A 53,549-nucleotide genomic window follows, 5' to 3' on the forward strand; every position below is an offset into this window, starting at 1 on the left:
GCCACCGAATTTCTTCGCACATACAGTTGCAATTGCAGCTGTTAAAGTTGTTTTACCATGGTCAACGTGACCGATTGTGCCCACGTTAACGTGTGGCTTATTACGTTCAAACTTAGCCTTAGCCATGAGATCTTCCTTTTTAAACTACTCATGCAGGATCACTGCATGAGCACTTGGTTTTTAACTATGAATTAGTTTGGGCTTATAGTAATCGAAAGATTACTCGTCGTCACCTTTTTTACCGCCAGACTGGAATTTAGAAATGATGCCTTCAGCCACGTTACGTGGAGTTTCAGCATATTTAGCAAATTCCATAGAGTATGTTGCACGGCCTTGAGACATAGAACGCATTTGAGTCGCGTAACCAAACATCTCTGCAAGTGGAACTTCAGCTTTAATTGCTTTAGTACCGCCAGGCAAGTCATCCATACCTTGAACCATACCACGACGACGGTTTAAGTCACCCATGATATCGCCCATGTAGTCTTCTGGAGTTTCTACTTCAACTTTCATGATCGGTTCAAGCAAGATAGGATCTGCTTTCATGAAACCGTCACGGAATGCGTAAGAACCTGCCATCTTGAACGATAATTCGTCCGAATCGACATCGTGGTAAGAACCGTCAAACAATGTAGCTTTGATGCCTACAACTGGGTAACCAGCAAGGACACCATTCTTCATACGCTCTTGGATACCTTTATCCACAGCACCGAAGAATTCTTTAGGAACTACACCACCAACAACTTCTTCAGCGAACTCGTAGTCTTTACCAGCATCAGCATCCATTGGCTCTAAACGTACGTATACGTGACCAAATTTACCTTTACCACCAGTTTGACGAACGAATTTACCTTCTTGTTCAACTGACTTTTTGATCGTTTCACGGTAAGAAACCATTGGTTTACCAATGTTTGCTTCAACACCGAATTCACGCTTCATACGGTCAACAATAATGTCAAGGTGAAGTTCACCCATACCAGCGATGATTGTTTGACCTGACTCTTCATCAGTACGAACGCGGAATGATGGATCTTCCTTAGCCAAACGACCTAAAGCAATTGACATTTTTTCTTGGTCAGCTTTAGTTTTTGGTTCAACAGCCAATGCAATTACTGGCTCTGGGAATTCCATACGCTCAAGTGTGATGACATTTTTCTCATCACAAAGTGTATCACCTGTAGTTACGTCTTTAAGACCTACACACGCAGCGATATCACCCGCACGAATTTCTTCAACGTCTTGACGATCGTTCGCGTGCATTTGCACGATACGGCCGATACGTTCACGTTTAGATTTAACTGGGTTATAAACAGAATCACCTTGTTTAAGAACACCAGAGTAAACACGTACGAAAGTTAAGTTACCTACGAATTTGTCGTTCATGATTTTGAACGCAAGTGCAGAGAACGGAGCTTCGTCAGATGCTTCACGAATCGCTTTAGTTTCAGCTTTATCGTCAAGAACACCTTCAATCGCTTTAACTTCTGTAGGCGACGGTAAGAATTCAATTACTGCGTCCAACATACGTTGAACACCTTTGTTTTTGAATGCTGTACCACAAAGCATTGGTTGAATTTGACAAGCCAAAGTTTGAACACGTAGACCATTAACGATATCTTCTTTAGAAAGATCGCCTTCTTCTAGGTATTTGTCCATTAGCTCTTCAGAAGCTTCAGCAGCAGCTTCAACCATGTTTACACGCCATTCTTCAGCAGTAGCTTGAAGTTCAGCCGGGATTTCACCGTATTCAAACTTCATACCTTGTGAAGCTTCGTCCCAAATGATCGCTTTCATTTCGATCAAGTCGATTACGCCTTGGAAGTTTTCTTCAGCGCCAACAGGGATTACTACAGGTACTGGAGATGCACCTAAACGTGTCTTCATTTGTTCAACAACACGGAAGAAGTTGGCACCAGTACGGTCCATCTTGTTCACGAATGCTAAACGAGGCACTTGGTATTTGTTCGCTTGACGCCATACAGTTTCAGACTGAGGTTGTACACCACCTACAGCACAGTAAACCATACACGCACCATCAAGAACACGCATAGAACGTTCAACTTCAATTGTGAAGTCAACGTGTCCCGGTGTATCAATTACGTTGATACGGTGTTCAGGGAACTGTTTAGACATACCTGACCAGAATGTAGTCGTAGCAGCAGAAGTAATGGTAATACCACGTTCTTGCTCTTGCTCCATCCAGTCCATTGTTGCTGCACCATCGTGTACTTCACCAATTTTGTGAGATACACCTGTGTAGAACAAAATACGTTCTGTAGTCGTGGTTTTACCAGCATCAATGTGCGCAGAAATACCAATGTTACGATAACGAGAAATTGGGGTTTGACGAGCCATGATTTCTTGCATTCCTAAATTTTGTTGTTTAAAACAGGCGCTTTAAGCTGACGAACAGCTTAAAGCGATTCGATGACAGTTTGGCGTAAGCCAAGCTATCACCCTCCTGAATAGGGGCTGTTTTAGTCGCTTAGAAGCGGTAGTGAGAGAATGCTTTGTTGGCTTCAGCCATACGATGCACGTCATCACGTTTTTTAACCGCTGCGCCTTTACCTTCAGCTGCATCAAGCAACTCACCAGCAAGACGTAAAGCCATAGTTTTTTCAGAACGCTTAGCAGCAGCATCTACTAACCAACGCATAGCTAGAGCAGTACGACGGGATGGGCGTACTTCCATAGGTACTTGATAAGTAGCACCACCAACACGGCGTGCTTTTACTTCAACCATAGGACGAACTTTTTCAAGAGTAGTCTCGAAAAATTCAACTGGGTCTACTTTGTTTTTTTCTTGAACGCGGTCTAAAGCACCGTAAACGATACTTTCAGCAATAGATTTTTTACCATCTTGCATTACGTGGTTCATGAATTTAGCGATTGTTTGGCTGCTGAACTTAGGATCCGGAAGGATTTCACGAGCAGCAACTACGCGACGTCTTGGCATTTTAAACTACCTATATATATGACACTTCAGGTTAATCCAGCCGTAGCACAAAGTGTCATGTGCTTTCGCTGGCCTTACTACACGTCGCTTGAATTTCACAAAATTAATGCAGAAATCAGACAAGCGAGACGATAAAGGATTGCAGTTCTAGCGAACTAAGATGTTAATCTCGAAAGATTATTTCTTAGGACGTTTAGTACCGTATTTAGAACGAGACTGGTTACGATCTTTCACACCAGCACAGTCTAAAGAACCACGAACGGTATGGTAACGTACACCTGGTAAGTCTTTAACACGACCACCACGGATAAGAACAACACTGTGCTCTTGTAGGTTGTGGCCTTCACCACCGATGTAGCTAGAAACTTCAAAGCCAGAAGTTAAACGCACACGGCAAACTTTACGCATTGCTGAGTTAGGTTTTTTAGGTGTAGTTGTGTAAACACGTGTACAAACACCACGACGTTGTGGACAAGCCTTCAACGCAGGAACTTTAGATTTTTCAACTAAAGTCGTACGACCCTTACGGATCAACTGATTTGTTGTTGCCATTTGGCAATTCTCCCGTTAATAAAAAACCCAAAAAAAGACGACTTTTTGAGGGCATGCAATTGTAAGCTAAGACGTAAAAATGGTCAACATTTCAAACTACATGTAATGCTGACCAAATCAGGACTTTTACAAATTTCTATCTATTTTAAAGGGTTTATTTTTTACTTGGCGCATTTCGTCTTTTTGTAACCTTTTTTTCGGTCGGCTCTACCGCAGGTTTAGCAGCGACTTTTGAAGCTGTGTCAGGTTTATTTTCCGTGAAAGACTCACTATTGTTCTGTGTAGCCTCCTCAGCCTCATCCATTGGATATAAATCTGCAAGATCCTCTTCCATTTGTAGGGCTGGTTGCTGCGGTGCGACAGCATCATGAGGCTCAACCATTTGATCTGCGAGCTGTTCCAGCCCTTGTTGAACACGCTCTTCGGTTGCGACAGGCTCTGTGACTTTGTCGGACTTTTTCTGAACTTTTACCTTAGCAATACTTTGATGACCATTTAACTCCATTTCAGCCCCAAGCTTCAAATCTAAGCTATCGGTCTCTGATGTATTGCGCTGTGACAACAGTTTTGGCGAGGCTTTCACCAAAAGCTCAAGTGAGCGTTCATATGCAGTTAAAGCACTCAGGCTGGTATCTTTTTGTTGGATGATATACTGGCGGGCTTGTGAAAAAACCAGTTGTGCTTTTTGGTGTACATCATCAACGAGACGCCAACTATAAGCTGCACTCACCCCTGCACTGGCAATTGGTGTGAGTTTTGCCAGCTTATTCAGTAGCGATAGGTTGGCAATCGACTGTCCCCATTTCAGCTGACCATCGGCATTGGTCAACCATTTCTTTAAGGCTTCAATGTCATTGCTTGAACCTAAAAGCTGTTGTAACTGAGAGACATCATGGGTTTGCAAGGTACTTGAAATGGCTTTTATCGCCATCAACAAAGTTTGTTTTTCCGCAATCAGCCCAAGATCAATCTGTTTAAAAATAAACTGGACGATGTCTTGATCGGACTCTTTAGTTAAGTCAAAACCATAAGAACGTCCCACTTGGTAGATCATACGTAACGACATCACCAAGGAAGCGGGCACATCTACGGTTGAGCCCACAAAGCCTGTTGCACCAGTCAGTGCGCCTTGCAAGATGGCAATAATTTTATTTTGTTCAGACAATGCCTGACTAATCCGTTTTGAACGGTCGACATCTTGGGTCAACATCTCTAAATCACGCACGCCCGCTTCATCTAAAACGGCATCGACCGAGCTCATACTCGAGCTAAATTGATTAAGCTGGCTAAAAAAATAATCTGCGGCTTTATCGGAAAGTTGTGGCGACACAAAATGCGCGACTCGATTTGCGTTGACATAATGACGTCCCAATAAATGCCGTGATACTGTCGGCAGATGGTCTCTTAAGACTTGCTGCGGATTTTCATAACGCTTATTTTTCGATTTTGTTTTTGTGCTTGCACTATCACCAGTTGTAGCATTGGTCAGTGCTGAGGCCGTATCTGGGCTCACTTGGTTTAATATGTTTAAACCTGTATGGCTGAGCTTTTTAGCCACTCCGAAGGCATTTGAAAAGAAACCACTGCGCTGTTTATTGTTTGAATCCGCCATTCCGTACCCCGTGCTTTATAATCTTTCATTTCTAGCTAAATACTAGGTGTAGTACGCATTTATCTCAATAAGAATATGTGTCTTTTAGTAAAGTTGAAATGCCCTGCTCCCGATTTTAAGACAAGTCAAATTGGCATAGGATTTGCCATAAGAATTAAAAATTCTTTCTGCTATTATGATCTGCATTGAAAACATAAGAGTTGCAATTGGCTTAGAAATAAATTGTTGATTCATCTTTAAGCGTAACTCTGCAAAACCACCATATAAGGGATCTTTAAATGAAACGTGTAGTAATCACTGGCATGGGTATCAACTCATGTATCGGTAATACTTTGGAAGAAGTTACTCATGCATTACAAAACGGGATTTCTGGGACACGTTTTAACCCAACCTATGCTGAACTCAATTTTAAAAGCCATATCAGCGCTGCTGCTGAACAAGACTTTGATGGCATCGACCGTAAGCTAAAACGCTTTATGGGTGTTTGTGCCATGTATGCATACAATGCTGCGGTTGCTGCGGTTGAAAATGCAGGCTTAACAGCAGAGCAAATTGGTGGCAATCCACGCTATGGTATCGCGGGCGGTTCAGGTGGTGGTTCAACTGCATCTGTAGTTGAAATGAAAGAATTGTTAGACACCAAAGGCGCACGTAAAGTTGGTCCGTTCTTCGTACCACGTAATATGTCGAACACAATTACGGCAAACGTTGGCGTTGCTTTTAAAATGCAAGGTGTTGCACACACCATTACCAGCGCATGCGCAACGTCTGCTGATGCAATTGGTTATGCCTACAACCTAATTCAACTCGGCAAACAAGACTTAATGCTTGCGGGTGGTGGTGAAGAAGATCACTGGTCTCAAAGCTTGTTATTTGATGCGATGGGTGCACTGTGCTCAAAATACAATGACACACCAGAAACAGCGTCTCGCCCTTATTCAGCAGACCGTGACGGTTTCGTGATTGCTGGCGGTGGCGGTTTTGTAGTACTTGAGTCTTTAGAACATGCGCAAGCACGTGGTGCCAACATTTTAGCTGAAGTGGTGGGCTATGCTGCAAACAGTGATGGTGCAGACATGGTTGCCCCATCGGGTGAAGGCGCAACACGTTGTGTACTGATGGCACTTGAAGAAGCAAAACAACACGGCGTAAACAAAATTGACTATGTGAATACGCATGGTACGTCGACGCCTGCTGGTGACATCACTGAATTAAAAGCAATGGAACGTGCATTTGGCGAAGGTCAAGTTCCTCCACTGAGCTCGACCAAATCAATGACGGGTCATAGCTTGGGTGCTGCTGGCGTACAAGAAGCGATCTACTCGGTCCTAATGATGCAAAATGACTTTATTGCACCAAACATCAACGTGACTGAACTGGATGAAGGCGCAAAACCATTTGATATCGTGCTTGAAAAACGTGACGCAAAATTGAATACTGTGATGAGTAACAGTTTCGGTTTTGGCGGCGTAAATGCATGTCTCATTTTCAAAAAGTGGGAAGGCTAAGCCGCCCATTTTAGGGTGACTTGATGGATGCTCCTTCTGATGCTTTCTTGTGGGTAAAAGCATTACATATTATTGCCGTGGTGTGTTGGTTCGCTGCATTGTTCTACTTACCACGGCTCTATGTTTACCATGCCATGAGTGATGATGCCGTCAGTCATCAACGTTTCGAGGTTATGGAACGCAAGTTGTACCGTGGCATTATGTGGCCGTCGATGATTGCAACACTGATCACGGCACACTTCTTGGTGGATTGGGGTGATGCAACGCGCCACTACCATGAAGCCCTGTGGTTCTACCTCAAAGTCGGCTTGGTTGGACTGTTAGTGATTTACCATTTTGTTTGCGGTTATTACCGTAAGAAATTGATTGGTCATGCGCACTACAAGTCACACAAATTTTGGCGCTTCTTTAATGAAATGCCGACCCTCATTTTATTTGCTGTGGTGATTTTAGTCGTGGTTAAACCGACATTTTAAAATCCCACACTTAAAAAGCCCCGATTGATTCGGGGCTTTTTAATATCTATAAAAAATCAACAGCACAGCCAAAGATCAGCGCTATGACCGTATCCAAGCTTGACGAATTTTTAAATTGAGCGGGGTCGAATAATATTTCTCAATCGCCCAACTCAAAATAAACACCGCGATAAAATAAACAGGCAACAACATCAACTTTTCAGCCGCTAAAGTGTCTTTGGGGAAATACACCACTTTCATTAAGCCGAGAACAATTAAGTGAAACAAATACATTTCATAGCTACGCTGCCCAATCCAAACCAAACTCCGTGCCGTGGATGAGGTAGGTTTAACTTTCGGGTCTTGGGTAAAACACAATATGAGTAAAGCCGTAAGTAAAGCAAATACGCTGATGCCCCAAGTACTCACCTCTTTGATGGGTGCATAAAAATATAAAGCGGTCATCAAAAACGATATCACAGCAACAATTACTTTTGGATTATAAATGGCAGCTTTAAAATGTTGCGCATACATTGCAGTGAGGCAGCCAATGGCAATCCCATCAAAGCTGGAGAAATAATGATACAGATAAGCGCCGCTTTCCTCGCCAAAATGGAGGGCACGAAAATACGGTGCATACGCGATGACAGCGAGCAGAAAAACAATAAAGCCTTTGCCTCGACCCAGTGCTAAACACAGGACAGGAAATGCTAAATAGAAGACTTCTTCAACCGATAAAGACCACAATACGCCCAAAGCATAGTTCACCCAGCCGTATTTAATAATCAATAAATTCATCCAGAAGCTCAACGCTGAAAGAACAGTCACAGCATAGGAGACCTCTACGCCATTGGGCGACTGATTGAGAAAGGGTTGCAACCCTAAACTTCCGAGCACACTGACCATCGCAACCAATAACACCAGACACGGTATGATTCGGGCAATACGACGGATATAAAAATCTTCCAGCTTAATCTGCGCCAAAGATCCACTACGCTGTAAAGTATGCTGGGTAATCAAAAAACCTGAAATGACAAAAAACATGGTTACACCATAGTTGCCGTTTCGGGCAATCAAGGTACTTAAGCTCCCCCCCAATGGGGATACCGAGAAAGGTATCGTGTAATTTATACGGAATATTGAAATGGTGAATCAGCACCAACAGGATGGACACGCCACGCAGAATGTCGATTTTATAATTACGCATAAATCATTATTAAAATTTTAAAGTGCCTCATTAAAAGTGAAATCGCCTGATTTAGACAGCTTTTATATATAAAAACATACAATTATCTAACACTGAATTAGAACCCATTGATTCAGCTCAAGCAAAAAGAAAGCCCTGCTTTTGCAGGGCTTTCTTTCAAATATCAAAAGTACAGAATGAGTTTTAGCTATTTACTGCGGAGTCTTACTGTTTTAAGTTTTAATTGCTTAAGTTCGTTTTGTTCCTTGCGAAGTTGTACTTCTCATTCGCCAAAAGAACCAAAAACATTTGTCATCCGCAAAACCTGTTGACTTTCTGTATTTAAAAAAATTTCGTTGCAAAAACAGTCCACTTTAAATGCTAGACAGGTTACGGATGACATCGTCACGTATCGAATAAAACCCCAAACTTAAAAAGAAAATACCAGTCAGTTAAGAAACTGACTGGTATTACTACTTATGCAGGGCTTTCTTTCAAACATCACTTGTACAGAATAAATGTTACTTAGTTGTCCAATTGCTGCCCTAACAGACGTTTTTTCATACGTGGTTTATACAGCAGTTGATACGTCACGGCTAAAATAATCACCCATAATGGACTGATCATCAATGCGCGAAGGGTATCCGCCTCTAAACTCAAAATAATCAACGTAAAGAACAAGAAGATTAAGACCACATAAGACATCCAAACACCGCCTGGCATTTTAAAGGTCGATTTTGCATGTAGCTCAGGACGCAATTTACGGTAGCGGATATAGCACACCATAATAATGCTCCAGATACTGATGAACAGAATCACACACAATGAGCTGGCTAATGTAAAGGCTTCAACCGTGTTTGGTACAAAGTACTGCAGCGCAGCACCTGCCATGATAAAAGCACATGAGAAGAATAAGCCTTTTGCTGGCACCGCACGTTTTGATAGACGCGCTAGGCTCTGTGGTGCTTGCCCTTCTCTTGCCAAACCAAACAGCATCCGTGATGTAGAGAACACACCACTATTCATTGAAGACATCACTGAAGACAGCACAACCAAGTTCATAATGATGGCTGAAGTTGGGATACCTGCATGTAAAAATAGTGAAACGAACGGGCTTTGATCCGCAGGAATTTGATTCCACGGCGTCACTGACATCACTACAAATAATGACAAGACATAGAACAAAATGATACGGGTTGGAATCGCATTCACTGCTTTCGGTAAGTTCTTTTCAGGATCTTTGGTTTCAGCAGCCATGGTTCCAATTAGCTCTACACCGACAAAGGCAAAGAGTGCAATTTGAAAACCGGCCAAGAAGCCATCGGCACCTTTAGGAAACATGCCGCCATACGACCAGACATTGGTAAAGCTGGAAGCCGTGCCATCCGGTGAGTGAAAATGGCTGAATACCATAAAGCCGCCTATCACGATCAGCCCTAAAATGGCTAAAATTTTGATTAAAGCAAACCAAAATTCAATTTCACCAAAGAGTTTCACAGTCAGCAAATTTAACCCAAGGACAAACAGCACACAGCCGACACTGATTAAAGCCTGCCCCATGGGAGTAAAGGCCATGTCTGGCGGGAGCCAAAAACCAAGATAGTTAATAATGGCTGCCAAGTCCGCAATACCGACCAAGACCCAACCGAGCCAATAGGACCAACCGATATAGTAACCCGCACCTGGCCCAATCAGATCATGAGCCATATCGATAAACGACTTATAGTGCAAATTTGACAATAAAATTTCGCCCAATGCACGCATCAGGAAGAAGAACATGGTCCCGATAATCATATAAATGATCAGAATCGAAGGACCAGCAAGAGAGATTGTTTTGCCCGAACCCATAAACAGGCCCGTACCAATCGCGCCACCAATGGCAATCAATTGTAGGTGGCGGTTGGATAATTTCCGTTGTAATTCATGCGATGATGCATTTGCACCGTCAGCTTGTGGGGTAGTCGTCATAATTTAACATCCTGTTAAAGTCCTTTTTTGCGTATAAACCATGTTCATACAGTGCTCGTTATCCTAACGGGCGGCATTTATACGCTCATCAGCACTTCAGTTGAAACCCAAGCGCTGATATACACGGGGAGAGTTTAAAAAAATTAGTTTTGTGCAGCTGTCACTGCAATTTCGATCAACCAGTTTGGATTAACCAAATCAGCCTGAATCGTGGCACGTGAAGGCGCTACACAACCATTCATCCAATCAATCCAAATCGCATTGACTGTAGAAAAATCAGAGAGATTTTTGATGTAAAGCTGAGCAGATAACAAACGTGATTTATCTGTATTTGCCAAAGCTAAAAGCTCATCAATTGTTGCTAAAATTTCACGGGTCTGACCTGCGACATCATTGTCGGTATTTTTTGGCACTTGCCCTGACAAATACACCACTTGATTAAACACAGTGACTGCACTCATGACTTCGTTGGTGTTGAATTTTTGAATGTCTGAATGTGACATAGGTCTTTCCTTGTATGAAACTGTATAAAAATAAAATTTAATCTTGGATAAAATTGACACGTGCAGTGACAGCACACATCAGCTCATAGCCAATCGTGCCTGAACCTGCTGCGACTTCATCAATGCTAAGCACAGTGCCCTGTTTCGATGTACCCCACAGCACCACTTCGCTGCCAACTTGGGCATTTGGAAGGTGAGATAAATCGACTGCTAACATGTCCATGCTGACACGTCCGACCAAGCTACTGCGTTGTCCATCGACTAAAATAGGCGTACCTGTTGCGGTAATCCGTTGATAACCATCGGCATAACCACAAGCTACAATACCCACACGCATGTCGGTTTCAGCAATGAACTTTGAGCCATAACCAACGCTATCGCCTGCTTTTAACTGCTGAATGGCAATCAACTCGCTGCGCAAACTCATGGCAGGTTGCAAATCCCAGTCTTGAATCGAATGGCTTGGATAATCTGGAGAACTACCATAGAGCATGATGCCGCTACGGATCACATCCGACTGCAACTGTTCATGGCGTAAGATGGCTGCGCTGTTGCTAACAGAACGGGCACCCGGCAGATCATGGGTAATGGCATCAAATAACTGACATTGATGCGCAATGCCATCACGCCCGAAACGCTCACCATCGGCATCTGAAAAATGCATCATATGGGTTAAACATTGAACTTGAGGCAAGCTGGAAAGCTGCTGCCACACTTGACGGTACTGTTCAGGGCGGAAACCCAAACGGTTCATGCCGCTGTTCATTTTTAAATAAACATCAAACTGCGCATTTAAAGGAAAACGCGCTAACCATTCGAGTTGATATTCACTATGAATACTGAAGCTTAGACCCAGCTCATGGCAGTCAAATAGATCTTGCTCTGAGAAAATACCTTCGAGTAACAGAACTGGACCTGTCCAGCCCAAAGCACGGATGCGTTTTGCTTCTGCCAAATCGAGCAGCGCAAAACCATCGGCAGATTTGAACGCTTGATAGACGCGTTCAATCCCATGACCATAGGCATTGGCTTTGACCACCGCATAGACTTGGCTATTCGGCATTTTAGTGCGAGCAACATTTAAATTATGCTGCAGTGATTGGCTATGAATCACTGCAGTAATTGGACGTGGCATTTTCTTCTTCCTTGAATCAATATGACCTAAAAACGAATTAGGCTGCTGAAGGGTAACGTTGAATCGATAAGCCTTCAGTACTGATGTCTGGTTGATGATTCATCACTAAGTCACTAATAAGCTTGCCTGAACCACATGCCATGGTCCAACCCAAGGTGCCGTGTCCTGTATTCAAGAATAGGTTTTTAAAACGAGTCGCACCAATAATCGGCGTAGAATCTGGTGTCATTGGACGTAAACCGGTCCAGAAACTTGCTTCAGCTAAGTTTCCACCTGGGAATAAGTCTTGAGTGACCATCTCCAAGGTTGCACGGCGGTCTTGGTTTAACCCGTGGTTGAAACCACTCAGTTCAGCCATACCACCCACGCGGATACGTTGGTCAAAACGCGTGATGGCAATTTTATAAGTTTCATCAAGAACCGTAGACTGCGGTGCAAATGCAGGATCTATAATTGGAATGGTCAGTGAGTAGCCTTTGACAGGATACACAGGCAAATTCAAATTCAATGGTTTCAAGAAATCACGTGAATAACTACCAAAAGCAAGCACATAACGGTCTGCTGTAAGCACTTGACCATCAACCACCACGCCTTTGATTTCATCGCCTTCAACCACAAGTTTTTCAACATTTTGGTTAAATTTAAATTCTACGCCCATGTCTTTCGCAAGGTTTGCCAAAGCGTTGGTAAATAAGTAACAGTCACCTGTTTCATCATTCGGTAGGTGTAAACCACCGACCAGTTTGTCTTTGGCATAGGCTAAAGCTGGCTCGACTTTGGCTAAGTCATCTTTTAATAATAGTTCGTAGTCGACGCCACATTCTTTTAACACTTGAATGTCACGTTGTACTGCATCCAGCTGTGCTTCATTACGGAAAACCTGCAAAGTTCCTTTCGCACGGTTTTCATAGTGAATGCCTGTTTCTTTACGCAGTTCACGTAAGCAGTCACGGCTATATTCAGCAACACGCGTCATACGCTCTTTGTTAATAGCATAGCTTTGTGGATTGCAGTTTTTCAACATTTGCGCCATCCAGTTCAACTGCCACATGCTACCATCGATGTTAATCGCTAACGGTGCATGGTGTTGGAACATCCACTTTACGGCTTTAAACGGAATACCAGGTGCAGCCCACGGTGTAGAATAACCTGGAGAGATTTGCCCTGCGTTACCAAAGCTAGTTTCTTCAGCAGGACCAGCTTGACGGTCTAAAACCGTAACGCTTGCGCCTTGTTGTGCAAGGTAATACGCACTTGCAACTCCGATGACACCACTACCTAAGACAATTACACGCATGACTGATCCCTTACACACACTAGTTTATTTCACTAGTATATTTTTAGGTTAATAGTTTTTTTCACTGTTTTTAATATTATAATCTAGGTAAATCGCCATTTTTGTCGCGCTAAAATTCTAAACATAGGAAATTTATAATGCGTAAATTAGATCGGATTGATCAGCAGATTTTAGACATTTTGCAGCGCGATGGACGAATTGCGATTAGTGAATTGGCTTCTCGCGTTAACCTCTCAACTACACCCTGTTCAGAGCGTGTCAAACGCTTAGAGCGTGATGGTATTATCATGGGTTACTACGCACGCCTCAATCCACAACTGGTCGATCGAAACTTATTGGTGTTTTTAGAGATTAAGCTGTCAGCCAAGTCTGGCGATGTGTTTGATCAAGTGGCACGTGACTTGGTCGAAATTCCTGAAGTTTTAGAATGCCATCTGATTTCAGGTGAATTCGATTATTTGGTCAAAGCCCGTTTAAAAGAAATGAGTGCTTACCGACGCCTATTGGGTGATTTACTGAAAAAACTGCCCTCTTCAGCATCATCGCACAGTTATATTGTGATGGAAGAAGTCAAAGAAAGTTTTTATTTGGACATTCGCTAACAGCTTATTAAAAATACGCATTTTAAAAATGCATTCATTTTAAATATTTAAAACCTATCGATTCCCTATTGGAAGTTCTGCACCATGTTTAACAAACTCATGTCTAGTCTTGGCTTACAAGGCATTCAAGTCGATACTCGTCTACACACCACCGCACCACAAGCGGGTCAAGCCATTCAGGGTGAGGTTATTTTTAAAGGTGCCGCGTCTAATAAAATTATCAACGGTATTTATTTAAAGCTCATGACCACAGCCGAGGTTGAGTCAGATGATGCTGAGTACAATAGCGCGTTAAGTATTGCCGAATGGCACATTAGCGGGGCTTTTGAGTTACAAGCCCATCAGTCACATACATTTCCTTTTTCGATTCAACTACCCTTTGAAACGCCAGTTACAGATGTGCCTTGCCGCGTCAATAAAACCCGAGTGTGGTTACATACACATTTAGATGTGGACTGGGGGCTCGATGCCACGGATAAAGACTATTTACAAATTTTACCGACACCAGCTATGCAGGCGTTTATTCAAGCCATGCAGCAATGCGGTTTTCAGTTGATGACCGTCGATGTTGAAAAAGGTCAACTACGAGGCAATGGCTTCCACTCAAGCATTGGTTGTTATCAAGAACTTGAATTTAAACCTACGCAATTGTTCAACAGCATCAATGAAGTTGAAGTGTCCTTTGTGGCAGAGCAACATCAAACCCATGTGCTTTTAGAAGTGGATCGTAAATTTCGTGGTGATGGCTTCAACAGCCTTACCATTCTCCATCAGCAAGCCAATCCTGCACAGTTAGTGAATGAAATTAGACGTATGTTGGGACTTTAATTTTTAATCCCTGCGCACGACTGTTTAAATGTAGAAAATCGTGCGCAGTCGAAAAAGGCGTTATTTAAATCCTGTCCGAATGAAATTCTGTCTGAGTTAAATAAAGTCCAAGACATCGGCAAAGGTTTTAATTCGTGCTTTAGGTGCGGCTTCCGTCAACTCTTGATCAGAACCATAACCATATTCCACCGCAATGGTTTCAATGCCGTTGCGACGTGCACCCAAAATGTCATGCTCACGATCGCCGACCATCAGACATTCTTCTGCTTTTAACTGCTCTTTTTCTAAAATATAAGCAATCAACTCTCCCTTATTGGTGCGCTCACCGTTCAGCTCACTGCCATAAGGATGCACGAAGTATTGCAGTAAATTGAAATGCTCTAAGATTTGACGGGCATAGACTTCTGGTTTTGCTGTCGCCAAATATAAGTGATAGCCCTGCTCGGTCAGTTTTTTTAAGGTCGGTTCAACATCGGCAAATAAATGGTTTTCATATAAACCTTTCACCGCAAAACGCTCACGATAGCCCAATAAAGCTTGCTCTGCCAAAACATCGTCCACTGTAACATTTAAGAGTTTTGCCAAAGACGCTTTTAGGGGTGGCCCAATAATCCAGTCAATGTTTAGATCTTCAGCAATGGGATGTCCGACTTTGTTTAAGCCATAACGCGCACTGGCGGTAATGCCAACTTTCGGATCTGTTAATGTTCCATCTAAATCTAGCAAAATATGTTTAATCACAGCTGATCCTTCTTGGGCTTTAAATAAAATACTATCGAGAGTTCTGCCAAAGTTGCCTATACTATCGCAAATTTTCGCAACAAGGATATTTCTGTGCGCCCAACCGTACTGTGCTTTTCTGGTTTAGACCCTTCAGGTGGTGCTGGTTTACAGGCCGATATCGAAGCGATTGGTCAAAGTGGTGCGCATGCAGCCATTGCGTGTACAGCACTCACTGTTCAAAACTCGCAACAAGTGTTTGGCTTTGAAGCGACATCAAAAGAATTGCTGTTAGCTCAGGCACACGCTGTTGTCGGTGATTTACCGATTAAAGCCGTAAAGTCTGGCATGTTAGGCACTACAGATAATATTGCAGCACTGGCTGAGTTTCTACGTGAACATCCTGAGTACAAGTATGTGCTCGACCCTGTTTTAGTGGCAAACAGTGGCGGTTCACTGGGTGATCAAGCCACCTTGGTCAAAGCCTTTGTTGAGCTGATCCCATTGGCGGACATTATTACCCCAAATACAGTTGAATTACGGGCGTTAACGGGTCTCGATGACTTAGACGCCGCAACACAAAAACTGTTTGAAATGGGTGCCAAAGCGGTACTGGTCAAAGGTGGTCATGAAGACACACCTGACTATATTCGTAATGCCCTGTTTGTGAATGGCAAGCTCATTTCTGAAACTCGCTGCCCGCGTTTAGCAGGCGAATATCACGGTTCAGGTTGTTCGCTGGCGAGTTTTATTGCAGGTCGTTTGGCGCAAGGTGACAGTGTTAAAGTTGCAGTACATCATGCCGAAACATGGCTCTTTGGCGTATTAAAACAGGCAGAAACACCTGTTGAAGGCGGTCAAAAAATTCCAAAGCGTTTTTAAGTTAGAAAAAAACTACAAAGATAAAAGCCAGTCCATGAAGAAATAGACTGGCTTTTTTTAAATTCTAGATTTTATTTTCGGCACAAAATGAATCAGTCACCTTTGGAATGGGGTATTTAACTATCTTGATGACGTTGTTTTAAATGTGCCACATGCTCACGGTTGGTTTTCCATGACTTTTCTAACACTTCTTTTTCAATCCGAAGCTGAATCCGTTTCAGTTTCATCGCTGGAATCACTTCTGTGTTAAAGGTCTTAATATAATCGACCCATGCTTTACCTTTAAATACCGTACTGGGCATCGCAGTTTTAAACTCGCATTCAGGCATGAACACCACAGCAGAATGGATATAATCTACATCGACAATATCTTGCAACACACTTTGCAGCACTTTGACGTGTTTATAATTTTGATGCAGCGGATTTTGAAATTTAAAGCTCTTTTTATAAATTTTCTGCGTCCACATCTTTTGACGCTCACCACCAAAAATCCAGCCCTTATAGTTTTTGGTTTCAATCACAAAAACACCAAAAGGGCTCAATACAATATGGTCTATTTGAGTTGTCCCGCCCTGCTCATCAGGCAAAGTCACATCGTTAATTAAAATATAACGCTCATCCAAATATAATTTTACATGTGCTTGAACCGCGAACTCTCCAAACTTCCCTTTCAGATAGGGCTTAAACGCTTTTAAAAGGCCAATCCCGAACAAGATCAGAAGCATCCACCACAGTTCTGAAAACACATTCCCCACAATTTGACTCATCATATTATTCATCGTTATTTGAGTTAGAGACACGATTCTTTAAAAGAATATAGATTAAAAGACAAAGTCCTTATTTTTAAATTATTAAACTAAAATACGAGCGTAAAAACTCCGAAACACACGCTCAATTCGCAATTTTCTCAAGTTTCAATAAAATATCTTTATTATCCAGACCGCCTGCAAAGCCGACCAATTTTCCATTCGCACCCACAACCCGATGGCACGGTGCAATAATTGAAATTGGATTTTTGCCATTAGCCGCACCCACTGCACGAACGGCTTTGACATTACCAATCTGTAGCGCAATATCTTTATAGCTTCGGGTTTCACCAAACGGAATTTGTAATAAAGCCTGCCAAACTTGCTTCTGAAAATCTGTCCCCGCAAAATCCAAAGGCAAATCAAAACATTGACGCTTTGCCGCAAAATACTCGCTCAACTGTCGTTCAGTTTCCAGCAAAATCGGATGCTGATTGTATTCAACCAACTCAGCTAAGCGTACCCGTTTGGGGTTTTCATTTTCCCACAATACGGCAACCAAGGCTTGATCATGTGCCACCAGTCTCAGTACCCCGACAGGAGATGGCATATATTTAAAAAATAAGCGCATGGTTCACCAAAAAATTGTCTATGTATGCAACATTATGACGATGAAAGTTTCATCAGTACAAGCCCAGAAATAATTAAAACCGCAGCGAGCATCCTCATGGCATTGGCTGGTTCACCCAAAATCAAAATACCAACCAAAAATGAACCAATCGCGCCAATCCCTGTCCAAACCGTATAGGCAGTACCCAAAGGTAAGGTCTTCATGGCATAAGACAGCAGCGCAAAACTGGCCACCATAAATACGAGGGTTAAAATACTCGGCGTCAGTTTAGTAAAACCATCCGATACTTTCATCGCATAGGCCCAAACCACTTCGAGCAAACCTGCAACAATTAAAATCACCCATGCCATACGCCACATACCTTTTACATAGAACAGAAACAACAAAGCTTCAAACGAAGGCTCGCTTGAAGCTCTACATATTTGAATGAATTTAGCTGGATGAGAGTTTCATCAAAATCAGGCCCGATACAATCAGCACCGCAGCAAACATCCGCATAGCCGTTGCTGGCTCACCTAAAATAAAAATCCCCACCAAGAAAGATCCAATCGCACCAATTCCTGTCCAAATGGTATACGCGGTCCCTAGCGGCAAGGTTCGCATTGCATAGGCCAGTAAACCAAAACTTAAAATCATGAACACAATGGTGATGATGCTGGGTGTGAGCTTGCTAAACCCTTCGGACAACTTCATTGAATATGCCCAAACGATTTCAAACAGACCCGCAAAGATAAGAAAAACCCAAGCCATGCTACTGACTCCTCTTTACTAGAGTCAGGCCGTCCTGACGAATTTTCTCAATATGAGGGAGGTCGTTCCTCCTAAATATGCCTCAAATTATAGCAAAGAGTGCACCAAAATGAATTATTTTTACACTTAGAAATCATGGAAGCGCAAAAAAGAGTGATCTGAATCAGCAGATCACTCTTTCAGCACAACCTTAGTGCAATCTCAGATATTTACTTTAAACCTAAACGTCCGACTTAAAACTTAAAGCGAATACCCATTCCATACTGCCAACCTTTCTCTTCGTCACTTTCCGCTTGCCAAGCCGTCGCTTCATTGCCTTTGCTATATTCATAGGCAATGTCCACATAAGGCATGACTTTTTTGCTGATTTCATAACGTGTCTCAAGGCCGACGGCGGTGCTACTTATACCCGATTTTTTGGCATATTTAGAGTCATCACTGAAAATAATATTCAGATCTAAATAAGGTTTAAAAATCAGCTTTTGGGTCAGTAACAAGTCCCGCTCGGTTTCTAAACTAAACGCAGCATAGTTGTCTGCACCAGCATATACGTAAGCATCAGTTTCAAAGAAATACGGCGCTAAACCATGTAAGCCAAGCACCCCATCCACTTTTTCTTCCGTATCCCATCCCTGCTGTTCACGCTCCACTTTTTCAGCTCGGTAACGTGCACCCGCCTGTACATCCCAAAAGTCTGAAATCATACGGCTATATAGCACTTTGGTATCATACTCAGCCTTATGCGATTCCTGCTTATCTGCATGTACTTTGATAAACAACTTATTTTCATCTGTCCCGATACGGGTTTCAAACTCAGACTTTAAACCTCCATCGCCATCTTCATTCAGTAACCATTTGTTATCGACAGTAGTGACCGCATAAATTTGCGCACCGTGCTCTTTGCTGTGATCATGCGTATGTGCTGTTGAATCATGATTCATCTGTTGCACATGGTGTGCGCTAGACTGTGGAACAGCTTGAGTTGGAGTAGTCATCGCCTGATGCTGTGTATGTTGTGACATCACGGACTCAGTTGTCATGGACATATTTGCATTTGCTTCAGCAGGCATATGATGCCCTTCATGCGCCATAACCGTAGCACTCATCAACACGAAAGAACTGCTCAATATGCTTTTTGAAAAAAGATTAATGGTGCGCATGATGATCTCCTTTCTGAACCTTCGACTGCTTGCTTGGTTGAGTCTGAGCTTGCTTCTCCGATGAAGGCAGACCAACCGCATTTTTCTGTTTCTGCATCTGAGCATGTTCATCGGCACTATACTGATGATGCTCATGTGCCATTTCTTTGGACTGATCTTGGCTTGTAGATTTGGCTTTTTGTTTTTCATGCTGTGCATGAGATTCGGCAGCCATGGCTAACGAACTCAATAAGACACTAAGAGCTAAAGTAAAACCTGAAAAAAGATTAGTGATGCGCATGTTCATCTCCTTTTGGTTCAACTTGAGCTGCTGTTTTTTGCTCTTGAATTGGGCTGGTGGACACTTGACTATCACTCACATTAGCCACAATCAGTTTATTCATCATGCCTGAGCTCATGTGGTAAAGCAGATGACAGTGAATGGCCCATTCGCCCAACTCATCGGCAGTCAGTAAAGCGGTCACTGTTTTGCCTGGTGGCACAATCAAAGTGTGCTTATTCGGCATATCAACGGCGGCTTGCCCATTTTCCAGTTGCATAAACATACCGTGCAAATGCATTGGATGAGCCATCATGCTGTCATTGATAAATTTGATCCGAATACGCTCACCGTACTTCACTTTCAACGGTTCAGCGTCGCTAAATTTTTTCCCGTTGATGGTCCACAAATAGCGCTCCATAGTTCCACCCAAACGAATCACTAACTCGCTCGTCGCCTCACGGGTATCTTTTTGAGGCTCTAAAGATTTCAGATCGCTATATTGCAATGCCTTATCACCTTTAGGCGTAGAGGCATTCGCCCACCCATACACTGGTGTAACAGCTTCCTGTACCGAACTTGCTGTCGTATTCTGTTGCGCATGACCCATCTGTGTATGATCCATCTCAGACATGGTTTCATGATTCATCTTCGAATGATCCATACCAGCCATCGCCGCATGATTCATTTTTGAATGATCCATACCAGCCATCGTTTCATGATTCATCTTTGAGTGATCCATTGCAGGCATTGTTTCATGGTTCATCTGTGTATGATCCATACCTGAATGTTCTGAGCCGTGCCCCATATCTTCCATGGTCAACAATGAGCGTGGACGCGGCGCAGGCATATGTATGCTCTGTGCCATTGGGGTCAACTCATTGTGTAAAGTTCCAATGGCGTAGCCTGAACGGTCAATCGACTCTGCTTCAATTTGATAATGCCCTGCTTTCGGCTCCACAATCACATCATAAGTTTCAGCAGTTCCAATCCGGAACTCATCCACTGGAACGGGTTTGACGGGTTGACCATCTGCACTGACCACGGTCATTTTTAAGTGAGGAATACGGATATCAAAAAAAGACATGGCTGAGGCATTGATAAAACGCAACCGAACCTTCTCGTTCGGCTTAAACATACCTGTCCAGTTCTGCTCAGGCGTTTTACCATTAATAAGGAAGGTATAGCCCGTGACATCCGACAGATCCGTTTTTAGCATGCGCATTTGGTTCCACATGGAACGGTCTTGCCACGCGGCTTTTAAGCCATCGCGCTGTACTTGTTTCCACACCTCAGCAACGGTTTCACGCTGATTTTGATAATATTCGGCAGAAATCTTTAAATTCTTCTGAATTTGTTCACTACTCTGCTCATGGAAGTCCGATAACATCACCACATAATCACGTTCAGTTTTTTCATGCTGAGCTAAAGGCTTTTTATCTTTGGGATAAATAACCAATGCGCCATACAGCCCATCTTGTTCCTGTCCTTTAGAATGCGCATGGTACCAATAGGTGCCACTTTGGCGCACTTTGAACTTATAGACAAATTCGCTCTTCGGCTGAATACCATTAAAACCGTTAAAACCTGGTACACCATCCATCAGCCCCGGCAGAAGTAAACCATGCCAGTGGATCGATGAATCCTGCTTTTTTAAGTTGTTTTTAACCCGAATGACCGCATCGTCGCCCTCCTCAAATTCAAGCAAGGGAGCTGGAAACTGTCCGTTGACACTAATCCGCTTGAGCGACTTACCAGTTAAATTGACGGGACTTTCATCAATCACCAATTGGTATTCTTTGACTGCGGCAAAGCTCCAAGAAGATGACATCAGACATATCCCAAGGATGAGGTTTTGTTTAAATTGAATAGACATGACTAAATCCTAATAATTTTAAAAATAAAGTTTTAAAAATCAGGATTAGGCTTTAGGAGGACGTAGAATTTCTTGCCAATAGCCCACTAAATGTTGAGCTTGATAACGAAAATGGGGGGATGATTGTACTAAAGCGGCTTCAAGCTGAACGAATGCAAGTGGTTCAACGTCTAAAAGTGTCAGCGTCGTTTGGCAGTGATACTGTGCACACTCCTGACACTGAACTTGCTTATTTTGCAGCATATCCGACGCATGACAATTGCTCTTTGCTATCATGTCGCTTTGAGCCATATGCATTTGATGTCCAGAGACTGGACTCGATGATTTCGTTTGATGACAGTCGGGCAGGCTTTGCCTGCCTGTTGCATGCGCAGAACTTTGCTCACTGGTTGCAGCCTGAATACTCAGCTGCATCATTTGATGCATCGGCGCTGCCGAAGCTTGGGCAATACCACTCCACCCCATTACCAAAGTAATGAGTAAGACAAACCAAGAATGTGTCTTGAGCAATGAACGCACAATCAATCCTATTTAGTCAGTGAAGAATGATATCTCAACGCAACAAAACGCTCTTTGCATGTAAATGCCTGACCTTTTGTTGCTGATCCCAATCAACAGGATAAGCAAAGAATGGCTTATACACAAGATTATAAATTTAAATTCAATTACTGCGACAGTTTAGCCACTACGCAGACTTAAACAATAAAGTTATTTTTTAAACAGGGCCATTTTTAAGTAAAGATGAATAAAGCATCAGTAACAATCAGGCTTTCACAGCATAAAAAAGGACTCAAATGAGTCCTTTTTATACATTTAACGTCTAAATACTAAACCATTGCTGTGTAAACGTTTGAATATTAATCAAGTTATCCATATCGTTATCAACATAGATATCCACCAGTTTATCCATAAAGTTATCCACAACCTGTATAGCATTTATACCTATGAGCTTAAACCTTTACCGCACCCACTTTTGCAAGCTCTGCACGCATATCATCAATCACAGCTTTATAATCTGGTTTTCCAAAAATAGCTGAACCAGCAACAAACATATCTGCACCCGCTTCTGCAATCTCGCGAATATTTGCAGGTGACACACCACCATCCACTTCTAAACGAATATCACGCCCTGAAGCATCAATAATTTTGCGTGCTTCACGTAGTTTGTCTAAAGTCATCGGAATAAACTTTTGACCGCCGAAACCTGGGTTCACACTCATCAACAAAATTTGATCGACTTTATCAAGCACATAATCTAAATAATGTAACGGCGTTGCTGGGTTAAAGACCAAACCCGCTTTTGCACCGCCTGATTTAATCAACTGTAAAGAACGGTCAATATGGTCAGAGGCTTCTGGATGAAAGGTAATAATGTCCGCGCCTGCTTCTAAGAAGTCACCAATCATGCGATCGACAGGTTTAACCATCAAATGCACATCAATCGGGGCTTTGATGCCGTAGTTCTTGAGTGCCTTACAAATACCCGCACCAAAAGTCAGGTTTGGCACATAGTGGTTATCCATCACATCAAAGTGAACCACGTCTGCACCTGCTGCAAGTACATGTTCAACGTCTTCACCTAAACGGGCAAAGTCAGCAGAGAGAATAGATGGTGCAATTAAATAAGGCTTGGACATGCGTGTACCTGGCTTATACAAAAGGGAATGAACGCATTATAGCAAATTCAGCTTTTGAACTGGGACTTGTGAAAAAAGAAAGCGTTAAGCTTTCTAAATTTGCAACGTAGCGTTGCAACATTCAACTTTTCATTTGGCTTGAAACTGTTATGGTAAGTGATCAATCGACGAGGTAAATATGAAAAGTACTGCGGATATTGTCACGACAGATGCGGCTCGAATTGCAAAACGACTGGTGAATCATTGGAAACATAAGTTTGCAATCGAACAAGAACCCAGTAGTTTTACCATTATCATGTCTGAAGCACGGGTCCTTTTAAGTCCTCAAGCCGAACATCTACATGTAAGCATTGAGGCGAGTGAAGAAAAATTGAGTCACTTAGAACACGTGGTCTTAGACCACCTGATCCGTATGGGACAAACGCCACTCACAGCAACATGGACACAAGTTTAAGTCAACGGCTGAATGAATTAGTTTGATAACCGTTGCTGTTGGTTAAATTGGCGAATAGCTGCAATACGCTCTTGGGTCGCAGGGTGACTTTGGAAAAATGAACCAATGCCACCGTCCTCCTCTTCTTCGGACTTCCCTTGCGGCTGCTTTTCTTCCTCTTCGGCACGTGCCTCATCTTCCATACGTGCTAAAAAGTTTGCCAAATGTAAGCTGGAGATATGGTTTTTATCCAGCACTTGCATGGCATACAAGTCCGCATCACTTTCAAAATTGCGTGAATAACTGGCACCAACCAAAGCCACGGGCAAAGTTGTAAATAAGGCCGAACTGTCCCCCGTCACCGCAATCAATAGCACACTAAAACCTAAACTGGATAAGGCTTGCTGTAAGCTATGTCGCTCGACCAAGTGCCCTTGCTCATGTGCTAAAACCCCAATAATTTCATGATCATCTTTAGCTAAATTAACCAGTTCATCGGTCAGAATAATGGTGTTGTTTGGCAGCGCTAAAGCATTCGTTCCAATTTGTCCACCTGCACGAAACAATACTTTGGCAGGTTGCCCATTGGCAACAAGGTCTTGATAGCTTTGCATGATTTGTTTTTGACGTGCAAGAGGGACAGTCGAAGGTCCCGTCAGCTTAAACACTTGTTCTTGCGCTTCATCGCCGAGTTTATAGATGGTATCGGCAGGTAGTTGCATCGCGACATAATGTGCTGCGCTTGGAATACCCCATCTTAAAATGGCAAAGATAAAAGCGGCAACAAACACCACACTAAATAAGATGAGACTTGGTGAGCGTTCTAATTTCCAAATCGAATGCTGTACATGCTTTTTGTTCAGCTCAAACCAGTCAGGCAATGCTTGTGGAAATTCAATCCGTGCATCATCTTTCAACTCAATCACAGGTTGAATCTGCCCCAATGCCCCAATCAACTGCATATCGGCATAGTAATAACGACGCTGCTGCTGGTTATAACAGATCAACACCGTTTCTCGGTCTATCGGTGCAATCGTGGCTGGATAAGGCTTAGAAATCTGCCCATCGTAAAAGATGATGTTTTGTTCCTGCATTTAAGCCTCGTTACAGCGAAATATCGATGTCAAAAATATCACTCAGCTCTTCAGCAATAGCATTCGGGTCATCTTGAGCCAAATTGTACATACGATCTGGATCATTTTTTAGGGTTAAAGTTAATGACTCAATTTGATACTGATACAAACGCACCGCAGCCCATGCCGATAACAAACCGAGCGAAAGAATTTTTAAAATCCAGTTGGTCATCACGATCCATGCATAATGCATTTGACCACAGTCCGTTTGGAAAGGACTACGCCCCAACGTGGCTTTATTCCATGTGGTAATAAAAATACGAGCCATCATCAACGGCCAAATCATAAAAGCAGCAATCATATAAATCACCGCCACGATGATCCCAAACTGGGTTGGAGAACTGCTCCCAACTTGAAGAGTGAAGGCAACAAATAACCCTAAAACAAACACGATCCCAATAAACAAAAACACTGGGACATACATGGCACGCATATAGTCAGGCCAATCGGCATGTAGCTCAAAACGTAACTGCCCAAGTTGTAAATTATCCAGCGTATATTTTTTAAAATACCAAAACAGCACAGGGAAAAAGATCCCGAGGGTAAAGATGTAAATCAAAATGCCTTTCAGCGCCAAGATATAGGCTTCTTTGGTCGTGCCTGTAAAATAAAAGCGGCTATTACCAAATTTACTGTTTCTGGCACGAAAGCGAATAGTAGAACGTACCAACCACGGTACAAGTAGAAATATGATGAGGAAACCAATTAAAGAAGCTTGCCAAGATACCTGAGCCAAAGCTGAAGCGCCAAAGTACACGCCCAAAGCAATAATTCGACCAATCAGAATGCGTGTAGGTACACCCGTAAAGTCAAACTTGCGGCGATAAAACACCGTGTTGCCATAAAAATAGCGTAAGCGTCTAACCTTCGCCCAAGGTGCATATAAACTAAAGGTAACAATGGTCAATAAGATATTCACAATCCAAATGCCAAAGTACTCTCGGGCATTACCACGGAACTGGAAACGAAAGGTCTGTCCCAAATAGGCGTTTGGCTCATCCGTGGGAACGGCTGGTGGAGGTGGCCAGCTTGCTTCAAAAGAAGCCTCTACAGGTGGCAAAGATGCCTCTGAATTTTGCATGTATACCCTATCTATTATTTTACTGTTTTATTTTTTAAGAACAAAAAATCAATCACCCAACCATGTTAATGCCAGTGCTGGATGATTTCTAGTCAAAAATTAAGAATAAATATGACAAATCAAGATTTAAGATTCGAGCTGTACGGCATGAAACTGCAGGTGATCATCAATAAAACTTTGAATAAAATAATAACCATGGTCATAGCCTGCATGTTCGCGCAGCGTCAGTGGCTGGCCCGCAGCCTGACAAGCTTGCTGAAATAATGCAGGATTGAGCTGGCTATAAAACTGATCACTCAAACCCTGATCAATTAAAATATCAGTAAAATGAGTTGTTTTTGTTTGGACCAAAGCGCTTGCATCATGTTTCAGCCACTCAGCTTGATCTGAACCTAAATAGTTTGAAAACGCTTTTTCGCCCCAAGGACATTGGCTTGGTGCACAAATCGGAGCAAATGCAGACACCGACTTAAACTTCTCAGGATGTTTCAAGGCCAAAGTTAAAGCGCCATGACCGCCCATGCTGTGCCCGAAAATCCCAATACGCTCTGCTTGTACAGCAAATTGCTGAATCACTAAATCATACAACTCTTCAACAACATAGCTTTCCATCTGGAAATGCTCAGCCCACGGCGCTTGGGTGGCATTAATATAAAAACCTGCCCCTTGCCCAATATCCCAATGATCACCTTGCGCAACCTGTTCACCACGAGGAGAAGTATCAGGCGTTACCAAAATCAGACCTAGCTGTGCTGCTAAACGCTGTGCGTGCGCTTTAATAGCAAAGGTATCTTCAGTACAGGTTAAACCTGCCAAATAAAATAATGTTGGACACGCTTGCCCTGCTAACGCTTGAGCGGGTAAATAAATACCAAACCTGCTCTCGCCTTGAAGGCTGATGGAATTAAATCGGTAAATACGCTGTTCACCATCAAAACTACGATTAGATTGTACTAATTCCATCAGGGTTCCTTTTTAGATCCAAATTAAGGGGTAGCAACAGCTTTAGGTGGAAACAAGCGCTGTTCAAGTTGTGGAAGCATCAGCTCCATATTTTTACCCATCGACCACTGTGGTTCAGACGGTTCAAAACCTTGTGCTGTTTCCCATTGACTCACAGTCTTTTGTGCTTGGCTAAAAGCAGTTTCTATACTGTTTTGTTCACGCATTGCTTGATCAAAAAACGCCCGACCAAAATAAGTATAATCGGCTTCATTGGTACAACCAAAAGACTGACGGTCTGCTGCCGAAGCAGTAATGATCAAGGTATTGTCATTTTGCAGTGCAGGCACAAAACTCCCTGAGAAACACGATGAAATAACAATCACACGCCAGCGAATACCCGATGCATCTAAGGTTTCACGTAACCATTTCGGGTCGACCTGAGTTAAGTCTAAAGGTGCATTTTCCATTTCGAACTGGTTCGGTAAACCATGCGAAGTCATATATAAAAATAACACATCGCTTTCACGGTTCATCTGCTGTCCCATACGACGCAGCGCCATTTCAATACTGTGTTTAGAGGCAATCGGAATTTCTGTTCGTGTAGCAGGGTTATTCACCAACATCATCGAACGGCCCAACGTACCAAAACGCGTATCGAACTGTTCTTTTATTCGCTCGACTTCTGAACGGAATACATCTTGATAACTCGCTCCCGCCACACCAAGGAAATACCAATGTGACTGGGCAAATTCGCCATATTGCACAGACTCTAGTGCTTTATTCAGTAAACGACTTTGTGCATAAAAGGCATCTTCTGCAAAGGTTGATGGCGTTTCTTCTACTTTCCAAATCGGCTGACTGGTCACTGACATTTGCCAAACCACAAGGGTAAACAGCGTAGCCAAGACAATCAGAGCACGCTCCCACCAAGGCCATTTCAGCTCACGCGAAAACACCCACACCACCGCCAAACTCTGCCAAACAAACAGTACCATGAACACATTCGGCAGGTAGTCGTAGAAGAAATACGGCAGGACATCAACCATGCCCAAATATTGGATAAAACTTTGTAATAACGCGATATGCGTATCCAACACCAACCAGAGCAGTGCTGGTACCAACATCAAACGTGGATTATTCACCCGTTGAGACAGAAAAATCCCAACAATCAGGGCAATAAAAGGCCAAAGTGCGTAACTGACCAAACCTTGTGGGTTAAAGTCACCGATCTCTCCTGCGCTCAACCAGCTAAATAAAGTATTGGCTGAACCACCTAAAATCCCCCAGAAGATGAGCTGCATAATCGAAGGATGGACAATTTGCAAAGAGCGTCGTGAACCTAGAAACAACCACATCCCCGCAGTTTGGTTGCTTTTAAAATCATGCCAAAAGTTGATGGAGGGTTTGAAGTCGATCATAAGATTCTAATTAAATTGTGACTTGCGTAGGGACACACTAAGTTTATGCTTGATCAGCATTTTATCAATGATGTTTTTAACTATATAACAAATCTTTGCATACTTTTGAAGCAGTCTTCCACTTCAGTCTAAGCGTTCATGCTGAAAATAGGCATCAAAACGGCATGCATCCCCCAGCCACTGATGAGTGGTTTCTTGATTTGCCAAAAATACGGCCAAGCGAGGACGTTTGACCACCACCCGTTTTGCCACTTTTTGCGCTAAGCCAAGCAGATTATCGCCCAGATCCATTTCACCATCTTCAGGCAATAACATATGTAAAAGCTGCATTTGCTTTTTCACTTGTGCCTGTTTTTTCACCGCTTGCTGATTTTGATCCCGTTGCGGAAACATCGGATCTAGATAAACCACATCGACCGTATTGCCCTGCTCTGCTTGTTGCTGCAGATACTGTGCGGAATCTGAAAAAACCAAGTGAATTCGAGTCACTACAGGGTTTAAAAATGCATCTTGCAAAGCCTGTTCCTTACTTGACTCTAACAAGGTGAATAAAATGGGATGGCGTTCGACCAAAGTGACATTGGCGCCCAAATGTGCCATGAGCAGTGAATCATGCCCAAGCCCTGCCGTTGCATCAATAAGCTTAGGTTTTTCAGTCAAGTGGCAAGCACGAGCAATCATTTCAGACTTTAACGACGCACGCTTTAAACGTGGAACTTCAGCTTTCCAATCCGGCTGCATTTTCATGCCATTGGCACAAAGCCAAAGCCCATCGGCATCGGCACACAGACCCAGTTCAGGATGAAAACGGAAGAAACGTGCATTTAACTTTTCGGCGACTTCGATGCTGACCTCGACACCACGAGAAAAAAGCACAGCAACATAGTGCTGTGCTTTTTCTAAATGCTCTTGTTCCACATATAAGCGCATTGGGCTTACCATAACTTCCAACCCGTAAAGGCAAACAATAGAATCACTAAACCTGAAGCGATGCGATACCATGCAAAAATCATGAAATCACGCTTCGCCACATAAGCGACTAAAGCACGAATCAACAGTAAAGCCGAGATAAAAGAAACAATAATGCCTGTTGCCAATACGATCCAATCTTGTTGTCCGTCAAACACATGCGCACTTTGGTACAAATCTAACAGACCCGCACCAATAATTACTGGAATACCCAAGAAGAATGAAAACTCAGTGGCTGCTTTGCGCGATACACCTAAGAACATCGCGCCAATAATGGTTGCCCCCGAACGTGATGTCCCTGGAATTAAAGACAACACTTGAATCAGACCAATCCAAATCGCATCTTTGATACTCAGGTCTTCAACTTCATGGACGCGCTCTTGTGGCGGATGCTTTTCAATCCAAATAATAATCAAGCCACCCACAATCAAACCAATAGCAATGGCAATATCATTAAATAAAAGCTCTTTCACCGTTTGACCAAATGTCAGACCAATCAGCACAATAGGAATCGACGCTAAAATTAGCCCAATCCCGAGACGGCGACCTTGGGGTTCACCACTAAAAATCCCCGTTGCTGCCCCCCACAAACGTGCCCAATATTCATAAATGACGGCTGCAATTGCCCCCATTTGAATGGCGATCACAAAGACATCACTTTTTTCTTTGGTCCAGAAATTCATGAGTTCTGAAGCTAAAATTAAATGTCCAGTACTCGAAATGGGTAAGAATTCAGTAATACCTTCAACAATACCCATAATTGCCGCTTTGAGCAGCAGTAAAAGATCCATAAAAAAACCCTAATTATGCTTTGCCCTGTTCCGGGATTTTTTTCCAAGCGTTATCACGTAAATAGACTGGAAGTGCAAGTTCAGCACTCACCCAGTGTTGTTGCTGTGCATTCTTGCGCGCAATTGTGGCAATATCTTGCGCAGTTGCACTTAAATCTTTGTATTGTATTTGTGATGGGTCAATTAAGGTTGCGCCTGAACCAACTAAAGTAAACGGTGTACATTCAGTAGCCGCGGCATAGCTTAGAAGCTGTTCTTCATCGACGGCTTGCATGATGCCGTCCGTATCTAATTGAAAACTTGCAATATAGACTTCACTCATGCGAGCGTCTAAAACTGCGGTGACTGTGGTTAGACCGTGCACACGATGTGCAGCTTGTGCGAGCGCTTGTAAAGTTGAAACAGGAACCACAGGCAAATCATTCGACCATGCCAAAGCTTGAGTCACGGCGGCATTAATACGAACGCCGCTAAAAGAACCAGGACCACGACTAAAAGCGATACAAGACAAATCTTCTGTCTTTATATCCAACTGTAAAAACCCTTGTTCAATCATTGGCAGAATCGTTTGCGTTTGTGCTTTTGCGCGCGTATCCAATTGGAAAAAAAGTTCTTGATTTTCATCTACAATAGAGACGGAACACTGCTCATTTGCAGATTCCAATGCCAGCACTTTCATGCACAACCTTAATGATTTAATCTATAAAAACGTGGCTATGATACTCCACTCAAAAGCACTAGGCGAGATGTTCTCGGAACAGAGCTAAAAAAGCCTAGAAAAATCTAGGCTGAATGGGAAAAAATAAGCTTATAACTGTGCCGGCTCTAAATCGATAAATTGTTTAAAGTGTTCTGCATAATGCAGTGCACTCATTTTCAAACGAGCCTCAGCCGTTTCATCCAAAGTTTTGACGACTTTACCCGGTGAGCCCATAACCAGAGAATTATCTGGAATGACTTTACCTTCTGGAATCAGTGCATTCGCACCAATAATACAATTTTTACCAATCACGGCATTGTTTAAAACGACGGCATTAATCCCAATCAGACTATTATCCCCCACTGTGCAACCATGCAACATGGCTTGATGCCCAATCGTGACATAATTGCCAATATTCATTTCAATCCCAGCATCGGTATGTAAAACCGCATTTTCCTGAATATTGGTAAAGTCCCCTAAACGAATTTTGCAATTGTCTGCACGTACGACCGCCCCAAACCAAATACTAACCTGTTGTCCCAATTGGACTTGACCGATCACTGTAGCATTTTCCGCAACCCAACCATTCCATGGTTGATGCATTGCTTGTGGGGAATGACCTTTAAATTTGTACAACATATTTTTTCCTTAAAATACTCAACTTACTTGGGGAACCGAAAAGTCGGGGAATTGACTAAAAATGGCCACTCTTTATGATAGCCCAAACCATATTGAAATAATGCAACCAACATCCGTGCTGTCAGCCCCCAAACAATTTCATTTTCCACCCGCATACTCGGAAAATAGAGAGATTGATGGGCAAAACGAACTTCATAAGGCACCGCCGGCACTTCCATCAGCTGTTTGAGTGAAGCAAAGAAAATACGATCAATTTCAGTCGGCTGGGCAACCAGTTCAACTTCAGGCGGAATCAGCCCGACCACAGGTTTGACCAACATGCCATTACGGGCCTTTTGCATTGGCAAATCACCGAGCAGCTGTACGTCAAAAGGATTCAGCGCGGTTTCTTCGTAGGCTTCACGTAAGGCAACCACGATATTACTGGTATCTTGCGGATCTCTTTTCCCGCCAGGAAAAGACACTTCGCCAGCATGATTAGATAGATAAACAGAGCGGCGGGTCAGTAAAACTTTGGGATCGTCTTCATTGGTGATCGCGATTAACACAGCTGCATCTGCCGATTTAATTTTGCTTGAAAACCGTAACTGTTGCTGCAGTATGCGTGTTAATGAATGTTCATCCATTGAACGTCGTCCCATCATTATTTTTTTCATCATAGCTGAATTTGATACTGAAAAAAGAGAAATGATGCCAAAATTTAATTTTTAAGTTATGCTGAGTCTGAACTTTATCATTGATGATGAATATGGACTTTTGCAGCAATTGCGGACAAAAAACAACAGAACAAATCCCTCTTGGCGACCATCAATTGCGTCGTGTTTGCACCTCTTGTAGTTCTATTCATTATGTGAACCCTAAAGTGATTTGTGGTGCACTCGCACTTTGGGAAAATAAAGTATTGTTATGCCGCCGCGCTATTGAACCGCGTTATGGGCTATGGACTTTACCAGCAGGTTACATGGAGTTGTTTGAAACCATGGAACAAGGTGCTGCACGCGAAACCCGTGAAGAAGCGGAAGCGGAAGTTGAAATCGAACAGCTATATTGCATGTACAATATTCCGCGTATTGGTCAAATTTATGTGCTCTTCAAAGCGAACTTAGTGGATGGAAAATTCGGTGCTGGCGAAGAAAGCATCGAATGTCGTTTATTTGAAGAAGATGAAATTCCTTGGTCAGAACTGGCTTTCCCTAGTGTCGAACATACCTTACGTCACTATTTTGCCGACCGTAAAAGTAATCAATTTAATCTTCATCTCGAAACCCTAGGTACACGCTTAGACCATACAGGTTAATGTTGCCTAATATCAAAAAGCCCATCGATGATGGGCTTTTTTTTTGTGTTTACAACGATATTATTTTGCTAACACCTTATAGCAATCAGCAATTTCTATTGAAACTTCGCCTTCACGGAAGTCTGCGGCTGCTTGATTGGCAATGCTATTTTTTTCATAATAGTTACTCAAATACGCCTTATAGATATTGGTCCACTTTACCCCTGCACCAGAAAAATCACTGAGAGAAATATAAGCACTTTCATTTACATTGGCAGACAATAAATTACCGAGATTAACACGTGCTCCACCAATCACTGTAGAGGTCTGTTTTCCTTCACTATTCACATCACTCACAATATTGGTATTTGCACCAATAACTGCACCATCAATTTTATCAAAGATAGGATTTGCCAAGAGGATACGGAAGGTTACAGCTTTATTTGAAGTATCTGTCGCACCCAGTGTTCCAATTCGGTACTGTACTTGATTGTTATCTGTCGTTAAGGTTGCACCCGTTGTTAGTAGCGGTGTACATGCTGTCGTTTTATTACTAGCGGACTGCATATCAGTACGAATATCTCCCGACTCATCAATTGCAATACCTAAGGCTACGCTATCACTAGAGTTTTTTGCCTTAAAAATTAAGTTGGCATACAGTGGAAAAATATACTTCTGCCCAGCCGCTACATTGCTCTTCGACTTAAATACATCATTATCTAAATAGCCAATTGGAAAAATTTTAAAGGCATCAAATGAACCTTTGAAAGTATCTGTGCCATAGTTTTGCTGCCATAAACCATAGGATGATGGGCTAGCATTCGGATCCTTGGTTAATTGTTTATAAAATTTTTCCGTCCCTGCAATCAAATAATCATTAAACAGTTTGCCTTGGGTAATGGTGAAATCATCCGAATTTGGATCTGTCAGATTAAACTTAAACGGTTGCTGAATACTTTTGGTCAAGGGATTAACCCAAGACGTTTGCGCTAAAGCATTCATTTTGGCAGGTTCAATATTTTTCAGTAAATCGACCGTCACACTGGTTGCCAAATCACTGCCTAATTGTTCTTTTAATGGCCCACGCCACTGTACCCCTGAACCAAAGGTATAACCTTGTCGATCCGTTAGAATAATAAAGCTTCCAATTAAATGACGAAGATTAGCAGGACTGGTCTTACAGTCTGTAGCATTACAACCATATAAGCCTTGTGGTAAACCAATCCCTGTCTTGTCCGATAGGGCATTTGCAAAAATCGGGAAGTCCGCTTGATAGGTGGCAGAGTTATTCATGAGCACCAATGTTTGGACCACTTTAAAAGCATCCTCATTGCTGACTTGACTGACATCAATCCATGGTCGGATTTTATCGACATACGCTCCTGAGGCATAATCTTCAGCACTAATTGATGCCAAGAGGAGTGATAAGTCTGCTTTTTTAGAGGCTAAAATACCAAAAGGTTGTACATCGCCAGCCACGCCAGCACCACGCTCTAGACCTAAAACTTGAAAAATTTTCGCCAAAGCCATCGCAATTTTTACGGTCTTATCGTTTGGACTCAAACTGGTTGCAGCCGTTCCACCATTTAACCCTTTTGCCATATCTAAAATACTAAGGCGTGGCAGTGAGGCTGAAACCGTACTCACATTGCCAATTTCAGACAAAGGAACTGTACCGAGTTCGACTTGTTTATCAGAACTTCCCGTCAACAAGAAGTGAATTTTGTCCCCTTCAGAGCACCGACCTGTTGCCGCATTGGTTTTCGGCTCCATCAAAGTCATATACGTATTATCGGGGTCGCTACTACAGACAAAGTTAATCCCATCAACTGGATAATCCAAGGCAAACTCAACACAGTTTTTATCTTTCAGCAAACAGCTTCCGTTGACAGAATTCACTTGATTCGGCTCTGGATTCACATTGGCACTTTCTCCACCACAACCAGCTAAGGCAACAACCAATGTCGACAAGGTAAATGGCCATAAAATTTGTTTTTTCATTTTCATACTCTATTTATTTTTAGCGAATTGCGATTAATTTTAACTGACCATGATTGGTTAGAACTTTATGTTCGACATCGACAGCAGAAGAGAGTGGTGTCAACAATAAATAATGACTTTGTTCAGGTACATGTAAAATACCTGCGATCATTTCATGCGATAGCATAGAGGGTGAGTTTTCATCATTTTTAAACCCTCCTGCCCCTTCAAGCACACAGGCATTTTGGTCTAAGAACACAGCAAAAGGCCAATAAAATGTGGGATCATTTTGTGTAGATGCATACGAATTTAATTGAATATTTTGAATATTGCTGTCCACTTTGATGATTTCAAATTCAAAATTTTCTTTGATCGGCTTTTTCGGCCAAACATTAATATCGTGATTGGCTTGTAAGCTTTTTGCTTTTTTCAGCTTTTTATCCTTAAAACAAGTTTGTCCTAAGCTAGCGATCGTGTCTTGTTGTGACATTCGGTAATAGGTCGAGGCTAAGGCAATCGGTGCTAAATTGTCTTTTTGCTTTGATTTAAACATAGCGTTAAGGACAGATTTACTCACTCCTTTTTCTCGCTCAATGACCTGAAAGCGAGTCGTTCCAGTTTTATGATCAATCACCCCTTCAGGCATGGTATAAAAACGGCGTTTGCCTTCTAAGTTAAATTCACGGTCTTCTAAATATTCGTTGCGAACATAATCAGTTCCATCCATTTGATTAAACATGCTTGAGAATGCAGTTGATTTCTCTGCACTTACCAAATCCGTATGAGTTATGCTTTGGGGCGTTGATGCAGGCTTAATGGTTTGAGTACTACTCACTGAGGCTTGCGGGATCTGCTGAGTGGTTTCAATCACTTTTTGTTGAACCTGCACTTTGGTTTCAGTTTTGCTGAATGGACGCTCAGCCTGAATCACTGTAGAAGAAGTGACTTGCTTCTCAGCAGAAAGTTTCTTTTTTGGCGCAGGCTTTGTATCTGGTAAATGAGCCTTCATTTCGGTTACAGGCTGTATCGGCTGTGGTGCAAATTCCTGAGCGGGCATTAGTAGTGGTACTCTGACCTCAGAGACTTCATGCGTTTCCTTTTCTTCCTGCTTACGGCCCGGTTTCACTTGCTTTTCTGGGGACTCACTGGCTTTGCCTTGTACCACCATCGGTCTACCATCTGGACCAATAATCGTAAAAAACTCTCCCGCAAAACTTGCATTCGAAATCCAACCCAATAAGCATAGTGATGAGGGCAATAAAATCCTTTTTATTGTATTCAATGTGCTTACCACCGTGTTCTATAGTTCAACCCTAAAATCGTAATGGTTGTATCAGTTTTTACATTTAAACCTGCATACGGGTTTAATAAAATATTATTTACCCCAGTTTGGTTCGCCAAGCTACTAGAATTTGCTGGAATTTTATCTCGGCTTTGCAAAAAACCAATTGATAGATCTAAATCAGTATCTGCGTCAAAACGATAACCAACACCTAAACCAAACAAGCGTGCATTGTTAATTGGTACCATGGTATTCCGCTTATCATCAGGGATCGCACTGGTGCGTGGCTCATAGCCTGCACGGAGTTTTAAACGATCTGTTGCTGAATATTCAATCCCAATACCGTAGTTCCACGGTGACTCAAATGCCAGAGGCAAAGCCAAACTACTATCGGAGATATTGGCTGAAAGCAATTTTGCAATTTTGAGCGCCGAAACTTGACGGTCAAATTCAAATTTAAATTTGTCCCATGCTTTATAGTCGGTCCATCCCACATCAACATTGACTTGTAAATCGGGTAAAAGTTTATATTTAATACCCGCTTGGAAATGTGCTGGATATTCTAAATCCATTGATACCAGACCCGACTCACTGGCTGGTACAGAACTTGGAAAACCTAAAACTGCAGCCAGAATCTGCCCTGTTGGGGAGGACATCAACCCCTTAATGAGTTCTTGTGGTGCTTTAGCATTGTCTATGTGATATTTACCTTTCATCCGCATTTTGGCAGCACTTTGGTAGACTACACCAAAACTAAAATCTTCTGTCGGCTCCCACAGCACACCCAAGTTATAGCTTGGGCTTAGAGACTGTTCTGCTGAAAGTTCGAGTTGACCAAAGCGCCCAAAAGGATTCATTCCCTCTTCAGCATTACACATGCCCAGCAAGAGAATGTCGGTAATCACATCTGAGTTTTCTTTAAATGGGGTACAAACGACATCATCAATCATCCGCAGCATCCCAATCAACTCATTGGGAAAACGTAAATCATTTTTTAATGCCAAAGCTTGATAAGACATCCCAATTGAACCACCAATGGAAAGTTGATCATTGATTTGGTACGCCACAGACGGTGATAAATAAGTGATTCGTTCTAGCGCAACTTGTTGTCCCATAAAGTTACCGGGATTGCCATCTTCCGCACCGAATCCTGCAATTAATGGCGCATACATGGCAGTTGCAAATGTCATTTTAGAGCCTGGCGGGTTATATGCTATACCCGCAGTCGGGGCAGCCACAGGCATACCTTTACCCAAGTCCACCATTTTCTTCAAACCAGGTACATATAGGCTCGGGTATTCAACATCACCGCGGACTGGCCCTTTAAAGTCGGTACAGATATCGGCATCAACTTCAGGCCCATCATTACAAACAATCGGGTCATCTGAATAGCCAAATACGTTATAACCTGCAGGAACAGAAAACTCCCGCTCGATATTAAAATCAGCGAGAATACCTTGCACATCCGTTTGCAAACCTTCAATTTTGGTCAGTGCTGCTGGGTTAAAGTGAATGGCACTGATTCCAGGTGGATCAGCAGTGACTGCATTGCCCATAGCCAAAGAGCGAATATCAACTGATAAGTTTTGCCCTAAAGCAGCAAAGGTAACACTAGAATAGCCCGTTAATAATATGGCAGACACCAAAGGGCTAAGTCGGATATTTTTCATACGACTCCCCTATTATTTAAGCTTTTTTCCAAAACCAAGAATATCTAATGGGAAAGACAACCCTAATGAGACATCAGGTGCATCTTCTGTTAAACCAAGGCCAACCGTCCCATTCACAATCGTTTCAGGTGAAACACGTACACCTAAAGAAATCGCAAAAGTTGAACTGGTTTGATCTGCTGGAGAGTAACTTTCCCCTGAGCTGTAGGTAAATTCAGCCCCAGTATTGAAACTTTGTTGGTATGACATCGTCATTGAGACATCATAGTTAAAGGAATAGGCAAAACCGAAGGCAAAACCACCACTAATCCCTGGTTCAAACTCTTCAATTACACGGCTACCACGGCGCTGATCTAGGCCCGATTCTTTGAAACCATAGTTCGCTGAGACCGATGCAAACAGCACCACGGGATCAATATATTTACGCGTACTTGCCCCAACACCTGCTGAATAATATCCTTTGCCTGTTGCTAAGTCTGAAGTGGCATTAATTTCATAAGGACTATCCCCAGTTTTGGTAGAAACGTTACCAAATAAAATCAAAGGCAAACGACCAGCTTTGAGTGGAAACGGTTCCCAACGTGCACCAAAGGAAATGTCCCCAAGACCCGCTGTAGAGGTGTCTTTTAATAAGTCAGTTTTGGCAACCAAAGGCAATGATGCCGTTAACGTTAAGTTATCTCTTAAACCATATTGTGCCGTAAAAGTATTGGTTAGACTGTGTGTTGCATTTTCTTGTACCCGCAGTTGATAGAGCTGACCTTGTGCCATCTCTAAATCAAGTTGAGTATCTCGGTAATAGGTATAATCGATGTCGTAATAAGATGAAATCTCACCTTGTTTAATTAATGAATACTGACGTTCATTTGAGGTAAAAACTTCTTCTAAGTTGGTCTCTTTAGTTGCATCACCCTCTTGCTGTTGCAACGCAGAAGACGCTGCTTGCTCAACACTTCCAGTGTTTACAACTGCTGGCTTTTCTGGTTGCGCAGGCACAGTAGGTTGATCAGATCCAACTTGTGCTTGTTCTGTCACAGTTTCATCGACTGTTTCATAACCTCCTAAGCTCGGTTCTTCCGCAGCATAGGCCACCCCAAGAATCATCTGCACACTCACTGCGAGGAGTGTTTTATTCATCCATGTCTTCATCATTGTCCTTACCTATACCCTTGTTCTTGTTTTATTTTTTTCACACTTTATTTGTTTTTATAATAAAGCCTGAGAAAATTGTATGTCGGCTGTCCATAATATTCCGACTCTTTATTTTTATTACGCTCTAGGCGAATTGTAGATGCGCGATCGGCTATTTTTTCCATATAATGTTGTGGATATTGAATATCGACGAGTGCATAGCGGTTGACTGTAGCATCATCTACATGTCGCAGATCTGCTTCCTGTAAAGCCAACATATTTTTACGCATTTCAGTCGGAACATTAATTAAAAACAACGTGTTATTTTCCCAAACATCCTTGAAACGTTGTTCATCAAAACTAATATTTCCTAAGGCAGGATCGGCAACATAGACCCGTCCATCTTTATAGCCCTTATACACCACAAAATGTTTAAAACCAGCATAGGAGATTGGAACAATGGCAGGTTGACCTTGCTTAACCAAATCTTCAAATTCCCCCTTGTAGCCTCCACTTTCTAAACCAAGTGCAGTCACAAAGCGTTTCATGTCCAATAAAGAAAAACTACGACGCTCAATAATTCGCTCATATTCGCCATAGCGAAGCAAGCCATCCATGGTTTGTTGTTCTGTAAGTTGAGCACCGACATAGCCATTGATTAAGGTGGTCAGTGCTGCTGAACCACAACTATAATCATAAGCTTGACGCACAATGCCCCGAAATTGGTCTTCGACAGCAGGGTTAATTAGGACAGGTTCATGATGCATTCTGGTAAAAGATGCATTCCGAGAGTCTAAAACTTCAGTATAGTAAACTGCTTCCGCTGGTTTTTTCTTAATATCAAAGGCTTCGGTGGCAAAGTAATACATCATTGCTGAGCCCAATGCGATCTCTAACATAGTTTTTTACTTTTTTTAATAATATAGGCATCCCGCCCATTTTTTGTTTTTGGAGTTAATACTCTATATCCATACATTCAAGAAGATACTGTGTTTTAAAATAAAAAAATAGTCTTTTTTTGCATTTTTTATGAATATATTTTTGAAAAAAAGCGCGTGAATTCACGCGCTTTCTTAAAGTCTAATTTTAGTGACCAGAAATGGTAATCACAGCACCTGGCATATATACACCAGCAGCAGGACTAAAGTAAGTTTGCATACCTTGAACCTCTACATCACCAATAGATGCAGCATTACGGCTACCCAAATGCACACCTTTCACATAAGTATCGTGTGCACCACTTGTGCTAATCATACGGATATAGCCCTTATTCGCACCCTCTTCACCAATCACACTAATTTTTTGATTTAGTGTTAAATCTAGAGAATTTGCATCTGCAACTTTAATGCTTTCAACAAAGATTTCGCCTGCAGCACGCGTTGCTGTTTTAGTTGAATTATCTAAAATACCTAAGTTTTTAATTTCTAAACCACCAACCATCGTCGCATTTAATTGGATCATTGCACCTTGAGGTGCAGCACCCAGTTGGATGTTTGCAGACATTGGACCTGTTTTCAGTGATAAACCACTTAAAATCGGATTCACCGTACCTGTACCACCACGACGGATAGAGGTTGCTCCTGTTGTAGGAACATCAGCCGAAGCAACTACACCAATTTGACCAATTTTAATATCTAAACCTGAAACTTGAGCTGCAATGTTAATAAATGCATTACCACCGTTTGCATCTGTGTCAATTTGCAAATCAGCTAAGTTACGAGATGGGAGTAAATATGCTCCTGCATTATCATAGTTCGCACCAATAACAATACCGTGATTTTCCAGCGTATCACCCGCTATACCATTACCTTGGATAACGATAGCACCAGCAGTTGAAGTACCACCTAGAGATGTAGTCGCTAAACCATCATTATCATGAACAAAAACCTTACCAATTTCGATTTTAGAAATACCGATACCGATATTTAGACCATCTTGACCTGTAGCGGCACTAAGCGAAGCGTCATCCATTGCTTGCATTGCCATCGCATTTGCACTGATTGCCATTGAAGAAACTAAAGCAAGTTTAGTAATAATTTTCATCGTGTTCCTCTCCTAAGAGCTTTATTTTTGTGATATCGATCACTCGGTGTTAGTTACTGTTTTTTTATTTTGTCGCAGTATTAACACCTATCCTTGAGTGACTTTATTGCCTGAACTACGTTATATCTGAGTGATTTTTTGATCAACTGCTGTTGGTCGCAATCCATACCTTACCGATAAACGGTATTTCCTCTATGCGTACACGCACAATGCGGTAAAATAGCCTGAATTTTTTGATCCTATTTGCGTTAGCATGACTCTAAGCCAATCATTTAAAAAGATAATTTGTGATTCAACCCTCTCTGTATCTCATATACTACAGGCATTGAATGAGCTCACACAGTTAGTCTATTTACAAAATGTCGATGCACCTGTCATTGCTTTTTTACCTGAACGTTACCAAGTTTTTCAAAAAAACCAGCACTTTTTCTTTCAACGCACTCAGGATTTTTGTTACATCCACGATGACAAAGAAATAGACATTCCCAGTAATATTCAGTCAAGCTCAGAACAAAAAGAAGCATCTTTTAGTGGCGGACTCATTGGATTCGTCAGTTATGATTATGCCGCCCAGCAACACGTTCCGGTTCAAATTAAGTCACAGCCAAGCCTATTTTTAGGTTTATACAGTAGTTATCTACAATGGACTGATGCAGGCTGGCTATTTTGCAGTAGCGACTCACAAGCCGAACGCATTTATCGCAAAATTGAATCGTATTTATTCCAGCCATCGGCCTTAACCCATCCACTCAAACTTGAGTCGATCTGCCAAGCACGCTGGACTGAAACCGAATACAAACAAGCTTTTCAGCAAGTACAGGAATACATCAAAGCTGGGGATTGCTATCAAATCAATCTGACACAAGAGTTCACTGCCAAGGCACACGGTCAACTCCTAAGTACAGTCGAAGCATTTTGGCAATTGACCGATGCACCTTACTCAGGCTATCTCCGTATCGATGATTTTGAACTCTTAAGTTGTTCACCCGAGTTGTTTATTGATTTTCAAGCTCATCGAAAAATCATTACCAAGCCGATTAAAGGCACCATGCCGCGCTTTGCAGATCCCATCTTGGATGAACAATCGAAACAACGCTTAATGACTTCTGAAAAAGACCAAGCTGAAAATGTGATGATTGTCGATCTACTGCGTAATGACTTGAGTGTTTACGCAGAAACAGGCTCAGTCAAAACACCTAAACTGTTTAATATTGAAAGCTTTAATCAAGTCCATCATATGGTCAGCGAAGTCGAAGCAACACTGAAAGCAGAAGTTCATCCCTTTCATGTGCTGCTCTCTGCGCTACCTGGCGGGTCTATTACAGGTGCGCCTAAAATTCGAGCGATGCAGATTATTGAAGAACTCGAAGGTGCACCACGTGGAGCGTACTGTGGCTCAATGGGTTATTTTAATTTTGATGGTACGGGTTCTTGGAACATTCTGATTCGTTCTATTCAAAAATTCCAAGATGAGGTTTCACTTTGGGCTGGCGGTGGAATTACCATTGCATCAGAGTGTGAGGCTGAATACCAAGAATGTTTTGACAAGGTCTCAGCACTGCTTAATTTACTCAATACCTTTGTGCAAACGGACGCTGAATAGCAACCAAAATAAAAAAGTGAACCTTCACATCAATGAAGGTTCACTTTTCAAAGATCAAAACTGTTGAAAGTTTATTTTAAAATATCATTTTTCAATGTATCGACTAAACGTTGATTTTGTTCATCAGTTCCAACTGTGATACGTAAAAACTGGTTAATACGCGGTTTATTGAAATAACGCACAATAATGCCTTGTTCACGTAATTCAGCCGCTAATTCACCTGCATCTTTGCTAGGTAATGATGCAAAGATAAAGTTGGCACTTGATGGCAAAACGTTAAAGCCCAGTGCGGTCAATTGTTCAATCAAATGTTCACGGCTTTGAATCACTTTTTGATTTTGCGCTTCGAAATAAGCTTGATCTTCAAATGAAGCGACCGCAGCGGCTATCGCAAAACGGTCCATCGGATAAGAATTAAAACTATTCTTCACCGCTTCAAGTGCCGCAATCAAATGCGGTTGAGCAATCGCAAAACCAACACGTAAACCCGCCAGTGAGCGAGACTTAGACGTGGTTTGGCACACCACCAAGTTCTCATATTTTTCCACCAAACTGACTGCCGATTCAGCACCAAAGTCTACATAAGCTTCATCAATGACCACCACTGAATTTGGATTGGCCTGAAGCACTGCTTCTATTGCAGTTAAACCGATATCAATACTGGTGGGTGCATTTGGATTGGTGATAATAATGCCACCATTGGCTTGTTTATAGTCATCCACCACAATTTCAAAGTCATCATTGAGTGGTAAAATTTTGGTTTTGACCCCAAAAAATTGGCTATAAACAGGATAGAAGCTATAGGTAATATCGGGGTAAAGTACAGGCAGCTCTTGCACAAAAAATGCTTTAAAAATATGAGCTAAGACTTCATCTGAACCATTGCCAACAAAGACATTTTCAACCGCAACATTTTGTTGTGTCGCAATCGCCTGCTTTAACGCAGAAGCATCTGGATCTGGATATAAACGCAATACATCTGCAGAGTTTTCCAAAACTGCTTGAACAGCCTCCACCACTTTTGGTGAGGGTGGATATGGATTTTCGTTGGTATTGAGCTTCAATAAATTTTGAATTTTAGGTTGTTCGCCTGGTACATACGGTTCTAATTCACGTACTTCAGGACTCCAAAAACGCATTTTTTCTGTAGTAATGTTAGACATTGTCTATCTCATTTATGCACTCAACTTACTTTTATGTAAGCCCTCTCCTTCTAGGAGAGGGTTTGGGAGAGGTTTATGATGTCCCAAACTGAATTTAATATTTTCCCCTCTCCTAACCTCTCCCATAGGGAGAGGAACATTCATTACTGAACACATGAGGGATCTAAATTATATTATTGATAACGATAACGTGCCGAACGCGCATGCGCATCTAAGTTTTCTTGTTGCGCTAAGATATCTGCGGTTTTCGCCAAAGTTTTCACACCTTGCTCAGAGCACATAATCAAACTTGAACGCTTTTGGAAATCATATACACCCAGCGGCGAGGAAAAGCGTGCCGTACCTGAAGTTGGCAAAACGTGGTTTGGCCCTGCACAATAGTCACCAATCGCTTCTGGAGTATAACGCCCCATGAAAATCGCACCAGCATGGCGAATATCTTCGGCCATTTCCTGTGCTTCATCTAGGCACAGTTCTAAATGCTCAGGCGCGACTTGATTAATCAGCTCAACTGCTTCAGCGCGGTCTTTCACAAGCACTAACGCGCCACGATTGGCAATTGAAGTACGCGCAATCTCCGCCTTAGGTAAAGCTTGTAAATGCACTTCAATAGCCAGTTCTACTTCATGTAATAACTGTTCATCCGGTGTGATAAACACTGCTTGCGCCACAGTATCGTGTTCAGCTTGGGACAATAAATCCATTGCCAACCATTGTGCGTTATTCACGCCTTCGGCATAAACTAAAATTTCAGATGGCCCTGCAATCATGTCGATACCGACCTGTCCGAATACCGCACGTTTCGCAGCCGCGACAAAACGGTTACCTGGTCCTGTAATCTTATCTACTGCTGGAATCGTTTCTGTACCATAGGCTAAAGCTGCAACTGCTTGCGCTCCACCAATAGTAAAGACACGGCTGACGCCAGCCAAATAAGCAGCTGCTAATACCAATGGATTCAACTCACCATTCGGTGCAGGTACGACCATAATAATTTCAGGTACACCCGCCACATGCGCAGGCACAGCATTCATCAGTACAGAAGACGGATAAGATGCCAAACCACCAGGTACATAAATACCAACGCGATCTAAAGGCGTTACTTTTTGCCCAAGTGTGTTCCCTAAGGCATCCACATAGGTCCAGCCTTCTTGTTTTTGCGCTTGGTGAAACTCACGAATGCGGTTTGCAGCAAGCTCTAACGCCTCGCGGACTTCGGTACTCAAACCCTCAAAAGCGGTTTTTAATTGTTCTTGGGTCAGTTCTAAATCTGAGAATTGATGCGCGGGATGTCGATCGAACTGTTGAGTGAGTTTAAGAACATGAGCATTACCATGCTGACGAACATCAGCGATGATTTGATCTACGGTTTTTAAAAGTTCTGGGTCACTCACGGTTTCAAAAGCCAACAAATCAGCAAAGACTTGTTTAAAGTTCTGATCTTGAGTCGATAAACGTCGCATCAATTTATCCACAATGAAAATAAAGGGAAGCTTTAGTTTACCTTGTTTCCTGTATTTTGTGGGCAACAATCCCCCAGCTAAACACAGAGTGTAATGAAAAATTACTTTTAACTTCATCGGGAAATGAATCTGATTCAATATTTTTAATCTAGAATTATTAAACATGACTAAAAAACAGGCAAAACAAGATGCCCCTCACGGACATAGCCACATACTTTTCAACGGGGCAATTTAGCCGAATCCAACAGCATTTTTCGGAAGCCATTACATGGGAAATTGTGGGTGAACAACGGCTTTCAGGTTTTGATCAAGTACTCAAGCATTGCCAGTCTATCGAACATTATTTTTCGACCGTCGCGCATGAGTTCCATATTCAAGCAATTCATCAAATGGGTCATCATGTGATTGTTCAAGGTGAAGCACAATTTCATGACACTCAGCAGACATCGCGAATTTCTGCTTGTGATGTCTATACTTTTAATACTTTAAATCAACTGGTTCAGATTCAATCCTATTGTATTTCAATCCAATAGAAATATTAAAAAATGAGCAGGTACAAAAAAACCGCCATCATCGATAGCGGTTTCTTTAAAAACAAAAAAGATGAACTTATTTGTTTTTTAACGCTTCACGTTCAGCAACTGCTGTTTCTAACTGTGCAAGAATTGGGTTTAACAAGGCTTGCTTACGTTTGAAACTTGCCTTGTTCACGATCAGACGTGAAGACACTTTACAAATTTCTTCCAAAGGTTCTAAACCATTGGCACGTAAAGTATTCCCAGTATCGACCACGTCAACAATGTAATCGCCCAAACCCACCAACGGTGCAAGTTCCATTGAACCGTACAACTTAATTACATCGACTTGCTCACCTAAGCTTGCATAGTACTGACGGGTTAAGTTTACGTATTTAGTGGCAATTTTTAAACGCCCTTTGGGACGCGCCATGCCAACTTTGCCTGCAGTCATCAGTTTACATACTGCGATTTTTAGATCGAGTGGTTCATAAACGTTTTGCGCGCCATGTTCCATAAGCACGTCTTTACCCGCAACACCGATATCAGCCGCACCATTTTCCACATAGGTGGGTACGTCAGAAGCACGTAAAATTAAAATACGGACTTGTTTATGGGTGGTTGGGAAAATTAACTTGCGTGACTTATCAGGATCTTCCAGTAAGTTAATTCCAGCCGTTTCAAGTAAAGGCAGGGTTTCTTTTAAAATACGACCTTTACTCAATGCCAATGTTAAACCATGATCAAAATTGCCCATTACGTCAAAATTTGGATCATCGTTTCTCATATCGCTCATGAACTTACTCGCTTAATTTGGGCGCCTATACCTTGTAATTTCGCTTCGACATCTTCATAACCGCGATCAATATGATAGATACGATCAATCAGCGTCTCACCATCCGCAGCAAGCGCAGCTAACACTAGCGAGAAAGAAGCGCGTAAATCTGTTGCCATCACAGGTGCAGCAGAAAGTTTCTCTACACCGGTCACAACAGCATCATTACCTTCGACCTGAATATTGGCACCCATACGTGACAATTCAGGTACATGCATAAAACGGTTTTCAAAAATCGTTTCAGAAATGGTGGCAAAACCACGACCAATGGCATTGACTGCCATAATCTGTGCTTGCATATCAGTTGGGAAATCTGGATGTGGAAGCGTTTGGAAACTTACTGCTTTCGGGCGTTTACCCATCATATCCAGTTCAATCCAATCATCACCACGGGTCACTTCCGCGCCCATTTCTTCAAACTTTTCTAAGACCGATTCCATCAACGTTGGATCAGTATGTGTGGTTTTTACACGACCTCCGGTAATGGCCGCAGCAGCCAAATACGAACCTGTTTCAATACGGTCAGCAACCACAGCATATTCACAGCCATGTAGTTTTTCAACACCTGTGACCACTAGGGTATCTGTGTCTAATCCTTCAATTTTTGCACCCATCGCGATCAACATTTTCGCAAGGTCCGTAATTTCAGGTTCACGTGCCGCATTACGAATCGTGGTCACACCTTCTGCCAATGCCGCAGCCATTAAGATATTTTCGGTACCACCCACGGTCACCATATCAAAAATGACTTCGCCACCTTTCAGACGTCCATCAACTTTAGCATGTACATAACCCGCTTCAACTTCAATCTCTGCACCTAAAGCTTCTAAAGCTTTTAAATGTTGATCGACTGGGCGCGAGCCAATCGCACATCCACCCGGCAAAGACACTTTTGCACTACCATAGCGCGCCACCAATGGGCCCAGCACTAAAATAGATGCACGCATAGTTTTCACCAGCTCATACGGTGCAAACTGATTGTCCAGTGTTGAGGTATCCGCAGTAACCGTGTCACCTTCATAGGTCATGGTAATACCTAGACCACCAATCAACTGCACCAAAGTATTTACATCTTTTAAATGCGGTACGTTGGTGAGCTTGGTTGGGGTTTCAGGCAAAATCATTGCTGCAAGCAACGGCAAGGCAGCATTTTTAGCACCCGAAATACGAACTTCGCCTTCGAGCTTCGTGCCACCTTGAATTAAAAATTTATCCATCTAATTTTAAGCTCCGAATAAGCTTGCTTTACGCCATTCTTCTTTAGTCATTGCACGAATAGTCACCGCATGCACTTCGCCACTTGCGATATAAGAATTTAATGGTGCATAAACAGCTTGCTGACGTGCAACAGGGCGTTTGCCTTCGAATTGGTCGTCGACAATACGTAAGTCAAACTTTCCGCCTTGCCCACTAACTGCAACTTCAGCTTCAGGAAAAGCAGCTTTTAAAATTTCAGTGAGCTGTTCACTATTCATCACAAAGACCTCTTATAGGACCAACGGTGTAAAAACCTGCCATTTTACTATAAATCTGAAAAATAAATCATAAACCCGCACACTTTATATATAAAAAAAGAGGTTTTAAAAAACCTCTTTTTGCATAAAAAACAAACTAAATGGCAATAGGTTGGTAAACCTGCTGCATTTTACGGTGCTTATCGAGCTGTCTTTTTAGTTTTTCTGATAATTTTTTAATCGACGTATACATATCATCTGCTGAAGCCTGAGCAAAAAATTCAATGCCTGGTAAACGGATAATTGCTTCTGCAATATGATTGCTACTGCCTTTTTTAGTATGTTTATCGACCTGATGATCCTTGGTTAATTTCACCTGCATACTGTTCACCTGATCAATATGCTTGGTCATTTCTGCAAATTTGCAGCGAATGGTATCTTCAATAGCTGGGGTAATGCTCAAATGATGTCCACGAATTGTTATTTGCATATATCTATCCCTCACCTTCATTAGGATTAATGAGGAAAAGCCAAGACGATTTAATGACTACAAAATAACCAGCACGCATAGAAACATCAAATCATTTTAGCCATTCCTTAAAGAAAAAAGAGGTTCATTATGTTGTCATAATGAACCTCTAGAATAGTCAGATTTTAAATTTTAGATCAAGACTTTTCGTTCAGAAGATGACGGAATATGTAACGATTCGCGATACTTTGCCACTGTCCGACGCGCTACATCAATTCCATCGTCTTTTAAAAGATTGGCAATTGCGTTATCAGACAAAGGTTTACGTGCATTCTCTTCAGCAATCAATTTTTTAATCTTGGCACGAATTGCAGTTGAAGATGCCTCACCGCCTGAAGTAGTCCCCACATGGCTTGAAAAGAAATATTTCAACTCGAACAAGCCTCGTGGCGTCAGCATATATTTGTTGGTTGTCACCCGAGAGACGGTCGACTCATGCAATTCAACTTCTTCTGCAATATCTCGAAGTACCAAAGGCTTCATCCCTTCAGCACCAATTTCTAAAAATGCACGCTGATGTTCAATGATACACGTCGCCACTTTCAGTAAAGTTTTATGTCGTTCATCGACACTTTTAATAAAGTTTTTCGCATCCAACATCTGATTACGTAAGTACTGATTATCTTCACTTTGATCAGCACGCTTAATCATATTGGCATAAAACGAGTTCACACGAAGTTTTGGCATCACATCAGGATTTAAAGCCACTTGCCATTGTTCGTTTTTCTTCATTACCACGACATCAGGAATTTGATAATCCGAGTCTTTATCTTCAAATTCAAGTCCTGGATGCGCTTTTAGCGTTTTCAATAAATCAACCGCACACTTGAGCTGCTCTTGATTTAAACCTGTTTGTTTAATCAGTTTCGCCAGTTCATTGCTGATCAATAGTTCATAGTTTTTCAGCAGATTCATGGCATCATTTCGACATGCGGTCTGCATTGGTAAGGCTTCCAACTGCACCATTAAACACTCTGCAAGATTCCGCGCCCCAACTCCGAGTGGGTCTAAACGCTGAATATGCTTGAGCACTACAACCACTTCGTCATCTTCGACTTCGTCGTCATAGTCCATGCTTGTTAAAAGATGTTGAACTGAAGTCGTTATTTCTGAAATATCACTGTCTAAAAAACCTTTATCGTCCAACGAGTCAATAATGCAATAAGCAATCAACATATCTACTTGCGAAAAATGCAACAGATTGATTTGCTCGAGCATATGCTCTTTTAAGCCCAAATGACCTTGGCGATTATCTTCTCGTTCTTCAAATTCTGCTGCGCCCAAACTGGTCGGTTGATGGGTGTAAACATCATCCCAGTCAGTATCGACCGGTAAATCATCGGGTAAATGATCTGCGTTGAGTTCGTTGGTTAAATCTTTCTTATCCTGTTCTTGCACACTGGATAAGCTTTCGATAGATGACTGTTCTTCTACTTTTTCTAAGAGTGGATTGCTGTCGAGTTGAATCTGAATTTCCTGTTCAAGTTCAAGGCTCGATAATTGAAGCAATCGAATAGCTTGTTGTAATTGGGGGGTTAGCGACAAAGAGTTCGAAACTTTCAATCCAACCGATAACTTCATAAAACTCTACTCATCAATACAACTATTTTTAAAGCACGCTTTATAAGCAATTTTTGTGCCGTTTTATTTTTTATAGCATAGAAAATTCAAAAAACCTACATTTTTTGAGCAGATTGTTTTCATTTCCTACCTAGTTTTAGATTTTATGGATGTATTAATACATATCAATTATTGAAAAGGCTCATTAAAACCTTCACACAGTCTAAAGTTACACGAAACACTGCATCGGCTACTTTCACTTACTTACAAGAGTCCGTTAAATCAAAACATCGGTATCATTCTGCTTTGTTAGGCTAAAGCATAGACATTTTTTAGGTGATTTACATGACTCAAAAAGTATTGTCCATAACCTCAAATATAGGCGTAGAGCATGATGAGCTAATTCAGCCTCTCCATTTTCTACAGTCCAAAGGCATAGAATGCATTCATGCCGCGATTGAAGCTAGTGATGTTCGAACTGTCAAAATGGACTCAGACTCGGCAGCAAGCTATCCTCCAGACGTCGATTTGGATCATGTTCATTATGACGACTACGACTTGCTGATTATCCCCGGCGGTGCAGTTAATGCCGATCTATTACACCAACATCCCAAAGCTCTCGAAATTATCCAAAGTTTTAGCAACCAAGCCAAACCAATCGCTGTGATTTGTCATGCGCCTTTAGTTTTGATTAAAGCTGAACAGATTAAAACTAAGCATCTGACTTCGCATAAAAATATACGACTCGATCTGGAAAATGCAGGTGCTATATGGGTCGATGAAGCCGTTCACACATGTAATGCAGGTGGTTGGACGCTCATCAGCTCACGTAGTTCAGAAGATCTTCCCGCTTTTAATCAAGTGATATTGAAAGAAATTGAATCCAATTCGTCCATTTAAGATGCCATAAAATAAAAAGAGCCTGATATTGATCAGGCTCTTTTATTCATTTTTTAAAAGTCACAGACTTTTTAAGTATTCAATAATTTCTACTTGTTCCGCCATTTCAGCCAATTGAAGCGCAGTGTATTCACCTTTGTAGTGGACATTCGCACCTTTTTCAACCAATAGTTTCACCACTTCTAGATAGCCATTTTCAACCGCTGCTTGAAGTGCGCTATAGCCTTCATCATCGGTCGAGTTCACATCTACACCATTGGCGAGACTTTTTTCTACTTCAGCGAGTTCACCTAAAGAAGCCCAATACACCAGTTCAGGTAAATGCAGTTCATCATCGTTTTCAGGAATTGGGGAGAATGTGTTGAGTTTCATAATAAGTTACCTAATTAAATCGAATTTCAGACCAAAGTGTAATCCTGATAACTGTTCAGATAACTCTTTTAGAACTTCATGAATCTCACTTAACACTTCATTATCGCTTACGTATGATTCGATGATTTCATCGTTCCCATTATGAACAAGTAAGAAAATCTTAGATTTTGATTCACTTTTCGACTCTTTTGGAGTTTTTCCTTTAACAAGATTACATTTTTTAAAAGTAGATTTTTGATAATCTAAATTTTTATCCATACTAATAGGATATCTAAACATAGTTGAATTACTATCATATTCTTCTAATTTATTAATTAATATAGGTATTTCTTCAGGAATATCAAACCAGTTATATCCTGTTCTACTATCTATAGAATCACGGTTATTTTCTAAAATAATTAAAAAATTTTCAAATAAAGTTTTAATTGAATGGACATTAAATATTTTTTTCTCTTTACCATTTCAACTAATTTTGGGAAATCATCATTTCCAGTTTTTGATTTTTTAAAACTGATCTTATATATGAGAGTAATTGCTGATTTTAGATATAGTTCAATCGAATGCCTATAAAGATATAGAATTGGTAATTTACCTCCACCGATACCAAAACCATATTTTGTATCTTGATTATCATCTAGTGCCTGTGCCGCATAATAGAAAGAATCCGCTGTTGCCCCCAATCCTAAATCTGTCTGCAAAGCTAAAGGTTTAAAATAATCCTCGATCATAATTTCAATAATACTTAATATCTATAATCAATAATATACATCTACTAGATAAAAAAAGCCTCCTTTCGGAGGCTTTTCTTTTTAAGGAATCACAACTTATGCTTTAGCTATAGACGCGTCTTTAAGATCAATCTTATCGCTGTCACTATCATGCATAATCAGAGCAACCGCAATAGCAGTAATCAACACAGGTAAACCCACAGCCATAAAGTTATAGTGGGCAGGCAAATTCATACCCAACAAACTCCCGATTAAAATTGGTCCAATGATTGCACCCATACGACCAATTGCAGACGACCAACCAATCCCCGTTGAACGAACAGCAAGTGGATAGTACTGAGCGACATAGCTATAAAGCAGCATTTGCGAACCGATCGATGCAGCACCCGCCAAGAATACTAGAATATATAAAAGGAATTGATTCGATTGGAAGCCCATCAAGCTCATCACAACAGCACCCATCATCCCTAAGCACATGAGCACAGGTTTCAAATGGAAGCGATCGGCCAAGATCCCTCCACCTACAATACCAATCACCGCACCAATGTTCATCACCATCATAAACATCAAGCTATTGTCCATTGAGTAGCCTGCTGCCATCATTAACTTCGGCAACCAACTGCTTAAAGCATACATAGTCAGTAAACAGGTGAAGAACGCCACCCAAAACAACAAGGTATTTATCGCACGCCCACGCTTAAATAAGCTCACAACATTTGCAGACTCTGGCACATCAACCTGATGCAGCTCAAAAGTTGTATCTTCTTTTACTGTCACCGTTGGTGCTAAACGACGAACAATTTTACGTGCTTCCGCCTGACGGTTTTGTTGCACAATAAAAGTCAAAGACTCGGGCAAAAACTTCCAAATAACAGGTAATAACAACAAAGGAATACCCGCAATAAAGAACATAATTTGCCAACCAAAACTTGGAGTAAACCACGCACCTAACAATGCAGCCATTACACCACCCACGGCATAACCACTAAACATCGTAGTCACTAAGGTACTACGCATTTTTTGTGGTGCATACTCAGATGTCAGCGCAACAAGGTTTGGCATTACTCCACCAATTCCAAGTCCTGCAAGGAAACGGAGAATTGCAAATTCCGTTGGATTTGATGCAAAACCACCTGCACAGGTAAGCCCGCTAAAAAGCACAATACAGATCATAATGACTTTTTTACGGCCAATTTTATCCGCCAAAGAGCCGAATATCATTGCACCAAACATCATGCCTGCTAAAGCAGTACTTGCAAGCATACCCGCCTGTACAGCACTTAAGCCCCAGTCTTCCATTAATAATGGTAATACCACACCATTAATTGCCAAGTCATAACCATCAAATAAAATAATTAGTAAACACCAAGCAACAACTTGAAAATGGAACCCCGAAAATTTTGCACGATCAATAATATCATTCACATTCACTTAAATAATAATTATGACTATTTAAGATATTTTATTTAATTATGATAAACCTCAATTAGACGATTGATTCGTTTATTATTTAACCTTCCTTGCATAAAAAAATCCCCCTCAGCGATTAGCGGAGGGGGATTTAGAATTAATGAGCTGGCGATGACTTACTCTCACATGGATAACTCCACACTACCATCAGCGCTAAGAGGTTTCACTTCTGAGTTCGGGAAGGGATCAGGTGGTTCACTCTT

At 41.9% G+C, this 53,549-nt stretch carries 55 protein-coding genes, 1 rRNA gene and 1 pseudogene; 10 read left to right on the forward strand and 47 right to left on the reverse strand.

Features of this window, described 5'->3' with window-relative positions; all coding sequences use genetic code 11:
* From HYI04_RS12045 to HYI04_RS12065, 5 genes are all read right to left on the reverse strand, one after another.
* On the reverse strand, nt 1-126 hold a 126-nt coding region (locus tag HYI04_RS12045), incomplete at its 3' end, for a GTP-binding protein (RefSeq protein ID WP_227518531.1).
* A 93-nt stretch (nt 127-219) separates the two neighbouring features.
* Nucleotides 220-2,355, reverse strand: a complete 2,136-nt coding sequence (gene fusA / locus HYI04_RS12050; protein ID WP_010326001.1) for an elongation factor G — start codon at nt 2,353-2,355, stop codon at nt 220-222.
* 130 nt (nt 2,356-2,485) lie between these two features.
* Complete coding sequence (gene rpsG, locus HYI04_RS12055) at nt 2,486-2,956, reverse strand: 30S ribosomal protein S7 (protein WP_004694929.1); 471 nt, start codon at nt 2,954-2,956, stop codon at nt 2,486-2,488.
* Nucleotides 2,957-3,133: 177 nt separating this feature from the next.
* Nucleotides 3,134-3,508: a 30S ribosomal protein S12 gene (gene rpsL / locus HYI04_RS12060; protein ID WP_002050319.1), complete on the reverse strand. Its 375-nt coding sequence runs from the start codon at nt 3,506-3,508 to the stop codon at nt 3,134-3,136.
* Between the two features lie 154 nt (nt 3,509-3,662).
* Nucleotides 3,663-5,120 (reverse strand): EcsC family protein, encoded by a 1,458-nt coding sequence (locus tag HYI04_RS12065; RefSeq protein WP_159153685.1) that lies wholly within the window; start codon nt 5,118-5,120, stop codon nt 3,663-3,665.
* 278 nt (nt 5,121-5,398) lie between these two features.
* Here HYI04_RS12065 and HYI04_RS12070 point away from each other — a divergent pair, with 278 nt between their 5' ends.
* A complete protein-coding gene (locus HYI04_RS12070) occupies nt 5,399-6,628 on the forward strand; it encodes a beta-ketoacyl synthase N-terminal-like domain-containing protein (RefSeq protein WP_005400178.1) in 1,230 nt (409 codons plus the stop codon).
* A gap of 23 nt (nt 6,629-6,651) precedes the next feature.
* A complete protein-coding gene (locus HYI04_RS12075) occupies nt 6,652-7,104 on the forward strand; it encodes a CopD family protein (protein WP_005011820.1) in 453 nt (150 codons plus the stop codon).
* An 81-nt stretch (nt 7,105-7,185) separates the two neighbouring features.
* Here HYI04_RS12075 and HYI04_RS12080 read toward each other — a convergent pair.
* The 5 genes and pseudogenes from HYI04_RS12080 to HYI04_RS12100 form a co-directional block, all read right to left on the reverse strand.
* Nucleotides 7,186-8,290: pseudogene (locus HYI04_RS12080) on the reverse strand (acyltransferase family protein).
* A 504-nt stretch (nt 8,291-8,794) separates the two neighbouring features.
* A complete protein-coding gene (locus tag HYI04_RS12085) occupies nt 8,795-10,237 on the reverse strand; it encodes an amino acid permease (protein ID WP_178896200.1) in 1,443 nt (480 codons plus the stop codon).
* A gap of 143 nt (nt 10,238-10,380) precedes the next feature.
* Nucleotides 10,381-10,740, reverse strand: a complete 360-nt coding sequence (locus tag HYI04_RS12090) for a RidA family protein (protein ID WP_004694941.1) — start codon at nt 10,738-10,740, stop codon at nt 10,381-10,383.
* A 37-nt stretch (nt 10,741-10,777) separates the two neighbouring features.
* On the reverse strand, nt 10,778-11,875 hold the full coding sequence (alr, locus tag HYI04_RS12095; protein WP_178896201.1) for an alanine racemase: 1,098 nt from the start codon (nt 11,873-11,875) through the stop codon (nt 10,778-10,780).
* A gap of 37 nt (nt 11,876-11,912) precedes the next feature.
* A complete protein-coding gene (locus HYI04_RS12100) occupies nt 11,913-13,172 on the reverse strand; it encodes a D-amino acid dehydrogenase (protein ID WP_218645688.1) in 1,260 nt (419 codons plus the stop codon).
* Nucleotides 13,173-13,309: 137 nt separating this feature from the next.
* Between HYI04_RS12100 and HYI04_RS12105 the strand changes: the two genes are divergently transcribed.
* Entirely contained in the window at nt 13,310-13,774 is a 465-nt protein-coding gene (locus tag HYI04_RS12105) for an Lrp/AsnC ligand binding domain-containing protein (protein WP_004694947.1), read from the forward strand.
* Nucleotides 13,775-13,858: 84 nt separating this feature from the next.
* Nucleotides 13,859-14,602, forward strand: coding sequence for a sporulation protein (locus HYI04_RS12110; protein WP_159153687.1), 744 nt, complete (start codon nt 13,859-13,861; stop codon nt 14,600-14,602).
* Between the two features lie 96 nt (nt 14,603-14,698).
* Here the strand turns inward: HYI04_RS12110 and HYI04_RS12115 are convergent, their stop codons facing one another.
* The gene (locus HYI04_RS12115; RefSeq protein ID WP_159153688.1) at nt 14,699-15,343 is read right to left on the reverse strand and encodes an HAD-IA family hydrolase; all 645 of its coding nucleotides are present in this window, start codon (nt 15,341-15,343) and stop codon (nt 14,699-14,701) included.
* Between the two features lie 93 nt (nt 15,344-15,436).
* On the opposite strand from HYI04_RS12115, the gene HYI04_RS12120 reads away from it, so the two are divergent.
* On the forward strand, nt 15,437-16,204 hold the full coding sequence (locus HYI04_RS12120; protein WP_159153689.1) for a hydroxymethylpyrimidine/phosphomethylpyrimidine kinase: 768 nt from the start codon (nt 15,437-15,439) through the stop codon (nt 16,202-16,204).
* A gap of 116 nt (nt 16,205-16,320) precedes the next feature.
* Here HYI04_RS12120 and HYI04_RS12125 read toward each other — a convergent pair whose 3' ends face one another.
* The 9 genes from HYI04_RS12125 to rpe form a co-directional block, all read right to left on the reverse strand.
* Nucleotides 16,321-16,974: a nuclease-related domain-containing protein gene (locus HYI04_RS12125; RefSeq protein WP_372239173.1), complete on the reverse strand. Its 654-nt coding sequence runs from the start codon at nt 16,972-16,974 to the stop codon at nt 16,321-16,323.
* A 121-nt stretch (nt 16,975-17,095) separates the two neighbouring features.
* Complete coding sequence (locus HYI04_RS12130; protein ID WP_159153691.1) at nt 17,096-17,581, reverse strand: methylated-DNA--[protein]-cysteine S-methyltransferase; 486 nt, start codon at nt 17,579-17,581, stop codon at nt 17,096-17,098.
* Nucleotides 17,582-17,613: 32 nt separating this feature from the next.
* Nucleotides 17,614-17,931, reverse strand: a complete 318-nt coding sequence (sugE, locus tag HYI04_RS12135) for a quaternary ammonium compound efflux SMR transporter SugE (protein ID WP_010325989.1) — start codon at nt 17,929-17,931, stop codon at nt 17,614-17,616.
* Between the two features lie 82 nt (nt 17,932-18,013).
* Nucleotides 18,014-18,331 (reverse strand): quaternary ammonium compound efflux SMR transporter SugE, encoded by a 318-nt coding sequence (gene sugE / locus HYI04_RS12140; protein ID WP_005400191.1) that lies wholly within the window; start codon nt 18,329-18,331, stop codon nt 18,014-18,016.
* Between the two features lie 233 nt (nt 18,332-18,564).
* Nucleotides 18,565-19,491, reverse strand: a complete 927-nt coding sequence (locus tag HYI04_RS12145; protein ID WP_159153692.1) for a copper resistance protein B — start codon at nt 19,489-19,491, stop codon at nt 18,565-18,567.
* Entirely contained in the window at nt 19,478-19,771 is a 294-nt protein-coding gene (locus tag HYI04_RS12150) for a hypothetical protein (protein WP_062034177.1), read from the reverse strand. Before HYI04_RS12150 ends, HYI04_RS12145 begins: the two co-directional genes overlap by 14 nt.
* Complete coding sequence (locus HYI04_RS12155) at nt 19,758-21,626, reverse strand: copper resistance system multicopper oxidase (protein ID WP_159153693.1); 1,869 nt, start codon at nt 21,624-21,626, stop codon at nt 19,758-19,760. The genes HYI04_RS12150 and HYI04_RS12155 overlap by 14 nt, the downstream gene beginning before the upstream one ends.
* A gap of 45 nt (nt 21,627-21,671) precedes the next feature.
* Nucleotides 21,672-22,145, reverse strand: coding sequence for a hypothetical protein (locus tag HYI04_RS12160; protein ID WP_159153694.1), 474 nt, complete (start codon nt 22,143-22,145; stop codon nt 21,672-21,674).
* Nucleotides 22,146-22,576: 431 nt separating this feature from the next.
* The gene (gene rpe, locus HYI04_RS12165) at nt 22,577-23,263 is read right to left on the reverse strand and encodes a ribulose-phosphate 3-epimerase (RefSeq protein ID WP_004694978.1); all 687 of its coding nucleotides are present in this window, start codon (nt 23,261-23,263) and stop codon (nt 22,577-22,579) included.
* Between the two features lie 178 nt (nt 23,264-23,441).
* Between rpe and HYI04_RS12170 the strand changes: the two genes are divergently transcribed.
* Nucleotides 23,442-23,717 (forward strand): DUF2218 domain-containing protein, encoded by a 276-nt coding sequence (locus HYI04_RS12170; protein ID WP_178896203.1) that lies wholly within the window; start codon nt 23,442-23,444, stop codon nt 23,715-23,717.
* 17 nt (nt 23,718-23,734) lie between these two features.
* Here HYI04_RS12170 and HYI04_RS12175 read toward each other — a convergent pair whose 3' ends face one another.
* The 9 genes from HYI04_RS12175 to HYI04_RS12215 form a co-directional block, all read right to left on the reverse strand.
* Nucleotides 23,735-24,790 carry a M48 family metallopeptidase gene (locus tag HYI04_RS12175; RefSeq protein WP_178896204.1) on the reverse strand — a complete coding sequence of 352 codons (1,056 nt, stop codon included), beginning with the start codon at nt 24,788-24,790 and terminating at the stop codon, nt 23,735-23,737.
* A gap of 10 nt (nt 24,791-24,800) precedes the next feature.
* Nucleotides 24,801-25,910 carry a YjgN family protein gene (locus HYI04_RS12180; protein ID WP_004694984.1) on the reverse strand — a complete coding sequence of 370 codons (1,110 nt, stop codon included), beginning with the start codon at nt 25,908-25,910 and terminating at the stop codon, nt 24,801-24,803.
* 126 nt (nt 25,911-26,036) lie between these two features.
* A complete protein-coding gene (gene fghA, locus HYI04_RS12185) occupies nt 26,037-26,873 on the reverse strand; it encodes an S-formylglutathione hydrolase (RefSeq protein WP_178896205.1) in 837 nt (278 codons plus the stop codon).
* A 23-nt stretch (nt 26,874-26,896) separates the two neighbouring features.
* Nucleotides 26,897-28,273: a C13 family peptidase gene (locus tag HYI04_RS12190; protein ID WP_159153698.1), complete on the reverse strand. Its 1,377-nt coding sequence runs from the start codon at nt 28,271-28,273 to the stop codon at nt 26,897-26,899.
* A 123-nt stretch (nt 28,274-28,396) separates the two neighbouring features.
* Nucleotides 28,397-29,215, reverse strand: a complete 819-nt coding sequence (locus HYI04_RS12195) for a class I SAM-dependent methyltransferase (RefSeq protein ID WP_159153699.1) — start codon at nt 29,213-29,215, stop codon at nt 28,397-28,399.
* Nucleotides 29,209-30,033: an undecaprenyl-diphosphate phosphatase gene (locus HYI04_RS12200; RefSeq protein ID WP_005400203.1), complete on the reverse strand. Its 825-nt coding sequence runs from the start codon at nt 30,031-30,033 to the stop codon at nt 29,209-29,211. The genes HYI04_RS12195 and HYI04_RS12200 overlap by 7 nt, the downstream gene beginning before the upstream one ends.
* A 13-nt stretch (nt 30,034-30,046) precedes the next feature.
* The gene (gene tsaB, locus HYI04_RS12205) at nt 30,047-30,712 is read right to left on the reverse strand and encodes a tRNA (adenosine(37)-N6)-threonylcarbamoyltransferase complex dimerization subunit type 1 TsaB (RefSeq protein ID WP_010325977.1); all 666 of its coding nucleotides are present in this window, start codon (nt 30,710-30,712) and stop codon (nt 30,047-30,049) included.
* Nucleotides 30,713-30,841: 129 nt separating this feature from the next.
* Nucleotides 30,842-31,372, reverse strand: coding sequence for a gamma carbonic anhydrase family protein (locus tag HYI04_RS12210; protein ID WP_178896206.1), 531 nt, complete (start codon nt 31,370-31,372; stop codon nt 30,842-30,844).
* Between the two features lie 23 nt (nt 31,373-31,395).
* Nucleotides 31,396-31,998 carry a CoA pyrophosphatase gene (locus tag HYI04_RS12215; protein WP_004984200.1) on the reverse strand — a complete coding sequence of 201 codons (603 nt, stop codon included), beginning with the start codon at nt 31,996-31,998 and terminating at the stop codon, nt 31,396-31,398.
* 122 nt (nt 31,999-32,120) lie between these two features.
* Here HYI04_RS12215 and HYI04_RS12220 point away from each other — a divergent pair, with 122 nt between their 5' ends.
* Nucleotides 32,121-32,669 carry an NUDIX hydrolase gene (locus HYI04_RS12220; RefSeq protein WP_010325974.1) on the forward strand — a complete coding sequence of 183 codons (549 nt, stop codon included), beginning with the start codon at nt 32,121-32,123 and terminating at the stop codon, nt 32,667-32,669.
* A 60-nt stretch (nt 32,670-32,729) separates the two neighbouring features.
* Here the strand turns inward: HYI04_RS12220 and HYI04_RS12225 are convergent, their stop codons facing one another.
* From HYI04_RS12225 to HYI04_RS12250, 6 genes are all read right to left on the reverse strand, one after another.
* Entirely contained in the window at nt 32,730-34,649 is a 1,920-nt protein-coding gene (locus HYI04_RS12225) for a flagellar protein FilF (protein ID WP_178896207.1), read from the reverse strand.
* Between the two features lie 19 nt (nt 34,650-34,668).
* The gene (filE, locus tag HYI04_RS12230) at nt 34,669-35,886 is read right to left on the reverse strand and encodes a putative pilus assembly protein FilE (protein ID WP_256732997.1); all 1,218 of its coding nucleotides are present in this window, start codon (nt 35,884-35,886) and stop codon (nt 34,669-34,671) included.
* Nucleotides 35,887-35,915: 29 nt separating this feature from the next.
* Nucleotides 35,916-37,580 (reverse strand): OmpP1/FadL family transporter, encoded by a 1,665-nt coding sequence (locus HYI04_RS12235; RefSeq protein ID WP_178896209.1) that lies wholly within the window; start codon nt 37,578-37,580, stop codon nt 35,916-35,918.
* A gap of 12 nt (nt 37,581-37,592) precedes the next feature.
* Entirely contained in the window at nt 37,593-38,729 is a 1,137-nt protein-coding gene (locus HYI04_RS12240; protein ID WP_372239174.1) for a hypothetical protein, read from the reverse strand.
* 47 nt (nt 38,730-38,776) lie between these two features.
* Complete coding sequence (locus tag HYI04_RS12245) at nt 38,777-39,610, reverse strand: C39 family peptidase (RefSeq protein WP_004695004.1); 834 nt, start codon at nt 39,608-39,610, stop codon at nt 38,777-38,779.
* 187 nt (nt 39,611-39,797) lie between these two features.
* Nucleotides 39,798-40,754: a DUF6160 family protein gene (locus HYI04_RS12250; protein WP_159153702.1), complete on the reverse strand. Its 957-nt coding sequence runs from the start codon at nt 40,752-40,754 to the stop codon at nt 39,798-39,800.
* A 253-nt stretch (nt 40,755-41,007) separates the two neighbouring features.
* Between HYI04_RS12250 and HYI04_RS12255 the strand changes: the two genes are divergently transcribed.
* A complete protein-coding gene (locus HYI04_RS12255) occupies nt 41,008-42,357 on the forward strand; it encodes an anthranilate synthase component I family protein (RefSeq protein WP_178896211.1) in 1,350 nt (449 codons plus the stop codon).
* 71 nt (nt 42,358-42,428) lie between these two features.
* Here the strand turns inward: HYI04_RS12255 and hisC are convergent, their stop codons facing one another.
* Together hisC and hisD are read right to left on the reverse strand one after the other, a co-directional pair.
* Entirely contained in the window at nt 42,429-43,520 is a 1,092-nt protein-coding gene (hisC, locus tag HYI04_RS12260) for a histidinol-phosphate transaminase (RefSeq protein ID WP_159153704.1), read from the reverse strand.
* A 173-nt stretch (nt 43,521-43,693) separates the two neighbouring features.
* Nucleotides 43,694-44,995 (reverse strand): histidinol dehydrogenase, encoded by a 1,302-nt coding sequence (gene hisD, locus HYI04_RS12265; protein WP_171519381.1) that lies wholly within the window; start codon nt 44,993-44,995, stop codon nt 43,694-43,696.
* Between the two features lie 176 nt (nt 44,996-45,171).
* Between hisD and HYI04_RS12270 the strand changes: the two genes are divergently transcribed.
* Nucleotides 45,172-45,516 carry a nuclear transport factor 2 family protein gene (locus tag HYI04_RS12270; protein WP_159153706.1) on the forward strand — a complete coding sequence of 115 codons (345 nt, stop codon included), beginning with the start codon at nt 45,172-45,174 and terminating at the stop codon, nt 45,514-45,516.
* Between the two features lie 76 nt (nt 45,517-45,592).
* On the opposite strand, the gene hisG is transcribed toward HYI04_RS12270, so the two are convergent.
* The 5 genes from hisG to HYI04_RS12295 form a co-directional block, all read right to left on the reverse strand.
* Nucleotides 45,593-46,294, reverse strand: coding sequence for an ATP phosphoribosyltransferase (hisG, locus tag HYI04_RS12275; RefSeq protein ID WP_010325965.1), 702 nt, complete (start codon nt 46,292-46,294; stop codon nt 45,593-45,595).
* Nucleotides 46,291-47,550 carry a UDP-N-acetylglucosamine 1-carboxyvinyltransferase gene (gene murA / locus HYI04_RS12280; protein ID WP_005400214.1) on the reverse strand — a complete coding sequence of 420 codons (1,260 nt, stop codon included), beginning with the start codon at nt 47,548-47,550 and terminating at the stop codon, nt 46,291-46,293. Before murA ends, hisG begins: the two co-directional genes overlap by 4 nt.
* Before the next feature lie 6 nt (nt 47,551-47,556).
* Nucleotides 47,557-47,808, reverse strand: coding sequence for a BolA family iron metabolism protein IbaG (ibaG, locus tag HYI04_RS12285; RefSeq protein ID WP_004695019.1), 252 nt, complete (start codon nt 47,806-47,808; stop codon nt 47,557-47,559).
* A gap of 136 nt (nt 47,809-47,944) precedes the next feature.
* Complete coding sequence (gene hpf, locus HYI04_RS12290) at nt 47,945-48,277, reverse strand: ribosome hibernation-promoting factor, HPF/YfiA family (RefSeq protein WP_004695021.1); 333 nt, start codon at nt 48,275-48,277, stop codon at nt 47,945-47,947.
* A 171-nt stretch (nt 48,278-48,448) separates the two neighbouring features.
* A complete protein-coding gene (locus HYI04_RS12295) occupies nt 48,449-49,897 on the reverse strand; it encodes an RNA polymerase factor sigma-54 (protein ID WP_178896212.1) in 1,449 nt (482 codons plus the stop codon).
* A gap of 324 nt (nt 49,898-50,221) precedes the next feature.
* On the opposite strand from HYI04_RS12295, the gene HYI04_RS12300 reads away from it, so the two are divergent.
* Nucleotides 50,222-50,776 carry a protease gene (locus tag HYI04_RS12300; RefSeq protein WP_010325964.1) on the forward strand — a complete coding sequence of 185 codons (555 nt, stop codon included), beginning with the start codon at nt 50,222-50,224 and terminating at the stop codon, nt 50,774-50,776.
* Between the two features lie 60 nt (nt 50,777-50,836).
* Here the strand turns inward: HYI04_RS12300 and HYI04_RS12305 are convergent, their stop codons facing one another.
* The 5 genes from HYI04_RS12305 to rrf form a co-directional block, all read right to left on the reverse strand.
* The gene (locus tag HYI04_RS12305) at nt 50,837-51,148 is read right to left on the reverse strand and encodes an ankyrin repeat domain-containing protein (RefSeq protein ID WP_010325963.1); all 312 of its coding nucleotides are present in this window, start codon (nt 51,146-51,148) and stop codon (nt 50,837-50,839) included.
* A gap of 6 nt (nt 51,149-51,154) precedes the next feature.
* Entirely contained in the window at nt 51,155-51,406 is a 252-nt protein-coding gene (locus HYI04_RS12310) for a hypothetical protein (protein WP_010325962.1), read from the reverse strand.
* Between the two features lie 140 nt (nt 51,407-51,546).
* Nucleotides 51,547-51,876, reverse strand: a complete 330-nt coding sequence (locus tag HYI04_RS12315; protein ID WP_178896213.1) for a hypothetical protein — start codon at nt 51,874-51,876, stop codon at nt 51,547-51,549.
* 96 nt (nt 51,877-51,972) lie between these two features.
* A complete protein-coding gene (locus HYI04_RS12320) occupies nt 51,973-53,307 on the reverse strand; it encodes an aromatic acid/H+ symport family MFS transporter (protein ID WP_178896214.1) in 1,335 nt (444 codons plus the stop codon).
* A 142-nt stretch (nt 53,308-53,449) separates the two neighbouring features.
* Nucleotides 53,450-53,549: ribosomal RNA gene (gene rrf / locus HYI04_RS12325) — 5S ribosomal RNA — on the reverse strand; the annotation flags it as partial.

It is taken from the genome of Acinetobacter sp. SwsAc2, assembly GCF_013391465.1.
Lineage (GTDB): Bacteria > Pseudomonadota > Gammaproteobacteria > Pseudomonadales > Moraxellaceae > Acinetobacter > Acinetobacter johnsonii.

What these genes read in the sequence shown, in the direction of transcription:
- fusA (WP_010326001.1), bottom strand. Translation starts at nt 2,355, where the DNA reads ATGGCTCGTCAAACCCCAATTTCTCGTTATCGTAACATTGGTATTTCT.
- rpsG (WP_004694929.1), bottom strand. Translation starts at nt 2,956, where the DNA reads ATGCCAAGACGTCGCGTAGTTGCTGCTCGTGAAATCCTTCCGGATCCT.
- rpsL (WP_002050319.1), bottom strand. Translation starts at nt 3,508, where the DNA reads ATGGCAACAACAAATCAGTTGATCCGTAAGGGTCGTACGACTTTAGTT.
- HYI04_RS12065 (WP_159153685.1), bottom strand. Translation starts at nt 5,120, where the DNA reads ATGGCGGATTCAAACAATAAACAGCGCAGTGGTTTCTTTTCAAATGCC.
- HYI04_RS12070 (WP_005400178.1), top strand. Translation starts at nt 5,399, where the DNA reads ATGAAACGTGTAGTAATCACTGGCATGGGTATCAACTCATGTATCGGT.
- HYI04_RS12075 (WP_005011820.1), top strand. Translation starts at nt 6,652, where the DNA reads ATGGATGCTCCTTCTGATGCTTTCTTGTGGGTAAAAGCATTACATATT.
- HYI04_RS12085 (WP_178896200.1), bottom strand. Translation starts at nt 10,237, where the DNA reads ATGACGACTACCCCACAAGCTGACGGTGCAAATGCATCATCGCATGAA.
- HYI04_RS12090 (WP_004694941.1), bottom strand. Translation starts at nt 10,740, where the DNA reads ATGTCACATTCAGACATTCAAAAATTCAACACCAACGAAGTCATGAGT.
- alr (WP_178896201.1), bottom strand. Translation starts at nt 11,875, where the DNA reads ATGCCACGTCCAATTACTGCAGTGATTCATAGCCAATCACTGCAGCAT.
- HYI04_RS12100 (WP_218645688.1), bottom strand. Translation starts at nt 13,172, where the DNA reads ATGCGTGTAATTGTCTTAGGTAGTGGTGTCATCGGAGTTGCAAGTGCG.
- HYI04_RS12105 (WP_004694947.1), top strand. Translation starts at nt 13,310, where the DNA reads ATGCGTAAATTAGATCGGATTGATCAGCAGATTTTAGACATTTTGCAG.
- HYI04_RS12110 (WP_159153687.1), top strand. Translation starts at nt 13,859, where the DNA reads ATGTTTAACAAACTCATGTCTAGTCTTGGCTTACAAGGCATTCAAGTC.
- HYI04_RS12125 (WP_372239173.1), bottom strand. Translation starts at nt 16,974, where the DNA reads ATGATGAGTCAAATTGTGGGGAATGTGTTTTCAGAACTGTGGTGGATG.
- HYI04_RS12130 (WP_159153691.1), bottom strand. Translation starts at nt 17,581, where the DNA reads ATGCGCTTATTTTTTAAATATATGCCATCTCCTGTCGGGGTACTGAGA.
- sugE (WP_010325989.1), bottom strand. Translation starts at nt 17,931, where the DNA reads ATGGCATGGGTGATTTTAATTGTTGCAGGTTTGCTCGAAGTGGTTTGG.
- sugE (WP_005400191.1), bottom strand. Translation starts at nt 18,331, where the DNA reads ATGGCTTGGGTTTTTCTTATCTTTGCGGGTCTGTTTGAAATCGTTTGG.
- HYI04_RS12145 (WP_159153692.1), bottom strand. Translation starts at nt 19,491, where the DNA reads ATGCGCACCATTAATCTTTTTTCAAAAAGCATATTGAGCAGTTCTTTC.
- HYI04_RS12150 (WP_062034177.1), bottom strand. Translation starts at nt 19,771, where the DNA reads ATGCGCATCACTAATCTTTTTTCAGGTTTTACTTTAGCTCTTAGTGTC.
- HYI04_RS12155 (WP_159153693.1), bottom strand. Translation starts at nt 21,626, where the DNA reads ATGTCTATTCAATTTAAACAAAACCTCATCCTTGGGATATGTCTGATG.
- rpe (WP_004694978.1), bottom strand. Translation starts at nt 23,263, where the DNA reads ATGTCCAAGCCTTATTTAATTGCACCATCTATTCTCTCTGCTGACTTT.
- HYI04_RS12170 (WP_178896203.1), top strand. Translation starts at nt 23,442, where the DNA reads ATGAAAAGTACTGCGGATATTGTCACGACAGATGCGGCTCGAATTGCA.
- HYI04_RS12175 (WP_178896204.1), bottom strand. Translation starts at nt 24,790, where the DNA reads ATGCAGGAACAAAACATCATCTTTTACGATGGGCAGATTTCTAAGCCT.
- HYI04_RS12180 (WP_004694984.1), bottom strand. Translation starts at nt 25,910, where the DNA reads ATGCAAAATTCAGAGGCATCTTTGCCACCTGTAGAGGCTTCTTTTGAA.
- fghA (WP_178896205.1), bottom strand. Translation starts at nt 26,873, where the DNA reads ATGGAATTAGTACAATCTAATCGTAGTTTTGATGGTGAACAGCGTATT.
- HYI04_RS12190 (WP_159153698.1), bottom strand. Translation starts at nt 28,273, where the DNA reads ATGATCGACTTCAAACCCTCCATCAACTTTTGGCATGATTTTAAAAGC.
- HYI04_RS12195 (WP_159153699.1), bottom strand. Translation starts at nt 29,215, where the DNA reads ATGGTAAGCCCAATGCGCTTATATGTGGAACAAGAGCATTTAGAAAAA.
- HYI04_RS12200 (WP_005400203.1), bottom strand. Translation starts at nt 30,033, where the DNA reads ATGGATCTTTTACTGCTGCTCAAAGCGGCAATTATGGGTATTGTTGAA.
- tsaB (WP_010325977.1), bottom strand. Translation starts at nt 30,712, where the DNA reads ATGAAAGTGCTGGCATTGGAATCTGCAAATGAGCAGTGTTCCGTCTCT.
- HYI04_RS12210 (WP_178896206.1), bottom strand. Translation starts at nt 31,372, where the DNA reads ATGTTGTACAAATTTAAAGGTCATTCCCCACAAGCAATGCATCAACCA.
- HYI04_RS12215 (WP_004984200.1), bottom strand. Translation starts at nt 31,998, where the DNA reads ATGGATGAACATTCATTAACACGCATACTGCAGCAACAGTTACGGTTT.
- HYI04_RS12220 (WP_010325974.1), top strand. Translation starts at nt 32,121, where the DNA reads ATGGACTTTTGCAGCAATTGCGGACAAAAAACAACAGAACAAATCCCT.
- HYI04_RS12225 (WP_178896207.1), bottom strand. Translation starts at nt 34,649, where the DNA reads ATGAAAAAACAAATTTTATGGCCATTTACCTTGTCGACATTGGTTGTT.
- HYI04_RS12235 (WP_178896209.1), bottom strand. Translation starts at nt 37,580, where the DNA reads ATGAAAAATATCCGACTTAGCCCTTTGGTGTCTGCCATATTATTAACG.
- HYI04_RS12240 (WP_372239174.1), bottom strand. Translation starts at nt 38,729, where the DNA reads ATGAAGACATGGATGAATAAAACACTCCTCGCAGTGAGTGTGCAGATG.
- HYI04_RS12245 (WP_004695004.1), bottom strand. Translation starts at nt 39,610, where the DNA reads ATGTTAGAGATCGCATTGGGCTCAGCAATGATGTATTACTTTGCCACC.
- HYI04_RS12250 (WP_159153702.1), bottom strand. Translation starts at nt 40,754, where the DNA reads ATGAAAATTATTACTAAACTTGCTTTAGTTTCTTCAATGGCAATCAGT.
- HYI04_RS12255 (WP_178896211.1), top strand. Translation starts at nt 41,008, where the DNA reads ATGACTCTAAGCCAATCATTTAAAAAGATAATTTGTGATTCAACCCTC.
- hisC (WP_159153704.1), bottom strand. Translation starts at nt 43,520, where the DNA reads ATGTCTAACATTACTACAGAAAAAATGCGTTTTTGGAGTCCTGAAGTA.
- HYI04_RS12270 (WP_159153706.1), top strand. Translation starts at nt 45,172, where the DNA reads ATGCCCCTCACGGACATAGCCACATACTTTTCAACGGGGCAATTTAGC.
- hisG (WP_010325965.1), bottom strand. Translation starts at nt 46,294, where the DNA reads ATGAGCGATATGAGAAACGATGATCCAAATTTTGACGTAATGGGCAAT.
- murA (WP_005400214.1), bottom strand. Translation starts at nt 47,550, where the DNA reads ATGGATAAATTTTTAATTCAAGGTGGCACGAAGCTCGAAGGCGAAGTT.
- ibaG (WP_004695019.1), bottom strand. Translation starts at nt 47,808, where the DNA reads ATGAATAGTGAACAGCTCACTGAAATTTTAAAAGCTGCTTTTCCTGAA.
- hpf (WP_004695021.1), bottom strand. Translation starts at nt 48,277, where the DNA reads ATGCAAATAACAATTCGTGGACATCATTTGAGCATTACCCCAGCTATT.
- HYI04_RS12295 (WP_178896212.1), bottom strand. Translation starts at nt 49,897, where the DNA reads ATGAAGTTATCGGTTGGATTGAAAGTTTCGAACTCTTTGTCGCTAACC.
- HYI04_RS12300 (WP_010325964.1), top strand. Translation starts at nt 50,222, where the DNA reads ATGACTCAAAAAGTATTGTCCATAACCTCAAATATAGGCGTAGAGCAT.
- HYI04_RS12305 (WP_010325963.1), bottom strand. Translation starts at nt 51,148, where the DNA reads ATGAAACTCAACACATTCTCCCCAATTCCTGAAAACGATGATGAACTG.
- HYI04_RS12310 (WP_010325962.1), bottom strand. Translation starts at nt 51,406, where the DNA reads ATGGATAAAAATTTAGATTATCAAAAATCTACTTTTAAAAAATGTAAT.
- HYI04_RS12315 (WP_178896213.1), bottom strand. Translation starts at nt 51,876, where the DNA reads ATGATCGAGGATTATTTTAAACCTTTAGCTTTGCAGACAGATTTAGGA.